Source organism: Acinetobacter sp. YH01019 (assembly GCF_013420285.1).
Classification (GTDB): Bacteria; Pseudomonadota; Gammaproteobacteria; order Pseudomonadales; family Moraxellaceae; genus Acinetobacter; species Acinetobacter gandensis.
Genome location: NZ_VOYM01000016.1, coordinates 1 through 54,535, shown reverse-complemented (window position 1 = coordinate 54,535; position 54,535 = coordinate 1). Strand labels below are relative to the sequence as shown.

Sequence of the window (54,535 nt, the reverse complement as noted above, 5' to 3'; positions counted from 1 at the left end):
CACTAAAAACTGCTCGAGGTACACCAACCAAGCGCTGGAATTCAGAATCTGAAAAACGATTTAATTTCTGATATTTCATGAAATCTATATTGAGGCAGTTTTTACTTTCGCAAGAGGTCTAATATACATGCTCAAATATAAAAAAACGCAATCCGAGGATTGCGTTTTTTTATTGCTTATATTTCTAAATTAGAAACGCCAATTGTAGAATAAATCGATTGCACGCTCTAAAGATTGACTCGCTTCTAAGTACAAGCGTTGGTTCATTTGGTAACGTAAAGTCAATTTGTTTACTGGCGTAAATACACCTACACCGTAACGAATAAACAAGTCAGGCGTGATATAACCCGTCACCGAAACTTGAGTATCATCCCCTGTTCCTTGTGCATCTAACGCTAGGCCACTTAGACCAAAAGTACGACCAATTTGATTGGTCAAAGCACGTGTACCACCCAAGCCCATACTGATACCGGCTGCAGCAATGGTATTGTTTACATCAGAACGGAACCCTTCGGCTTGGCTCAAACCTGAACTACCTTCATTAATACGACCTGTAATTAACGCATTTAAAGCCTCTTGCTCAGACAAGCCAGCATCGTTATACACTTGAATAGCAGGACTCGAAGCCGTGCCAGTCACGCGTACACCAACCGTGCTGCCTTGCACCGATTTATTAGCATCAATATCCAGCGTAGGATTAGCCAAAGGCCCATTAAAACGTGCAATCGCACGATTAAGATCAAGACTTTGTCCATATGCTTCAATTTTTACACGCTGCGAAACACCAATTGCACCATTGGCACGCATGGCTGTTTCCAGGCCACGCTGAGTTAAATTCAAGCGACCAATGAGTGGAATACGGCTATCAAAACCTTGGAAGATTACCTGATTACCAATATTGACCTGAACATCAGCACGAATATCCCATGGACGAGCGGATTTCAGGATTGCCAATTGGTCATCACCTTCATTAACAATACGTACATCAGAAGACACACCTACAACACTCGCTGTAGCTTCAGGCATAGAAATCAATGCGCGTGGCACATCGACTTTACCTTTAAGTGTAAGTTTCTTGCTCATTGGCAAAACATCTAATGATAAATCAGGCGTAACAACAGCAGTGATTAATGGTGCTTGGCGAACCAACAAATCCGAACCACTTAAATTCAACTGAATCCGAGGCTCATTTTTCCAGTCAATATCACCCGTTAATTTACCAACACCGCGACCACTGTTAAATGCACCATCAATTGTGGCATGGTTTTGTTGTACTGCAGAATACAACTGGATATTGGTCAAGTTCACAGGCAACGAAATCATACTGATTGAGCCGTTTTTCACTCGAATTTCACCATCCATCAATGGCTGACTCAATGTTCCATTAATTTTAGCAGCATAAGATAATGTACCGCCCATCGAACGTACATCTTGAATGAATGGTTTTAAAATTTTTAATTGAACCTGATTAAAAGCCACTTCACCACGAATTGGTTTATTGGCTTTATACGGATCAATAATAATATTGGCATAGCCTGTGCCAATATCAGGTGCTTTGGTGTCTAGGCGAATTTGTAAACCATCCGCAACACTTTTTGCAATTAAACCCACTTCATCATATTTCAAAGTCGATGCTAAATATTGAGGGTCTTCCGCAGACAGCCCTAACAAACCATCACGTGTCACTAAGCGTGCATCAATTTTCGGTTTAGCACCTTGTGCCCATGATGCTTTTGCATAACCATTCACCTTACCTGTGATGGCAAGACCTTCAGGCATAAATGCAGCAAAGTCATTCAGGTCAAGGTTTTTGGTCACAAACGAAACATTACCGCGCTTTTTATTTACACGAATTGGCTGATCAAAACATAATTCACTTTGCTGACTCATCCAACAATGTGCACCAACAAATAAATCTGATTGTGCCGTGTTATAAATAATTGAAGCGTTTTGACGCTGAACCAAACGTGTCCGTAACGAGTCAAAATCACCTTTTTGGATTTGCCCTAACCAATTATTTTGTGCGTTAAAACCACCCGCTAACTGTACGTAGAAACGCGACAATTTATTTTCAGCACTAATTTTTAACAAATGTGCATTCCGTGTACCTGCAAGTGAAATTTGTCCTTTCACAATCTCACGGTTATTACTACGTAAATTGTCCATGGTTGCAGTTAGTAAACTTGGTGTAGTTGCCGAGGTTGGTAACTGCCCCTGAACACGCATTTTCTTAACGCTAAATAAATTATTAAATGCAAAGTCGTCTACAGCAATATTGGCAGATGCTTGTAGTCGCGGTTGCGCTTGAACATTGAGATAACCATATGCACGACCACGTAATCCCGCATAGATTTCATAAAGTGCAGGAGCATTAATTTTAAGTTGTAGATTTTGAGCATTACCTGAGGCTTGAATTTGGTTATTGGCGTAGGCCAAAAGCAAATTATTCGCTTCAAATTGCTTCGGCATAAAGCCAGATTGGTTTGAATTAATCACCATTGCCAAGTTACCTTGACCACGTACAGGTTTGTTATTAATCATCCCTGCCAAATTCAAACGCTCGACTTGAATACGCTTTAATGCATCTGACCAAACACCACTGGTTTTTAAATTACCAGAAAGCTCACCACGTACATTTGAAGCAAAATAATGGGGTTTGAAATGCACCAATGATGCATTGATATTCCAACCTATGGCATTTTGTAAGCTTACCTTACCGTTGGCTGCAATCTTGCCTGCAATACCATTATGACGCAGCTCGGTAATATTAATGAGCGTAGGTGTGCCTGAAACCTTAAAGTTTAAACTGCCTTTACTTGCCTCAAGTTGACTCGCGTTTAGACCACCATCATAGTTCACCGCAAAAGCCTTGAAGCCACCGCCATGCTTTTCATCATGGAAGGTCAAGGCTGCCGTTGAGTTACCGGTTAACTGCACAGTTTCTTTTTGCTGCGCTAAACGCCCTAACAAATTAATATCTTTTAATTGAATGATTTGCTGATTTGGTTTTGCATAACCACTGGCCTTTAACGAACCAGTCACCTGATCGACTGGCGCAGCTTCAGCAATACTTTGTGGGTTAAATTGCTGTGCTTGCAAATTGGCTTGCCATTTTAATAAACGTTTTTCATCTGGCAATTCCACTACCGCATTACCAGATAATTTGCCTTGATTTGCCACGTAGGTAAATGCGGGCACATTTAAGTTATTATTTTTTAAATTCAGTTTGGCTTGGTACTGACCTGCAGGGAGCAGACCCTTGTCATGACGCGATACTGATGTTGCAACATTAATATTTTGCTGACCTTCGGTTAAAGCCAATTGCACATTACCCGAAGCACTGCTTAACCAGCCCACATAAGGTACAGCACGATCAATATTTTTCCATGACACATCCAGTTGCATTGGTTGAGCTTTATTATTTTTTTCAGGATTTTGATCGAGTTTTACATTCCACGTTTCATACTTATCAAAATCCACCAAAGCAGTCAGATGCATACCTTTTTCAAGTGTACCTTTTGAAGCAATCGCGCTATCGAGGCTAACAGGTAAAAAATCCTGAATCACTTGCGGAATCAATTTGTCTTTCGGATTAATTTTATCTAAACGACCCTGCATATCCCAAGTAACATGATCTTTCCAGCTCACCACACCGCCAACATTGACTGCACCACCCATGACTTGGCCATTTAAATTGGTAATATCCAATTGATTGACTAAGTCGGTATGCATGATTGCCGTGTATTTACCTTCCGGAATATTGGCACCACTTAAATCTGTATCTAGATTTAAATCTAAGCGCTCAATATCGCCCTTAAATTTCGCCACACCATTTTTAGCAAATAGCTTTTGATCAGTGAGTAAAGGTAAATGGTAATTTCTAAATTTGAGTGCCCCAAACATTGGTACATGTTGACGCATCGGATGAACCACAGCCCAACCCGTCAGCAAGTCTGGCGTATGTGTTGCCACACCCGCTTGAATCGTATCTAGAGAACCTTTAGCAACCACTTGAATATCATGAATATTAAGGCTTTCACGTAAAGACGGTAGGTTTACAGTAGCCACAGCATCCAAAGGATACTTGCCTTCAAATTTCATATTTCCCGAGGCATTACGAACAGATAAATAGCCCATATCCATACGGGTATCTTTAAATTTCAGCTCAGTACCTGACCACAATGCTTCATTGAGTTCTATATCGTAAAAATCGACACCTGAACTATGCGTTTTAATCAACATGTGATCAAGATCAGCATGATCTACACGAAGTACAAAAGGCAGTCGAATTTCACTAAATGCAAAGGGTTTATCACTTGGCGGTGTTTTGGTAATGATTTGCAGATTTTTGACATCGGCACTATTGAGGTGAATTTCTTTATTAATAATCGCACGCCAACCTAATGTAATATCAGCACGATCAATTTTGACATCCACCGGTTTCAGTGTAACCAATACATTACGCAGAATAATTCCGCGCAATAAGTTACCGCCCTCATATTCATAATGAATAATTTTTTGACGTTCGAGAACACGATCCAGCAGAAACTTACTGCCTTTATCCGTAGAGAACATGACTGCCAATGCAGCCACCAAAAAAATAAGCACAAACACGAAGGTCAACATGACACTTCTGAAGATACGGCGCTTCTTCGGTAGTTGTTCTACCGGCGCTTCGTTTTCTTGTTCCTGCTGTTCGTGTTCAGCCATAAAAAACCCAAATCACCTAAAAATTATAATTGTGAGCCAATAAAGAAATGTAATCGAATCGGTTTACTGTCATCTGAAAGACCGGTTGCCACATCTAAACGAATTGGACCGATTGGTGATGCCCAACGGATACCAATACCAGCACTATATGCGGTTGGCGTATTAAATTCTTTATCGTAAGCATTACCAAAGTCACTAAATACTGCAGCGCGCCAACCTTCTTTAAACTGATAGTTATATTCAAGCGAACCCGTTGCAAGGACTTGACCACCAATTTTATAGCCATTTTCTTCCGCAGCGAGACTCTTATAGTCAAAACCACGAATGGTCTGGTCACCACCAGTAAAATAACGCAAGTTATAAGGTACTTTGGCAAAATCTTCAGTCAAAATATAACCTAAATCACTACGCCCAACGAACTGATGATTATCGTTCTCCCCAAGAGAATAAATAAAGCGCCAACCTGCATTTAAAATGGCCATATCAGCATCGGAAAGTAACTTTTCGCTACCTAGTTCAACTTTATAGGTCTGCTTAATCCCTTTACTTGGATTGACACGTTTATCCGAATCAGTACGCGAAATTTCATAACCAACTAAAAGTGATTGCTGTTCATTATTGGTATTTACCAAGAATGCATCAGGAATATCATCTGCTGGATTGAGTCCATCATTCGTAATTCGGTCTAAACGATAACGCAAACCAAAGGCATGCTGCCAACTTCCTCGTGGATTTTTAATAATACGGTCTGCACCCGCTACCGCAGATTCAATTAATAAATTCACACCTTGACCGACATCATCACGTTCTTCACGCTCATAACCACCGACTAAACTAATATAGTCGTTCAGCGGATGGTTATATGGAATGTTGTAACGACCATCAATCGATTGACGAATTTTAGATACTTCCATGTTGGCATCAAAAGAATGCCCACGTTTATTGACAATAGCACGACGATATTGACCACGCACACGCACACCCGTATCCGTACCAAAACCCGCACCAATTTCAGCACTATTTAACTTATCTGCATTTAAAGTCACAATGACAGGCACTTTCTTTTCTTCACGCGCTTGAGCTTGTAAACGTTCCTGCTCAGCTTGTTTAGCATCTTGAGTGTCTTGCAAAGAACGTAATTTAGAAGATTGATCTAGATCATTCACCCCAGTAAATTGATCTTCATCAAAGACTTTTTGAGTGACTTCCTGATTCGAAGCAACTTCTTTTTTATCTTGTACCTGTAATGAACTTTCAGACAACTTGTTTTGATCGACTAAAGCTTGAATATCTGGTGGTAATTCTAAAGGTTTTTCAATAGGATCAGGACGTATTGCATCAACCAAGGTATAGTTAAAATACCGTGAGTTAGTCAAATTATTGGCCAAACCATTCACACGCCAAAAGGTATAATCCGCACCATCTTTCCATGTGACTAAGCTTTCTAAAATATCAGGATCGAGTGGAAATTCTTTTGAAGGGTCACTCATGCGGAATTCTACACCACCGAGTTTATAGCGCTCACCCGTTTCAAAGCGCATATTGATATCAGCAGTATTTTGTGGCTGCGCAACTTTTACATCGTGCAAACGCCAATATGAATCAAAATAGCCGTTATTGGTTGCCGCTTCATTAATTCGACTTTTGGTGAGTTCATAATCCCCATGATTAAGAATGTCACCTACTTCCTGATCTGGTAATACACCAATCACCTGAAATTGTGCTTGATTAGCGCCAGGCCCACTAAATTCGATATTTTGCTCAGCAATTTGAACTGGAGCATTGGGTGTGACTAATACGCGCACTTTACCGTTTGAGACTTTTTCAAACTTAAATTCAGCTTGATAAAAACCCACGGCCTGCGCAGCTTGATTGGATAAACTACGTAGCTGTGGCAAGGCAGACGGAAAATCGCTAAACGACTCTTGCGTGAAACTCGATAATTTACCCTTGATGTTCGCTTTTAAATCTTCAAGCGCAGCACCATAAGCTTTGCTGGTTGTTTGACTGGTATTATGTGCCGATGTAATTTCAACATCAGCACTAATGCGTTCAACCTTTGCTGTATTGAGCTGTCTTGGTGGACGAATCTTATACAAGAGTCGTTTAAAAATCCCTGGCTCTGCATCATCTTCAGGTTCAGCATTATTCAATTCATTTAAAGTATTGGCCTCTTCATTTCGAGTCGCCACAATTTCTTTATCCGAACGTATTTCGCCCATCAATTGATCAATGTTGACTGGTGCTTGGTTGATCTCTAAAAGTTCTTTTTGAGTAATATCAGCAACTATCACTTCAGTTTGCTGAGTCGAACGATATTCTTGTGCCTGACGTTTTGCTTCTTCTGCAACCTGAAAGATTTCATTTGCCATGTTTTGATCAACAGGTGTTACGGGCAAGTTTTCTAAATCTTCAAACTCAATCGGCTTAAAGGCTTCAATTGGTGTAGAGTTCTGTTGCTGTTCTTGCAACATTTTCATGCTGTCGACCGTCTCTTCAGGCTCATGCATACTTTCAATTTTTTCGATGGCTTCAGGTGTAGAAATACCCTGCTTTACAGCCTCGTTCTTGATTTCAGAGACAATCTCTGCTTTTGTGTCTGTCAGCTCAGTTGTGTTTTGTTGCGTTTGGGCGAAACTCTGCTGAGCACACAAGCTTAAAAAGATGCTCATGTACAGGCTTTTATTGCTATGATGCTGTCGTATGCAGTGTGCCATACTGTGGTGAAGCATTGTTTTTTTAAACGTGATTTTTGCAGGCATAGCAAACTCTAACAAATTTCATTATGTAATGGACTAAATCAACCAATCGGTGAGCTCAAGATCTTATATCTATTGGTTTTTCGTCATCTCCAAACTCAAAAACATATTACATGATTTTTTTAGAGATTTTACCAATCACTCACATTTCTTAATAAAACTTAATGTAGCAAGACGCTTATGAACAAGAATGAACATCTGTTAGGTACACGCCGTTTCCTACCTATGTTTTTGACCCAATTTTTTGGGGCACTCAATGACAATGTGTACAAACAGGCGCTGCTTTTAGTCATCACTTATGGCTTGATCCAACAACAGGCGCTGCCAATTAGTACGCTCAACAATTTGGCTGCTTTATTATTCATTTTACCCTACTTTATTTTTTCAGCGACAGCAGGTCAGATCGCCGATAAGTTTGAACGTTCACAACTTGTTCGTGGAATCAAAATATTAGAAATTATCATTATGCTGATCGGAAGTATTGGCTTCATCACAGGTCATTTGTGGTTACTTTTGCTGGCATTGTTCATGATGGGGACGCACTCAACTTTCTTTGGTCCGATTAAATACGCGATCTTACCAGAAATTTTAAAACCCAATGAATTGATGTCGGGTAATGCCTTGTTCCAATCTGGCACATCTATGGCCATTTTATTCGGGATGATCTTGGGTGGTGCCGTCATTGCATCATCACATGGCAATTTAACGTGGATAAGTCTGACGGTTCTCACCATTGCTGTCTTAGGCTATTTATCGAGTCGTTTTATTCTTAAACAAAATGTCACTACTCCAGATTTAAAAATTGACTGGAACTTTTTCCGTACCAGTTATCAAACCATGAAATATGCCAAAAGTTTGCCGCTGATTTTTACCATTTTATTGGGGAACTCTTGGTATTGGTTTTATGGTGCAACCTACCTCACCCAAATTCCACAAATGACACAGCAAAACCTACATGCATCAGAAAATGTCGTGAGTTTATTACTGACTTTCTTTTCTGTCGGTGTCGGTGTTGGTTCATTACTTTGTCGTAAGATTGGCGGTAGTCAGGTAAATATTAAAATGGTGCCGATTGGTGCCGTTGGCTTAACCATTTTCGCACTGTACTTAGCAGTGAGTCTAAGTTTTGTACCTACTCATACCGGCCCACTTATTACCTTATCGGAAGTATTTCACCAAGGGTGGAGCTATTACCATGTAATGATCGCAGTGACTTTATTGGGGATTAGCGGTGGTTTTTACATTGTTCCACTGTATGCCATGATGCAAGCCTATTCACCTCGCTCACATCGTGCCCGTGTAGTTGCAGCAAACAACATTTTAAATGCCGTTTTCATGGTATCTTCTGCTATATTTTCTATTATCATTCTGAGCATATTAAAGATTGATATTAAAATACTTTTCTGCATAACTGCGGTACTGAGTGCGATCTTTTGTATTTGGTTACTTATTCGCATTAAACCCTTGCTTAAAACTTCGCAAGTCTCTCTGGAGGATTAATCCATGCGTCAATTTACTGGTGTCGACAAACTTATTCATTCCTTTGACCAAGCCTTACGTAGTTTAGTACCTGGGGCGACTGCCGCACATCGAGAAAACCCTGCCAATATTGAAGAAACACAATTAGCAGTGAGTGAAGCGCGTCATGTTGCAGGTTTAATGCGGGTCAATCATAGTGGTGAAGTATGTGCACAAGCGCTCTATCATGGGCAAGCACTGACAGCAAAACTACCGAATGTACGCCGCGAAATGGAACAAGCAGCGATTGAAGAACAAGACCATCTAGCATGGTGTGAAGACCGCTTAAAAGAATTAGACAGCCATACTAGCCTGCTCAACCCTGTTTGGTACGGCCTTTCTTTTGGAATGGGCGCATTGGCGGGTATTGCCGGTGATAAATACAGCTTAGGTTTTGTCGCTGAAACTGAGCGCCAAGTGAGTCTGCATTTAGAAGACCATATTCGACAATTGCCAGAGCAAGATGATCGTTCACGTAAAATTTTAGTGCAGATGAATGAAGATGAACTTCATCACCGTGATACAGCGCTCAATGCAGGTGGCGTAGACTTACCTACTCCTGTCCGCATTGCGATGACAGGTATTTCTAAGCTAATGACCAAAACCAGTTATTACATTTAATAATTTTCTAATGATTGTCGCTGAGTTTTATAAATAGTGAACAAAAAGCCTGCAATAATGCAGGCTTTTTCATAGGTAATTTTTTGACTTTAATACAACAATTCCTTCGCCATCAAAACAGTTTATAGGATGCCATCGACTTGGTGTAAACCAATCAAAATTCAAACTATAAAGTTGTGCAGTGGACGGATAATCTGCTCCACTTAACTCAAGCAGCCATCCTGCCGGACAAATTTCTTTTTGGTTATTCATCATAACGGTTTGATCATGTACCAACTCAAGCAATAAATGACGATGAAGCTCAAAAGCAATCACATCAAATCCAGCCAATTGAACAGGTTGTGGGAAGCGAGCTGATGTTAAACCTTGACGAATATCAGTCATCTGTTCAAGAGAGTAGTCGGTTTCAAATGATCGGTTAATCCACGTGCCTTCAGGCAGTACAACCTCTCCAAAGTTTAAGGGTTCCTGCAACTGTATATAAATTTTCTTTTGATGCTGCCACTCTGCATAGTCAGAACTAAGATCTGAAATCACGAACAATCCAAGCGTTACTGCAACAAATAAAGGAAAAAACAATACGCCAGATAAACCAATTTTAAGTGCCGCATTTACTTTATATGGTCGATTTTTTTGCTTTTTATACCAATTATTCCAACTCAACCAAATCGCAATGACGATAAATAGCACCAAAATCGCAAAGCAAATAATAAGGAAACCTCCCGCACCTGCACCATAACCTAAGCCCATATTGCTCTCACTAAATATCCCTTTAAATCTTTTAATTATGTTTTGACGACTTTATCAGATCAACCACTTGCACTTTATCAATGTTGATGATGCTTACGCCACCACTTCAACACCGTATAGAGCACACGGAAGAATAAGCACGCACACCTACAGCAATAGGTAAAATGGTTCTAAAACCCCAAGCAAAACGCATAAATAAAATGGACAAAATAGGATAACGTTCTATAAACTGGCTCGCACGATCAAATTTTTGTGCAAATTCCGCATTCAATTGGATAAGTTTTTGCCCATAGCGAGCGCCCATTTGATAATAAAACTGATCACCAATAAAACTGCCTAGTATCGCCACCGCAATCAACATTGGAAAATGAAGTATGTGTTGATGGACGGCGTAGGCGCCAATCATCAGCACTGTTTCTCCTTCAAACTATGTGCCAATAAAAATCGCAATATAGCCATAGTGCTGAATCAGATCCGTCCAGTTCATATTCTTTTTTTTAGACTTAAAAGCGTAATTTAACCCTGCTAATTACCTTATGCTAGCGCATAAAATAAAAGGATTGAATGCTTTTTGTTATTAAAGTTCGAATTACGTTGATGATAAAAAGCTTTAGGTAATACTTTTTAACCTGCTAAAAGCTGTTGGCAATTCACCATGGGAAATTGATGAGCAACGTGCTTAAACATTTCATCTTGCCAAATATCAAACATTGGAATTTTTACATCTAAAGCCAAAGGGAGTTTTTTTGGATTAAATTGCATGTGCGCTAAACTTTCGCCCCACGCAATCAAATCCATATCCAATGCAATATTATGTGATGGACGAACACGACCTGAATCTGTTTCTATTTTTTTGAGTAAGGTGCTGATTTCTTCAACAGATAAACTACTTTTCACCAAACATGCTGCATTCCAATAATCCGCCCCAATGCCATCACGACAAGGAATCACATAAATTTTGGAAAATTCAGCATGACCCAAAGCCTGAATTTGACGTAAAGCCAGTTTTAAATGGGGTTTTGGATTGAAATTACTCGCCAGAGCTAGGGCGAAAATCGTTTCGGTGGCGTTCAAGACGAATTCCTACAGAATTGGCTTGCGCGATAATGGCAGGCTTTCGGATGGTAATCATAATAGATTCGACACTTGGATAGGTAGAAAAAAGTGCATCTAAAACCAGTTTTGCCGCATGTTCGATCAATTTTGGCTTCGCTTCTTGAATGACTTGCGCAGAAATCTCACAAATTTCAGCATAATTAAGCGTGTCGTCAAGTTCATCTGAATTCGAAGCTTGCTCTAAATTGTTATTGATCGTCAGGTCAAGCATTAAAGGCTGAATAATCTGACGCTCCCAATTAAAACAGCCAATCACTGTTTCAACTTTCAGGCCTTCAATAATAATTGCGTCCATTTGATCACTCGACAATATAATATTTTAACAATCTTCCTTAATCCCTCTTTAGACAAAGGGACTTTTCATTACTTATAAAATTAAGAAATGAAGCATCCTCCCTTTCTTTAAGAGAGGATGGGGAGGAATTAAATTAATGCTTTAACAATAAATTTGGGTCAATAGTCTGCACCATTTGAATACGCTGGTCTGCATAAATATCAGTATAAGGTGCAAGGATGCGCATAAAGCGATCGAAGTACAACATTTGTTTGAACAGCAAAGCAAAATCACGTGGGAAACGGATACCGTGACGTTCACCCACTTGTACCATGTCCATCATAATGTCATTTAAGTCGGCTGGATTAGATGTTAGCAATTCTTGCGGATCTGCCAACAACACGCCGCTAAATAAGCGTTCTAAATCGGCCGCCAAAACTTGCGTATCAATTTGCACTGCGGTCATGCCCATTTTAAGCATGTTTTCCGCCATCAAGTTGTAATCGGTTTTTTGCAGTGCATCCATAAAGGCTATACACGCTGTCCACACTTCAGGTTTTAACTGGCCAACGATACCAAAGTCAATAAAGCCTACACGACCATCTTCAAGCAGCATCAGGTTGCCAGCATGTAAATCAGCATGGAAACTATTACACAGCATTAAACTACCAAACCATGTATTCATGGCAGTCACCAAGACTTGCGATGGATCTTTAGCAACTTTTTTAACCACATCAAAATCTGTTAGCGGCACACCATACAAACGCTCCATGGTCAGTACACGACGAGTTGAATATTGATGATAAACCTTAGGTGCAGTCGCCGCTTTGTTTTGCGTCACATTTAGATAATTAACAAAATCATCTAGGTTTTGTGCTTCTTCAATGAAGTCTACTTCACGCACCATGCGAACTTTAATTTCTTCGACAATATCTGCAAGTGAAGCAAATTTTACCTTAGGAACCGCTTTTTCAATTAGTTTGGTTGCCCAGTGCAATACGTTTAAGTCGGTATATAGAATTGTTTCTACACCCGGTTTTTGCACTTTAATAACGACATTTTCACCGCTAACTAACTTCGCTGCATGGACTTGTGCAATCGAAGCAGATGCCAACGGTGTTTCTTCGATTGAAGCGAAAATTTCATCTAAATTACGGCCTGCAAACTCTGAGGCAAGCACTTGTTGTACATAGCTAAATGGCAAAAATGGCGTTTGGTCTAAGCAACCTTGAAATTCTTCTACATATTCACGTGGAAATAATGAAGGTGTGCTGGCAATAAATTGCCCTAATTTAATATAAGTTGAACCCAAAGATTCAAAGGTTTCACGCATTAATTTTGCGTTACTTGGTTTTTCTGTCGCATATTTAAATCCGGCTTTCGCCGCGACCACTGCGGTTTCACCCATACGGGCAACCGAGCGTATTCCATCTAACCAGATATTGTTTTTCATAATGTCTTAGGAAAAAATAATTAAAGTGAGTGTAGCAAAAAATTCAGGCTTGCTGTTTTATCTTGCCTGACAGATTGGACAACTTGGATCTTTTTCAAAAGCCAAAATTTTCTGCTTCATGTTCAATCCATCCCAAAGCAAAAGTTTTTGTTTAAGCACTGTCGTACCTAACCCCAAATACAACAATGCATGATGTGCTTGTAGACTAGCCATGACATTTGGCGTGGTCGCCAGTACCCCAGAATCCGCACAGCGTAAACTTTCACTGGCATGCTGTTCTTTAGGAAATAAACATTCATAGCACGCAGAAGCTGCTTCGACCATAAATAACTGACCTTGAAAGCCAATAGCTGAGGCGCTGATTAACGGTACCGCATGCTGGTAACATTGCGCATTAACCAAATAGCGCGTCGTAAAGTTATCGCATCCATCTAAAACCAAATCTTGCGCAGCGATGAGATGTTCAGCGTTAGACGCATCTAGCTTTACAGTATGTGCAATGACACGAATATGCGGATTAATTGAGCCTAAGCGCTTAGCCAGTATTTCCGATTTATAGAAACCTAAATCTTGTTCTGTATAAGCAATTTGTCGCTGTAAATTACTAATTTCAATTTGATCAGCATCAATGAGCGTGATTTGCCCAACCCCCGCACGAGCCAACAGTTCTGCTGTGGTGCAGCCTATACCGCCACACCCCACAATTAACACATTGGCAAGTTTAAGTTTTTCTTGGGCTTCTAAGTCCCAGCCATCCAATAAAATTTGACGACTATAGAAGTGCATTTCCGCTTCGCTTAATTCCATCTCTGCATCTAAATCGAGCTGTGCATCCATGTTCTGCTATCTCATTTAATACATAAAACCGAGGTCATTATAACGAGCAATCCAAACATAAGGATGAAAAATAAATATTGAATTTTGCAATGAAAATTTAAGTATTCACATTTTAAACAAAGCCTGAATACTTTGTTCAATTGTCGTATTTACCTGCTGCATATCTATCTTTCGATTTAAAAATAGTAAATCAACAAAAGGTTTGGAAATAGTCGCACCAAATAACATATCCGCTATGATATCTGCATTTAAGTTCAATACAAATTGAGCACTTGGAATATAACTCACAGCATGAATCAAATGATTTCGGCTTTTTGCTATGCCTTTTTCATAAAAAGTATCACTGATCCCGTCAACACCCACACGCTCTGCAATCGCAAGTCTGCACAACTTAATATGGCGCTCGGAAAGGACATGCTCAGCGATTTTCTTCAGTTGATTTTGTAAGGCCAACACTTTGTCTGCACTATTGGTATCAAAAGCATCTTCAGTCCAAATATAGGATGACTCAACCAATGAAATCAGCAGTTCACGTTTATCAGAAAAATACACATATAACGTTTTTTTAGACATGCCTGCTGCGGTCGCAATTTCAGACATGGTGACATTTTCAAAACCCTTCTCTCCAAAGAGTTGTTCTGCAATAGAAAAGATTTCTGTACGCCGCTGTTCTGCCGACATGACCAAAGGACGGCCTAGTTTTGCCAATGCTGCTCTCCTTGACTTAAGAAACCAACAGGTTTCATAATGCGCCGTTTTCCACAAGATTCGACCACATTATGACAGCATCAAATACACGTGCAATGCCCATACTCATTGCGTTACTCGCAACCATTGGCCCGATAGGTATTGATATGTACCTACCAAGCATTCCCGCTATGGCAGCGTCTTTAGGAAGTAACGAAGGTGCGATTCAACTGAGTTTGATGACATTTTTTGTGGGTTTAATGCTTGGTCAGCTAATGTACGGTCCACTATCAGACAAATTTGGCCGTAAACCGCTTATTTACTTAGGTTTAAGCATTTATATTTTAGGCTCGATTGGCTGCGCGTTTGCAAAAAGCGTTGAACAATTGCAATACATTCGTTTTATTCAAGGTTTAGGTGGCTCAATTGGTATGGTGATTGCTTTTGCTATTATTAAAGATCAGTTTCAAGGCCCAGCAATGGGCAAAATGATGTCGATGGTTTTAGCGATATTGGGTCTATCACCGGTGGCAGCACCCCTAATTGGCGATGGTTTACAGGCTTTAGGTTCATGGCGAAATATTTTTATTTTCCTAGCCGTATATGCTGCGATTGTATTGGCTGCTGTTGCTGTGCTGCTCCCAGAAACACGTCAAGTAGAATTGCGCCAACAATTCAAGCTTTCCCAAACCATCAAGTTATATGGGCAAATTATCACGGATCGTAAGTTCATCATTTATGCCCTCACACTGTGTATTGCTCAAGCAGGTTTCTTTGCCTATATCGCCGGTTCAGCTAGCGTATTTATTAGTGAATATCGACTCAGTTCAACCCAATTTAGCCTACTGTTTGCATTGAATGCATTTGGTTTAATTGCTGCGGCCATTTTAAACCCCAAAGTACATGAAAAATTTGGCCCACTAAATGCCTATAAAATTATGAATATCAGTTTCTTGCTTATTATGGCTGTACTGATAATCGCGCTATGCTTAGGCTATTCGAATTTAGTGATATTTTGCATCTCACTATTCATTGCCGTTGCACTGTTAGGTTTCATTATGCCTACGGGCAGCCAATTGGCTCTCATGTTCCAACATAAAAATGCTGGAACAGCATCTGCTTTATTAGGTGCATTACAATTTGGCTTTGGTGCGATCATTACGACTTTAACAGGTACATTTAGCAGTTTTGGCGGCTTAGGTTTAGTCACGATCATGTTTGCCTGTGCATTGATATCTGCACTGCTTTGCCTCATTACATTTCCCAAACAGTTACCGATGTCGCAGCATTAAAATGGCAAGGTAAAAAATAGGTTTCGACGCAAAATAGAGATAAGAAAATAGAAAAAGGCTGCATTTACGCAGCCTTTTCTTAGATCAATCTGAGACTAAATTTAACTGACCTTTTGCATAAATTGAGCTTTAGCTACTTCTTGTTGCTTCAATAAATTACGCTGAATTTTACCGCTCGATGTTTTTGGTAAACCTTCAACAAATTCTATTTCTTTCGGATAGGCATGTTTCGATAGTCGTGAACGTACATAGGCTTGTAGTTGATCCATCAATGCAACACTTGCTTGATATTGTGGTTTCAAGACCACGAATGCTTTGACAATTTCAGTTCGCTCAGGGTCTGGCTTACCGACCACAGCTGACTCTAGAACTTCTTCGCATTCCAACAAAGTACTTTCTACATCAAAAGGCCCAACACGATAACCTGACGTTGTAATTACATCGTCTGCACGACCAATAAAATCTACTCCACCTTCTTCATTTAACTTAACCGTATCGCCAGTTATGTAATAGTTACCGACAAAGGCTTTACGGTTATTGCCACCATAACCTGTGAACCACATTAAAGGAGATTGAGCACAATCCATCGCCAGTGTCCCTACACCACCACGTTCCACTTCTTCATAGTCTGCATTTAATACAGCAAAACGATGCCCTGGAATGGCAAAGCCTGCTGAACCGACTTTTTTGTAGTGCTCTAAAGCATGATGATTGGCAATCACCATACCAAGTTCAGTTTGTCCATATTGATCATAAATATTGACATTCAGATCATGGTTGAACCACTGAATGACTTCTGGCGTAAGTGGTTCACCCGCACTACTCACTACACGTAAATGTGACTTGATGGTTTCATCAAACTTCTCTTTAAAGCCAAAGAACATGCGAAAAGCCGTAGGTGAACCGGTTAAATTACAGACTTTATATTTTTTAATGATTTGAACCGCATTGTCTACACTAAATGCTCGTTCATCCATAATGATGCTGTGACCTAAGCTAAGTGGGCCTGTAATACCGTAATATAGTCCATAGGCCCAACCAGGGTCTGCTAAGTTCCAAAAGCTGTCTTCTTCACGCAAATCCACAGCATGAGTCATATAACCTTTAAACGCCAAAATTGCTTTATTCGGAACAGGTACTGATTTCGCCAGGCCCGTTGTGCCTGAAGTAAACATCATCAAAAATTCATCATCAAATGTACGTGCTACAGAACTAAAAGTTGTTGTCTCTTTGCCAAGTTCAGTCCAAAAATCAGCATCGGTATGTAAGGCACCTTTAGCATGAACTGTCAAAATATGTGGCAGATCAATATTGTTTAATTTTGGACGTTGTTCTGAATTGGTCACAATCAATTTGGTTTGTGCCGTCTCAACACGATGCTCAATTGCTTTAGATTCAAAAGCCGTAAATAAAGGCTGATAAATCGCACCAATTCGCCAAGTTGCCAAAACCGTAATGAGTAAAGCAGGAGTACGCGGCAATAACCCCGCAATGCAATCCCCCTCTTTCAAACCAATTTTATTTAAATAGTTTGCAAGTTGTGCTGAAACAGCATCCAGTTGTTCAAAACTCCATTGCTCTGATTCGCCGTTCTTTCCTTCCCAAATCAGCGCTGAACGATTTTCACCAACATAGCGACCACAACATTCATCATAGGCGTTTATCGCTTTTGCAGTACCAACCAATTGCTCTTGAACCATTTTTTCAAAATTAAAATCTAGATATGCCTGATCCAGTGTCTTCATTTCGACAAACTCCTATCCTGTATTATTTCCCAAAGCTGCCTGCTTTGCATTTCCATTTATTTTGTTGTTGTAGCGCTTTGTACTTACATCACATCCATTGCGATATAGGCTCAAAGTTTTGCGTTGCTTAGCTTGTAGTAAAGCAACAATGCAACGCTTTTTTACTGTTTATATGCTTAGTTAAACCTGTTTAAAATGACCCTGCAATTTCCATAAATGTCATTTAGCTTGCAGGGTTTGAACATCGACTAAAGTCTACTTTTTAGACAAATTAATATTTTTTATATGAATTAAACTTTGGTGACTTCACGTGCAATCACCAACCTTTGAATGTCAGATGCACCTTCATAAATTTGACTAACACGCACATCACGATAGATACGCTCTACAGGAAAATCAGATACATAACCATATCCTCCGTGGATTTGAATCGCATCTGAGCAAACACGCTCAGCCATAGTAGAAGCAAAAAGTTTAGCCATTGAAGCTTCTTTTAAGCATGGTAGACCTGCATCTTTTAATGTAGCTGCATGAAAAATCAGTTGACGAGCTGCTTCAATTTGCGTTGCCATATCTGCTAAGCGAAATGCCACCGCTTGGTGCTGCACAATTTCTACGCCAAAGGCTTTACGCTCATTGGCATATTCCACAGCTGCATCAAGTGCAGCGCGTGCCATCCCCACAGATTGTGAAGCAATACCAATACGGCCAGATTCTAAATTAGACAAGGCAATCTTATAACCTTCGCCTTCTTGACCTAATAAACTGTCTGCTGGAATGCGGCAATTATCTAAAATAATGGTCGCCGTGTCCGAACAGTGCTGCCCCATTTTTTCTTCTAAACGCGATACAATATAACCCGGTGCATCGGTAGGCACCAAGAAACAAGAAATGCCTTTTTTCCCTGCCGATTTATCCGTTACAGCAAAAACCAATGCGACTTGAGCGTGCTTACCCGTAGTAATGAACTGTTTCGTGCCATTTAGCACCCATTCATCGCCAACACGTTCAGCTTTACACTCCAAGGCGCTAGCATCTGAACCGACTTGTGGCTCAGTTAAACAAAAGCAACCTAACCATTCGCCAGTCGCTAATTTTTTTAGATATTTTTCCTTTTGTGCTTCTGTGCCATAACGCTGAGTAATGCCACACGGTAATGAATTTTGCACACTCACAATTGTTGAGATTGCGCCATCACCTGCAGCAATTTCTTCTAGTGCGACTACAAGCGATACATAATCAAGTCCTGCTCCGCCCCATTCTTCCGATACAGTCATACCGAGCGCGCCAAGTTCTCCTAGCTCTTTGAGTTCTTGCGCTGGAAATGCTGCCGTCTTATCTCGTTCTGTGGCAGTTGGTTTCAGTTTTTCTTGCGAATAGCTTCGCATCATGTCCTGAACCATCTTTTGTTCATCATTTAAAATCATGAGAGCTCCCTTACATATTTTTTAAAAATTATTTTTTCTAATCACGGTGTTTGTCTTAATGTAACGGCGACATGGATGTCGCCCGTGAAACTGAGATACAAGGATGTATCTTCAGTTTTACAAAGGATTTTTGTTTCTTTTGATCCGTCAAAAGAAAATGAAAGCGCCTAAACTGGTATTTAAATTTCCAATAGGTATCGGCAGCCATGCAGTCACATCAGTGTATGAATGCCTAAAATTATTTAGGCTGCATCCGAATCGCACCATCTAAACGAATCACTTCACCATTCAAATAACTATTTTCAAAAATATGCGAGACCAATTTTGCAAACTCTTGAGGCTTTGCTAAACGAGGTGGAAAAGGCACCATTTGCCCTAAAGCATCCTGAACATTCTGCGGCAAACCCTTTAACATTGGTGTTTCCATAATGCCCGGCGCAATCGTCATCACACGAATCGACTCACGTGCCAATTCACGCGCTAAAGGTAAAGTCATTGCAACCACTGCACCTTTTGATGCTGCATAAGCACTTTGTCCAATTTGACCATCAAAAGCAGCAACAGAGGCCGTATTCACAATCACACCGCGCTCTTCTTCACCTGCCTTTAACTCATATTTAGCAATCAACTGCGCCGCATAACGCAGCATGTTAAATGTACCGCTAACATTAATCTCAAGTACTTTTTGGAACATCGCCAAATCATGCAAACCGTCACGGCCTAACACTTTTGCCGAAGGTGCAATCCCCGCGCAATTTACCAAACCATTCAATTGCCCATAATCTGCTTCAACTTGAGTAAAGAAAGCTGCTACTGCGGGCTCATTGGTTACATCTAACTGAACAAATTTCGCATGATCACCCAATTGGCGCTGCATCGCTTCGCCATGTTCTTGATTCATATCGACAATAATGACTTTGGCACCCTGTCCAATAAAATGTGTCGCAGTCGCTGCACCTAGACCTGATGCGCCACCCGTTACGACAAAAACTTTTCCTTGAATATTCATCTGATTTCCCTATGACGATGGTTTCTTATAAATTCGACTTAAGATGCAGAGTAAACACAGAATTTATTCAGTACAATTTCCAAATGCTGCATCTTGAATGATGTATTTGGACAATCCTGAACATGGACGTATCAGCACTTATGCCTAAATTAGGACTTGAATACAGTAAAGGAACCATTTCTATCGACCTCGTGCATGAAGCACTACACGATGCACGAATGCAAAATATGGATATAGCTTTGATTCTGCAAAAGTCTGGCATTCCAGCAGAATTACTAAATTCAAGTAAAACACGCGTTTCCGTTTCGCAATACGCTGCGCTTTGGACGCACTTATCTGATGCTATGGATGATGAGTTTTTTGGCATGGATAGCCATGCTATGCGCCGTGGCAGTTTTAAACTGATGTCGAAAATGGCAATGCAAAACGCAACTTTAGGTGATGCACTCAAACAAATGCTGCAATTTTTAAATCTACTTTTAGATGATTTAAGGAGCACACTGACTGTCGAAGAAAACTACGCTTATATCGTCATTTATGATCAGAAAATCACCCCAAAGCGAATGTTTTGTTATGCAACTTATTTGATGTTAATCCATGCGGTGATGTGCTGGCTGAGCGGCCAAAGGGTCATATTGAATCAAATTCAACTCAAATGTACTGCGCCTGAAAATGATCAGGATTATAAAGTTCGTTTTTGTGAAAACGTTCAATATCAATGCAGTCATAATTACATTCAGTTTGATGCCAGTTATTTAAACCTTGCGATTAAACAAGATCAGCGCTCTTGGTATCAATTTTTACAACAAACCCCAGAAAATCTATTGGTGCGATTTAAAAACCCGTATGCGCTGAGTAGTCAAATTCGCAAACAACTCTTACAAGTCTCACCTGCCGAATGGCTGGAATTAAATGAATTGGCTATAAACATGAATATGTCTGAAGCCACGATGCAACGTCGACTAAAAAGTGAAGGTGTGAGCTACCAGCAACTCAAAAATGATATTCGCCGTGATACAGCTATAGAATTACTCACACGTAGTGAGCGAAGTTTGCAAGACATCAGTGATGAACTGAACTTTCAAGAGCCAAGTGCATTCCACCGTGCCTTTAAAAAATGGACAGGTGTTAGCCCTGGAGCATATAGACAAAATAATATGGAATAATTCAATCCCCGATATTAGGTGTTGATGCGTCATCAAAGCAAAAAATAGATTATCTTTCACATATTCAAGAGCTTAAAAATCAACTAAAAGTAGACTGACCATTCATCCGAGCAGGTTTGCTGTTTTAGCCCAAATAGGTTATTTTTCACTCAATTTAAAGCACTTTTGCTTATTTGGCTGTATTCCAACTCCCTTGCATCTCCTTGAAAGGCTATCCCATGCTTAAGATGATTGATGTTCTTGAACAACAACTTGTTCAAAACTTTTCAGATTCCCTTTTCACTCAAACTGACGCAATCGATCAGCAATTTAATGAACACCTTAAAGCTGTTGCCGATATTGATTTACAAAATTTAATTTCTCAATTCTTTAGCACAGAAAATGCTTTAGATGTTGCTCATGCACTTGATATTCATGCTGACCAAATTGCAGATATACAAGCAGGTGCAGACTTAAAAGCTGAATCATTGGTTCAAGCAACCGCAAAAATTGTAGCGTATTGCTTAGCTGTTGAAACTGAAGCACTCGATCAAGTTGAAGTGTTTGATAGCTTGCAAGACTATCCTATGTAAGTCTGAGCTATACATAAAGAAAAAGCGGCTTATGCCGCTTTTTTTATACTTTTCTGATTTGAATATATTTAATCTTTCTTCAACTTTAACGCATTAAAAAGTCTAAGCATTTTTCCAGAACTTCTACGCAAATTTTGATATATACCTAATTGACGATTTAAACATGATATAAACTTAATATTTTTCATGAAGTTATAACCACTAAATCGCTTTATCGAAATTTTCTCAGTATTTAGCATTTTTTCTGTTTTGTATCCAAAATACTTTCATCGTATCTATGTGCACATAAATCAACATCTTATGTGAACGACATGACATCTGTTTTTAAACATTCAAAATTTATCTTCTCGGCAGTTTCACTCAGCTTACTCAGTTCAAGCGTTTTTGCTGCTTTACCATCAACGATTAAACTCGATTATGCCTACTATGCACCGACCAGTTTAGTGGTAAAAGATCAAAAATTACTGGAAAAAGCTCTACCAAAAACACAAATTAAATGGGTCTTTAGCCAAGGCAGTAATCGCTCACTAGAGTATTTAAATAGTGGTAGTGTCGATTTTGCTTCAACTGCAGGACTTGCAGCAGTACTGAGCCGCGCCAATGGTAGTCCAATTAAAACAGTGTATATCCAAAGTCAGCCCGAATGGACAGCATTATTAGTTGCAAAAAATTCCCCAATTAAGACTCTAAAAGATCTAAAAGGGAAAAAAATTGCAGCAACTAAAGGGACAGATCCTTTCATGTTTACCCTGCAATCTTTAGAGACTGTCGGCTTAAATAAAAAAGATGTGCAATTGGTGCATTTACAACATGCAGATGGCAAAACGGCACTTGAACGTGGTCAAGTCGATGCTTGGGCGGGTTTAGATCCATTAATGGCTTCAGCGCAAGTACAATCGGGCGCACGACTTTTATATCGCAATGTCGGATTTAACAGCTACAGTGTACTCAGCACTAAACAACAATTTAGCCAGCAAAGCCCTGAAGCTGTGGAAGCCGTAATTAAAGCCTACGAGCAAGCAAGAAAATGGGCAAAAGCAAATCCAGATAAATTGGCACAATTACTTGCACGTGAGTCGAAACTACCATTGGCTGTGGCAAAACTACAGCTCAGCCGAACTAATTTTGATCAAAACATCCCAACCGCTAAGCAAATTAATGCCTTGAAAAAATCTGGCAGCATTTTGACTGAAGAAGATTTAGTGCGTAAAGGCACCAATGTTAACCAAGTGATTGATCAATTGTTTGATGCCAAATATGCACAAAAGGTTGTGAAATAAGCATGTCGTTCTCTGCAACACAAAATAAAGCCATTGCATCGAGCTCGACCACAGATCACAGCAACACAAAGAAACCTTCAAAGATTAAAGCTGTAATTAAGGGTCTAACCATTCCCGTCATCTTACTAGTGCTGTGTGAAATATTAGTACGTCAAGGTGTGATTGAACCCTACCTACTCCCTGCACCGAGTAGTCTATGGCAATCCTTCCTTGAACTGTCCGAAGGCGAACTATGGCAACATATTTGGACCAGTACATGGCGAGTGTTTTTAGGCTTTTTTGTTGGTAGCGGTCTAGCTCTGATCTTTGCATTATTCGTAGGCTTAAATAAACAAGCGGAAGCATTTTTAGAACCGAGCTTTTCTGCAATTAAATCCATTCCAAGTTTGGCTTGGATTCCACTGTTACTGCTTTGGCTTGGAATTGATGAATCTTCAAAAATTACCTTGATTGCGATAGGTGCATTTTTCCCAACTTACACCAATACAGTTGCTGCGATTCAAGGTGTAGACCGTAAACTTATTGAAGTTGCGCAAGTTTATCGCTTGAAATATTTCAGACAAATTCGGGAAATTATTTTACCTGCTGCCTCACCGGGAATTTTAACCGGACTACGTAACAGTCTGAGTTTGGCATGGATGTTTATGATTGCCGCTGAACTCATCGCTGCAACACAAGGTATTGGTTATTTACTCAGTGATGGACGTGAAACTTCGCGACCAGATATTGTAATTATTGCCATTATCTTATTGGCAGTATTGGGCAAAATTTCTGACAGCATAATGAAATATATCGAGCAATACTTGCTGCGCTGGCGTGATGTGGTGAAATAATTTTTATTGTTGATTGCACTTGATAAAAAAGCACAGCATTAGAAATAATAAAACAAAAATAAAGCGCATTGATTGCGCTTTATTTTTTAACTATTAGATGAAGATAAGACTTTTAACAGATTTTAGTGCTGCCATTGCCCCAAAGTTACACGGTCATTACCACCATAATCTTTGACGGTACGTACTTCACGATAACCTGCTTGCAAAAATAAATGACGAACCGCCTCACCTTGATCATAACCATGCTCAAGCACCACCCAACCATGCACAGTTAAATGTTTTTTGGATTGAAGAATAATTTGTTCAAGATCTGCAAGACCATGATTATCAGCAACCAAAGCACGTTCAGGTTCTGTCGCCAAATCCTTCATGTGTACATCATTGGCATCAATATACGGCGGGTTCGATACAATCACATCAAAAAATGCACGGCCAAATGGTTTTAACCAAGAACCCAATACAAATTGCACATGTTCAAGATCATGCTTCTTGGCATTAAACTCAGCAACTTCTAGGGTTGGCTCATAAATGTCTGAAGCTGTAACGATCCAATCTGGACGTTCACTCGCCAAAGACAGCGCAATTGCACCCGTACCTGTGCCCAAGTCAACAACACGCGCATCCTCAGGCAACTCTAAACGAAGTACAGTTTCAACGAGCACTTCAGTATCAGGACGTGGCACCAAGGTATCTTTGGTCACTTTTAAATCCAAAGTCCAAAATGGTTGCGAGCCTGTCACATAAGCCAAAGGTTCACCTGCGGTAATACGTGCAAGACTTTCAACATAGAGTTGTTCTTGTTCGGCAGTCAGCTCTTGATCTTTTTTCATGATTAAATCAAAAGAATCAATTTTGGTGATGTGCTCTAACAACCACGCATTTTCCTGACGTTCATAGCTTTCAGGTTCACCACGATAGGCTAAAGCCTGTGCAATATTCATTAGCCACCATTCTGCTGTGCTAATAATGCCAACTGATCAGCTTGATATTCACGATGTAAGCTATCTAACAATTCGGTTAAATCACCTTCCATCACGCTATCTAACTTATATAAGGTTAAGTTAATACGGTGATCAGTCATACGACCTTGCGGATAGTTATAAGTACGAATACGCTCTGAACGGTCACCCGAACCCACCAAGTCACGGCGCATTTCAGAAGTTGCCGCATCAGCTGCCGCACGTTTAGCATTTTCTAAACGTGATACCAATAACGCCATAGCCTTAGCTTTGTTTTTATGTTGTGAACGTTCGTCCTGACATTCAACGACTGTACCTGTTGGTAAGTGTGTAATACGTACCGCAGAGTCAGTTTTGTTAATGTGCTGACCACCTGCTCCAGATGCACGGTAAGTATCAATACGAAGTTCAGACGAATTAATTTCGACTGTCGTATCTACATCAATTTCAGGCAGAATCGCAACAGTACATGCAGAAGTATGAACACGACCTTGCGACTCAGTCGCAGGTACACGTTGTACACGATGAGCACCGCTTTCAAACTTCAAACGACCGTAAACGCCTTCGCCATTAATTAGGCAAATAACTTCTTTATAGCCGCCATGCTCACCTTCATTTTCTGAAAGCACTTCAATACGCCAGCCTTGCGACTCAGCATATTTACTATACATACGGTACAAGTCACCTGAGAAAATTGCAGCCTCATCACCACCCGTTCCCGCACGAATTTCCAAATACGCAGAGTTGGCATCGTTCGGATCTTTTGGAATCATTAAAATATTTAAATCAGCTTCAAGCTGCGCAATCAAAGCTTTATTTTCTTTGATTTCCTCAACTGCCATTTCTTTAAAGTCTGGATCCGTTAGCATCACTTCAGCAGTTTCAATATCTTCTTCAGCTTGACGATATTTTTTCCAAACATCAGTAATTTCGGATAAATCACTATGCTCACGTGACAATTGACGGAAGCGCTTATTGTCAGAAATGACTTCTATATCCGCCAATAATGCATTTAATTCTTCGTGACGGTCAGAGAGTTGATCTAATCGTAAACGTAACGATTCTTTCATTTTTCAAAAAATCTCAATACACAGGCTCATCCGCCAATAATGCACGGTTATGCCAAATTCAAAATAATGCGGCTAGTTTACCGACTCTAGATTGGAAATGACATATTATTTATTCCAAGCATTGCTTTAAGCCCTGATTTTAGGAAGTGTGAACTGCATCACTCCTACTTTTCTCCACAAAGTTGCTGCTAATTTCGGCATATTCACTGCTATATTCACATTATTAATAAAACTCATACAAAGTGGTCACTCAAAGCATCAAATAAGGATAAAGCTCTCCATATTTATGCAGAAGTTATTTGTTACATTTAGCTCCATCGAATTGATGAAAAATAATAGTCCTGAACTTTGGGACATGGAGTGAACGATGAAACTGAATACTCTTTTAATGACAGCGACTTTAGCGACTGCTTCTATGTTCACTGTTTCTGCTCAAGCAGATAGTACAACTCGCGTTGCAGCTGCAAGTGCGCTCGGTAGTGTTGCAGGTACTGCAATTGGTAAAAACATGGGCGGTAATACTGGTGCAACAATCGGTGCTGCTTTAGGTGGTGCAGGTGGTGCTGCTGTAGCAAGTAACAAACGCAACCGTACTGAATCAGCTATCGGTGGTGCATTAGGTGGCGGTACAGGTTACACCGTTGGCAAAAGCATGGGTGGCACAAACGGTGGTTACATCGGTTCTGCTCTAGGTGCTGCTGGTGGTGCTGCTTTAGGTAATAAAATCTCTAAAGACAAAGCTTACGACAAGCAACAACAGCGTAAATACTACAAAAAACACCGTCGTAACCGTCACTAATCAAATGTAGTCATGCTGTAGTCTCAAACTCATTACAGTACTGATCAAGAAAAGCACCTTCGGGTGCTTTTTTAGCATTTTCAGATTAATACATAGATCACAACACTACGCTGTTGTCATTCCCGCAAGCTTCTTCACTTTATTTAGATAGCAGTTGTAGTAAAACAAATATGTATAAATTCGGCAGATAAAATTACACAGTTCTTACTTAAATATCAAAATCATTTACAGCCTCTTCCACATCTTCACTAAGTGTTTTTCTATATTGGTATCAACAGATAAACAACGTACTTCGTCAGGAGTTCAAAATGAAAATCAATAAAATTCTATTTAGTGCAGCAATTGCAGCTTCAGCTTTAACAATGACTGCAACACACGCTGGTAACAGCACAAATACTGCACTGACTTCTGCTTTAGGTGGCGTTGTTGGTGCTGCTATTGGTAACCAAGTTGGCGGTCAAACTGGCGCTATGATTGGTTCAGCAATTGGTGGTGGCGCTGGTGCAGCGGCTGCGTCAAATAAGCGTGACCGTAATGGTGCAATTATTGGTGGTGCACTCGGTGGTGCCGGTGGTTATACCGTAGGTAAAAACATGGCTGGTACCAATGGTGGTTATATTGGTGCAGCTTTAGGTTCAGCTGGTGGTTCAGCCCTCGGCAAAAAAGTATCTGAAGACCGTCGATATGATGATCGCTATGATAGCCGTTATGATGATCGTTATGACCGTCGCTACAACAGCCGTGGCTACCGTACCAATAACTACAGTTACAATGATCGAAACTACCGTAAAGACAATGGCCGTCACTTAGGCTGGTATAAAAACGGTAAACGCTAATTTATAAATAAATGACTCTATCTAAGCACCTTCGGGTGCTTTTTTATTTTTACAAACAAGTTATTCAAGTTGATTCAAAACGACCTATAGATCTATACATAAATATCGAATTTTATCGATATACTTATCACCCCATATATCGTATTATCTCGATATAGAATTATTCGAGAGAAAACATGCGTACTCTATCCGAGACAAAATTTTCCATCCTAGAACTCGCACCTGTACGTGACGACAAATCCATTGCATTTTCGCTTCAGCATGCACTTGAACTGGCTCAAAAAGCTGAAGATCTAGGCTACGAAAGACTTTGGCTTGCAGAACACCATAATATGGACGGTATTGCGAGTTCAGCAACAGCCGTATTGTTGGGCTACCTACTTGCCAATACCAAACACATAAAATTGGGTTCGGGCGGTATTATGCTCCCTAACCATGCACCACTTGTTGTAGCTGAACAATTTGGCACCCTAGAGACACTATATCCTGGGCGAGTTGAATTAGGTTTAGGACGTGCACCTGGCACAGATCAAATAACGATGCGTGCCCTACGCCGTGGTCGTCAAGAAACTGAAGACCAATTTCCACAAGATGTATTAGAAATTTTGCAGTATTTTAAAGCACCTGAAGCCAATCAACGTATTGTTGCGACACCGGGACAAAACACCCATGTTCCAGTGTGGTTATTAGGCTCTAGTCTATTTAGCGCACAACTTGCTGCCCGTTTAGGTCTACCGTATTCATTTGCCTCTCACTTTGCACCACGCATGTTAGGTCAAGCCATTCAACTTTATCGTGAAAACTTCCAAGCTTCAGAATATTTAGATAAACCTTATGTCTCTATGGGCGTACCAACGGTTGTTGCAGAAACAGATGAAGAAGCTGAATATTTAGCAACGAGTGCTTACCAACGTGTATTGGGACTGATGCGTGGACAAAGCTTAAAATTAAAAGCTCCTGTTCAAAGCATGCAAGGGCTTTGGTCTCCTGCAGAAAAAATGTCAGTAGATAACTTCTATGCAATGGGACAGGTTGGCTCACATGCCAAAGTCAAAACAGGCTTAGAACGTTTGCTCAATAAGTATGATGTCGATGAATTCATTTTTACATGCGACATCTACGACACTGATAAACGAATCGAAAACTTTAGTCGTTTAATGGAAATTAAAAATGATCTAAATTAAGTAATTACTCAGTCTAAACGTATAATGACTCATATCGCATTCAGCATACGTTTAGACTGATTTGCATTTACTGTCCACCTTATCTCACTATTTTAATTCCCCAATATGTAGCGAAAGCATATTCCTTGGTTCCTTAAATATTTGCTTTTCTAATTTTCCATCATGTATAAATATTAAACAGAAGCAAAATAAATGAGAAAACAAACAGATGAGCCAATATATTAATAAACCAACACCCGCATTTATCGCAGCGAGTTGGTGCGCACTCATTTTAGGTGCAGTGGTATTTTGCATTGGTTTATTTAATGCAAATATGATGTTGAATGAGAAAGGCTTTTACCTGATTTTGTTGTTATATGGTCTATTTTCATCAGTGTCTTTACAAAAAATTATTCGTGACCGTTTAGAAGGCATGCAAGTAACCGCAATATATTTTGGACTGTGCTGAGCATCTGTCGTTATTTGCCTTGTAATTCTCGCTATAGGTTTATGGAATGCAGAACTTGCCTTAAGTGAAAAAGGTTTTTATATGATGGCTTTCTTAATGAGTTTGTTCGGTGCTGTTGCGGTACAAAAGAATATTCGAGATATGGATTATTTACGCACACATACAGATCAACCAGAACTGAAGCACTCAACATCAAGTAGCATTGAATTTAAGCCACAAGATGATGAGCACAACTAAAGCACTGATTTATCTAAGCTATAATTCTTTTATGCAGGGATCTGTTTCTTTATGCAGGTATATTTAGCGATATCTACTTTTTCTTCGACACATATACAAAAATAAAATTGGCACACTCTTAGAAATCTCAGAAAGACAAGTACCAAGCCAATCAATTCCGCACAAAATGCATGACTCATCAGACTGAAAAAATCCTTTACCCATCCCTATGCATCGCCGAAGATATTCCTACCAACAATCCAACTAAAATAAAGAAAAGATAAGGAATAAATATGGCCAACAAGCAGGATGCAACACACCATATTTTTAACAATACAGCTGAAGATCTTGAGCACTTTAAAGGGACGATTGTTAGCTCAGACCAAATCAAAAGCTACGATTTTAAAAATCAAAAAATTGCCATTATTGGCATAGACCAGCACGTAGTTTCAGAACTTCATCACCTTTGTCAGGTCGCAGACAATATTATGGTCTATCAAATTAAACCTCAGTTTGTCCTACCACGTACCGAACGACTGCTGAATAAATTAATTCAACATCCTTTAATTGCGAAAAACCGTCGCTTATTCACTAATCGCGTCAAGAGCATCTTGGCTTTACGTTTTTTAGAAGATCAAGTGCCAAACCACTGGTTAAGACATTTACTAAGCCCAAATACGGCTATACAAAACAAAGTTTTTCTTAAATCAGATCATTATTATGCTGCCTTGCAACAACCTAATTGCATCCTGAATACATGGCCAATTATTAAAATTCAAGACTTTAAAATCACAGCTTTAGATGATCATACCTATGAATGTGATTTAATTATTCACTGCAATAGTCCAAAATAACAATTGTGTAATTACAAAGTAATCACAATTACATAACTTTTATAATATTTTTAATTAACAGTATTGTTGTCTGTTTTTATCTACTATCTGAGGATTTATAGGAGACTAATTATCTACTAGAAAACTTATGCTAGCCATGCCAAATTTCAAAACTGATCAAGCCAAGTTTAAGCTACTATTCTTATTTGGCTAGAATTAGTGCTCGGCATGTCACATGATTCACTACATAGTTAGTTTATACACAAAAATCGCCACCCTCTTCACTTAAATTAACGACCTAATTGAAGTGAATTTTAAATGTGAGATTTATGGCTAAACCTACTTCACCAGATACATCAACATATTTTCTAAATGCTATTTTTTGAATAAATACCCCGAATTTAATCAACATTAAGGTCCTGAATTTTTCACAATCTGACCTAAAAGCTTTAAAATTTGTATAAATAACACCCTCATAAATTAAATAAATACCATCATACAAACAAATTAAGCAGCCATCTTGAATCATTTGATCACTATTTAAACACTATTTGTATATTTTTTTAACAATCAACACTGCTGATTTGGCTATTTTTATATCAAATTTAAATTTTAGCTAGGAAATATCACACGAAAAAAAAATTTCATTTGGGGATAAAGCGATAGATTTTGCTTAATAAACCCATCAAAATATCATTAAAATAAAACCCAAAAACCTATACAAATTCACTTAGTTTTTATGACTAAAAAGTCGATATTTTCTATATAAAATAAATTGTTTTTTGATGAAAGTTTAAACAACCTTTCAACATCAAATACATTGATAAAAGTCTTCAATAAAACCAATCAAAAAAATTATCTTTAATACAATTTTAGTATTATTTGTTGCATTTTTTTTATGATCAAAGAGCCACCGAAATGGCTCTTTTTTTGATTAACCAATACGACGTTTTAATCCAGTCATTTGAAGTACACGAGTCGAAATTTCCTCAATAGACATCTCAGAAACATTCAAATATTTCAAACCTTCTGAAATATAAATGCCTTCAATTGCGCGTAATTCCATTTGGCATTGGCTATAACTTGCGTAACGGCTGTTCGCTTTGCGTTCACTACGAATCGCTACAAGTCGCTCTGCGTCAATCATTAAGCCAAATAGTTTATGTTTATGCTCACGCAATACTGCCGGTAAACGGTTGTCGTCCAAGTCTTCTTCAGTTAGTGGATAGTTCGCAACACGAATACCAAATTGTAATGACAAGTAAATTGACGTTGGTGTTTTACCCGAACGAGAGACGCCAATCAAAATTAAATCTGCCTTATCATAATGACGTGTACGCGCACCATCATCGTTATCTAAAGCGAAATGTACTGCATCAATACGTGCTTTATAAGACTCAGAATCTGTTACCGCATGGGTTTGCCCGACTAAAGTCGTAGGTGCAGTACCCAATTCATCAGACAGCTTACTAATAAGCCCTTCAAAAACATCAAGATTTATTGCATTTGCAGTATTAATAATGTCACGCACATACGGGTCAACAAGCGTATCGAAAACCAGTGGCTTTTCGCCATCTTGCTGCGCACGTAAGTTAATTTCTGCTACGACATTAGTCGCAGCTTCTTCAGAGCTAATGTAAGGAATAATGTGGATATCAAAATCAACATGTGGAAACTGTGCTAACAGTGAATGACCAAGGGTTTCAGCAGTAATCGCAGTACCATCAGAAATAAAGAAAACACTACGCTTAATCTGTTTACCTTCCGACATTAAAATTCTCCTTAAACATTTGTCTTAGTGCTATATAATCTTTATAGTAAACCATCTTACATGACTGTCACTTAGTAAAATCAAAATGCTAAGTTTTTTGTTATAATTTCATGCCAAGATAGTGATTAATACTGCAAAAGTGGAGTAACAACTTTGGAAGCGCGCGTAATTGGTCTAGAAAAATTAGGGAAACACGACGTTGAACTCGTTGGTGGGAAAAACTCATCATTGGGCGAGATGATCAGCCATTTATCAAATGCTGGTGTATCGGTACCTGGTGGTTTTGCTACTACAGCTCAAGCATATCGTGAATTTCTCGAGCAAAGCGGCCTAAACGCTAAAATCAATGCTGAACTTGCAGCCTTGAATGTTGATGACGTAAATGCATTGGCTGAAACAGGCGCTAAAATCCGCCAATGGATTGTAGACACTCCGCTTACAGCAGAACTTGAAAAAGAAATCCGTGAAGCTTTCACAGTACTTTCAAACGGCAACCCTGAAATTGCGGTTGCCGTTCGTTCATCTGCTACTGCAGAAGACTTACCAGACGCTTCTTTCGCGGGCCAACAAGAAACTTTCTTGAACATCCGTGGTATCGACAATATCCTTGTTGCAATCAAAGAAGTGTTTGCATCACTTTATAATGACCGTGCTATTTCTTACCGTGTTCACCAAAACTTTGCACATGACGTTGTTGCGTTATCTGCTGGTGTTCAACGTATGGTTCGCTCTGAAACAGGTGCAGCTGGTGTAATGTTTACACTAGATACTGAATCTGGTTTCCGCGACGCAGTTTTCATCACAGCTTCTTATGGCTTGGGTGAAATGGTTGTACAAGGTGCTGTAAACCCTGACGAATTCTATGTGTCTAAACCACTTCTTAATGCAGGCAAACATGCTGTATTACGTCGTAACCTTGGTTCTAAACATCAAAAAATGATTTATGGTGAAGAAGGCGCAGCTGGTAAATCAGTTGTTGTTGTTGATGTTGAAAAAGCGGATCGTCAGCAATTCGCTTTGAACGATCATGAACTTCAAGAACTTGCGAAACAAGCGTTAATCATTGAAAACCATTACGGTTCTGCAATGGACATCGAATGGGCGAAAGACGGCGACGACGGTCAAATCTACATCGTTCAAGCACGTCCTGAAACTGTGAAGAGCCGCCAAAATGTAGGCACAATGGAACGTTACCTGCTTAAGCAAAAAGGCAACGTAATTTGTGAAGGTCGTTCAATCGGTCAACGTATTGGTTCTGGTCGCGTACGTATCGTAACTTCAATCAAAGAAATGGATAAAGTTCAAGACGGCGACGTACTTGTATCTGACATGACTGACCCAGATTGGGAACCAGTAATGAAACGTGCTGCTGCGATTGTAACAAACCGTGGTGGTCGTACTTGTCACGCTGCAATCATTGCACGTGAGCTTGGTGTTCCAGCAATTGTTGGTTGTGGTAATGCGACTGAAGTATTGACTGATGGTCAAGAAGTGACTGTTTCTTGTGCTGAAGGTGATACAGGCTTTATTTACGAAGGCTCTTTGGATTTTGAAATCCAACGTAACTCGATTGAATCAATGCCTACTCTACCGTTCAAAATTATGATGAACGTAGGTAACCCTGACCGCGCATTTGACTTCGCTCAAATTCCAAACGAAGGTGTTGGTCTTGCACGTCTTGAATTCATCATCAACCGTATGATCGGTGTACACCCTAAAGCACTGCTTAACATTGACAGCCTTCCACGTGAGACTCGTGCTGCTGTAATGTCACGTACTGCTGGCTATGCATCACCTATCGAATTCTATGTTGAAAAACTAGTTGAAGGTATTTCTACACTTGCTGCTGCTTTCGCTGACAAACCAGTGATTGTTCGTATGTCTGACTTTAAGTCAAACGAATATGCGAACTTAATCGGTGGTAAGTTATACGAACCTGAAGAAGAAAACCCAATGTTGGGCTTCCGTGGTGCTAGCCGTTATGTGTCCGATAACTTCCGTGACTGCTTCGAATTAGAATGCCGCGCGTTGAAAAAAGCACGCGATGAAATGGGCTTAACAAACATTCAAATCATGATTCCTTTCGTACGTACTGTTGCTGAAGCGAAACGTGTAATTGAATTATTAGCGCTTAACGGTCTTAAACGTGGTGAAAACGGTCTTAAAGTGATCATGATGTGTGAACTTCCGACCAACGCATTGTTGGCTGAACAGTTCCTTGAACACTTCGATGGTTTCTCTATCGGTTCTAACGACTTGACTCAGTTAACACTTGGTCTAGACCGCGACTCTGGTATCGTTTCTCACCTATTTGATGAACGTGATCCAGCGGTTAAAGCATTACTTTCTATGGCAATTCATGCTTGCCGTAAAGCGGGTAAATACGTAGGTATTTGTGGTCAAGGCCCTTCAGATCACCCTGATCTTGCACAATGGTTAATGGAACAAGGTATTGAATCTGTTTCACTTAACCCAGACTCAGTATTAGACACATGGTTCTTCCTTTCTGAAGAAAAAGCTCAACAAGCTTAATAAACTGTGTTAAAAAAAGACCCACACGTGGGTCTTTTTTTTTATTTATACTTTTATAGACGTTTTTGAGACATTAGTTTTATGCAGATTTACTTGGCGCGAAATAATCAACAAGCGGGTCCTTATTCACTTGAGCAACTCAACCAAATGCTTGCAAGCCAGCAAGTTTTGTTAACGGATCTCGTTTGGCATCAAGGCATGAGCGAATGGAAAGCTTTGGGTGAACTTACTCAAGGTCAGCATGTGTACACGCCTGAAGGTTATATAGCTCCTGCACCAACGACGCCTTTCGAGCAAAGTCCAAATAACACACAGCAAAGTTATACTTCTACAAATTCACAGACACAAAATCAGTCTGTTAGCCTAGCAAGTATTCCTAAACGCGTATTGGCTAAAATAGTCGATTTACTCCTTTGGATTCCTGCGACTTTCATTTTGACTGGTTTTTTTAATACAGAAGAAAAATCACAATTCGCAAGTTTAAATGAACAGTTTATGCAAGCGGTAATGACACCAAATGTTGAACCAACAGTATTGCAAAATTTACAGACACAAATGATGGATATGTTTCCAAACCAAGCGTGGATCGCAATGTTTGCCTACATCTTTATCATGTTATTTATTCAGGCTTATTTAATCGCTAAGTCAGGTCAAAGTATTGGAAAAAAAATCACCAAAATTAAGATTGTAGATGCCGAAACACATGAGCAAGTAAACTTAATGCGTGGCTTCACTTTACGCAGTGTTTTATTTATTTTCTTAAACTTTTTATCTATGCCTCTCAGTGTAATTATTGATTCGTTGTTTATCTTTGGACAAAAACGCCAAACTTTGCACGACAAGTTGGCAAAAACTAAAGTCATAAATCAATAACTTAGCATTTTTCAAAAGGGATGATTTTTTCATCCCTTTTTTATGCAGCACCTTGAAAATAAAATAAAATTACCATAAAAAAAATACAATCCCGACCATCAAAATAGGGTTTTAATACAGTCATTTAAAGCATGTTTATATATAGCTTAGTTTGTCGATATAAGGCATAATGCCCTACAACGTAGCGGTGTCACATGATTGCGTTGGTTTTTCATATCTGAAAAAACCTCATAATCATGCGACACTTTAATCGCTATCCCAATTTTAAAAATTAGGGAATGGGACTCTTCACCGAGGTTGTAAAATGAGACAAACAATTTTAGCTGTATTGTCTTTATCTGCGATCGCTGCACTCTTAACTGGGTGTGGTGGTGATATGGTACTTCTAAACTCAAAAGGTCCAGTTGCTGAAGGTCAGTCAAACCTCATGCTTACTGCGATCTACCTAATGCTTTTGGTCGTAATTCCATCAGCACTTATGGCTCTTTGGTTTGGTTGGAAATATCGCGCGTCAAATAAAGATGCAGACTATGCACCTACTTGGGCACACTCGACTGCAATTGAAGTTGTAGTTTGGGGTATCCCCGTAATTATTATCGGTATTTTAGCTTGGTTAACTTGGTGGGGTTCCCACAAGTATGACCCTTACCGTCCACTCGAGTCAGATAAAGCTCCTTTAACTGTTCAAGTTATTGCTGAACAATTCAAATGGATCTTCATCTACCCTGAACAAGGCATCGCGACTGTAAACGAAATCCGCTTCCCTGAGAAAACTCCTGTAAGCCTTCGTTTAACTTCTAACTTCACAATGAACTCATTCTTCATTCCGGCGTTAGGTGGTCAGATTTATGCTATGGCAGGTATGCAAACTCACTTGAATTTATTAGCTGATGAAACTAGTCCTGCTGAAGGCTTCCGTGGTTTCTCTTCTAACTATTCAGGTTATGGCTTCTCACAAATGCGCTTCCGTGCACATTCTGTGACTGACGCTCAGTTTGCTGAATGGGTTTCTGCTGTTAAAGCTGGTAATGGTTCTTCAGTAAATCCTGAAGCAGTTCAAAAAACTGTTTTAGACCAAGCTGAATTTGCAACCTTACGTGACGGCAACCGTTCTAAACACCAGATCGAAGTTTTAGTTGCTAAAGCAACTACTCCTGAAGAGAAGGCTCTAGCTGAAGCAATGAAGCCTTACCCTACTAAGCCACACCCAGTGACTTACTATTCTTCAGTTGAACCTAAATTGTTCGAATCAGTGATTAACAAATACATGAGCAACTACCACGGTGCTGATCATTCAGCTACTGCTGGTCATGAAGCTGCTGCTTCTGAAGCTCATGCAGGCGTTGAACATGCGGCTGCAGGGGAATAAGACATGAGCTTATTAGGTAAGTTAGGACCAGATGCAATTCCGCACGATCCAATCGTGTTGGTTACAGTTGCAATGATGATTCTTGGCGGTATCGCAGTTGTTGCTGGTATCACCTACTTTAAAAAATGGAACTACTTGTGGACTGAATGGTTCACTTCTGTAGACCATAAAAAAATCGGTATCATGTATATCCTCGTGTCAATTGTCATGCTTGTGCGTGGTTTTGCCGATGCGATTATGATGCGTCTTCAACTGTTCCTTGCAAAAGGTGGCGGTGAAGGTTACTTACACCCTGAACACTATGACCAGATCTTTACTGCCCACGGCGTAATCATGATCTTCTTCGTAGCGATGGGTCTTGTAGTTGGTTTAATGAACGTTGCTGTACCACTTCAAATTGGTGCGCGTGACGTAGCATTCCCATTATTAAACTCTCTTAGCTTCTGGTTATTCGCCGGCGCTGCGGGCTTGATGATGGCTTCTCTTGCAATTGGTGAATTCGCTGCAACAGGTTGGATGGCTTACCCTCCACTTTCTGGCATCGAATACTCTCCAGGCGTAGGTGTAGACTACTATATCTGGGCACTTCAGGTTTCTGGTTTAGGTACGCTTCTTACTGGTGTTAACTTCTTCGTTACCATCATCAAAATGCGTGCGCCTGGCATGAAACTTATGGACATGCCTATTTTCACTTGGACTGCATTAGTTACTGTAGTGCTTATCGTTGCAACTTTCCCAGTATTAACTGCGACTATTGCAATGCTTTCACTTGACCGTTACTTCGGCTTCCACTTCTTTACAAATGACATGGGTGGTAGCCCAATGTTATATGTAAACTTGATTTGGACTTGGGGTCACCCAGAAGTTTACATCTTGGTATTACCTGCTTTTGGTATTTACTCAGAAGTTACTGCTGTGTTCTCACGCAAAGCGTTGTTCGGCTACAAATCAATGGTGTACGCAACTGTAGCAATTGGTGTTCTTTCACTGGTTGTATGGGTTCACCACTTCTTTACAATGGGTGCTGGTGCCAACGTTAACGCGTTCTTCGGTATCATGACCATGATCATTGCGATCCCTACTGGTGTGAAAATCTTCTCTTGGTTATTCACTATGTACAAGGGCCGCATCACCTATACAACTCCAATGCTTTGGACACTTGGCTTCCTTGTGACTTTCGGTATTGGTGGTTTAACAGGCGTGTTAATGGCAGTTCCACCAGCGGACTTCCTAGTACACAACTCTTTATTCCTTATCGCTCACTTCCATAACGTAATTATTGGTGGTGTAGTATTCGCGATGTTCGCGGGTATCATTTTCTACTGGCCAAAAATGTTTGGTTGGAAGTTAAATGAAACTTGGGGTAAAGCAGCATTCTGGTTCTGGTTCTTCGGTTTCTACTTTGCATTCATGCCACTTTATATCCTTGGTTTCATGGGTATGACTCGTCGTTTGAATACATATGACAACCCTGAATGGGATCCGTACTTAGCGATCGCGTTATTCGGTTCTGTACTTGTTGCTATCGGTATCTTCTGTTTTGTTATGCAAATTGTTGTTGGTTTCCTTCAACGCAAAGACAACATGGACGTTACTGGCGATATCTGGGATGGTCGTACTCTTGAGTGGGCTACTTCATCTCCTTCACCATTCTATAACTTTGCTTACCTTCCAAAGATCAATGGTATTGATACTTTCTGGACTGACAAAGAAAATGGTGTTGCTTACGCTAAGCCAACTACATACGAAGACATCCATATGCCTACAAACCGTGCGGCAGGTTTCGTAATTGCAATGTTTATTACAGTTATGGGCTTCGCATTAATCTGGCATATCTGGTGGTTAGTCGTTGTAACTTTCATTGCTTCAATTATCAGCTTCATCGTTTCTTCTTTCACTAAGAAAGTGGACTACTATGTTCCAGCTGCAGAAGTTGAACGTATTGAAAATGAACGCTACGCGCTTCTTGAAAAACATTTGAAGAAGGACTAAGACAATGGCTGAAGTACTTCATCACGACAACCACGGACATGACGAACATCATCATCATGATGATACTGACATCACTGTCTTTGGTTTCTGGACTTACTTGATGAGTGACTTGGTTCTTTTCGGGACACTCTTCATTGCGTTCGCTGTATTAAGTAGCCACGTTCCAGTGGACACTCCAAGTGCAAAAGAGCTATTTGGTGAATCTTTAGGTTTCGTTTTAACTGAAACTTTCGCCCTTCTTATCTCTTCTGTAACTTTTGGTTTTGCTGTTCTTGCAGCATACAAGAAAAATGTTAATCAAGTTTTAACTTGGTTAGCAGTTACTTGGGTATTCGGTGCAGCCTTCATTGGTATGGAACTTTATGAATTCAATCATTTAGTTCATGCTGGTCATGGCCCAAGCACAAGTGCGTTCTTATCTGCGTTCTTTACTCTAGTTGGTACGCACGGTATTCACGTAACTTCTGGTTTGGTATGGATGCTTGTGTTGATGTTCCAAATCAAGAAATATGGTTTGACACTTCCAAACACTCGTCGTCTTGCTTGCCTAAGCTTGTTCTGGCACTTCCTTGACATCGTTTGGATCTGTGTATTCAGCGTTGTTTACTTGATGGGAGTTATCTAATGAGTCACGATCATAACTCTGCTGGTGCAGCTCACGGTAACGTTAAACAATATACGATTGGTTTCATCCTTTCTGTCCTACTTACCGTAATTCCATTCGGTATGGTAATGGCAGGTGGTTTTAGCCGTGGTTTATTAGTTGCCGTAATCGCGATTACTGCAATTGCTCAGATTCTTATTCAGTTAGTTTACTTCCTGCATATGAACTCTTCTTCAGAGCAACGCTGGAACGTGATTGCATTTGTTTATACAATCCTCACAATTGCTATTCTTTTAGTAGGTTCAGTGTGGATTATGAACTACCTTCACTTCAACATGATGATCTAAACTGGTCGTCATGCTGAAAAAGTATTTATTCCTGACTAAACCAGGAATTCTCTTTGGTAACTTCGTTACCACTTTGGGTGGCTACTTTGTAGCCACTCAAGGTTCTGTAGATTTCCTTCTCCTGCTTCTTACCCTTCTAGGCACAACCCTTGTTGTTGCTTCAGGATGTGTGGTCAACAATGTTATTGATCAAGACATCGACATCAAAATGCAACGCACACAAAATCGTGCGTTAGTGAAAAAAACCATTTCAGAACCTGTTGCTTATGTTTATGCATTGGTACTCGGTGTGTTAGGTTTTGGCATTTTGTGGTTTTGGGTAAATGCTTACGCTTTCCTTTTTGCTGTTATTGGTTTTGTCGTATACGTTGTTTTCTATAGCTTATGGACAAAACGAACAACAATTCATCAAACCGTGATTGGCAGTATTTCAGGGGCTAGCCCTCCTGTAATTGGTTATACCGCTGTTGCCAACCAGTTTGATATTGCTGCACTACTTATTTTCATTGGATATGCACTTTGGCAAATGCCACATTCGTGGGCAATTGCAGTGTACCGTTTCGATGACTATAAAAATGCAGGTATCCCGATTCTACCTGTGGCACGCTCTATTCAACGTACCAAAATTGAATCATTGATTTATGTTGTTTTATTTACCATTACCATGAATTTGCTATTTGTATTTGGTTATGCAAATTGGCTGTACTTGGTTATTTTAAATGCACTTTGTATTTATTGGTTTTATATTGGTGTATTGGGCTTCAAAGCTGAAAATGATCAAGTTTGGGCAAAACGCTTTTTCTTGTTCTCTGTAATTTTGATTACAATAATCAGTATTTGCTTTAGCTTTACCTCCACAGCGCCAGCAACAAATTTCGTTCTGTTTTAAAAAAGATAGAGTCATCTCTATCTTTTTTTTGCATCTCGCTTTTGTTTAGAATAATGACTTGCTACCATTGCGCCAACAACAATAAACCACTGCGCAAATGAACACTTCACTCAAATTATTCAATCAAGCTTTATTTTATTCTTTGATTCCTTTTTCTATTTTTTACAGCACATCAAGCCAAGCAGGTGTCGATAATTACTGTGAACCTTCGACAGAAGTTCAGAGCAATCACTATACCGCTTGCCAGTCACTCCCCGCCTTAACCCCTGCAAATGACAACCAAGTCAACATGCTTCTTTTGCTCAGCGATCTCGGTTTAGCAAAAATAAATATTGCTGAAACAAAATCGACCTTATGGATGACTTCGTATAGTAAGGTGCCCTTTGAAGCATCAAGTATGCTGAGTGTGAGTGCGAATAAATCGCCGAATGCACGAAAAGTAACAGACATCCCTGCCTTAAGCTACAATGAACATTGTAATAGTTTATCGCACGGTTCTAAGGCATTCATTCAGCAAGTGAAAGCTGAAGCTAAACTCTCTGCAACTGAAAAAGAAAGTTTGATCCGTGAACGTAAAAATATTAATCAATGTGCAGAAACATTAGCATTGATTCAAGTAAATCCCAATTGGTCTTCTACGGCTCGCCAATATGCATCGTATTTAAACGCCACGATTTCTTTTTATAATACTAACTTTTCCACAGCTACCAAAATTTATACCGTATTAACACAAGTCGACTCTGCTTGGCTGAAAGAAACATCTCAATATATGTTAATTCGCAGCTCACTCAATGAAGCCTATCAAAGTGGTGTGGGTGAATATGGCGATCTCGATCACAGCAAAATCAATCAAAAGTTAGTCACCAATTTTTTTAATACAATTACCCAATATTTTAAGCTCTACCCTCAAGGACTATACGCCGCAAGTGCTCGTGGTTATTTACGTCGTGGTTTTTGGCTAAGCGGTAAGCATGATCTATTAGTGAATGAATATGTTTGGCAACTCAACCATTCCAAATCAAGTGTCTATAACTTGGAACTGCCAAATCTAGTTCATGAAATGGATCGACACGTTTTTCAATCTTCACATTTCAATATCAAACATTTAAAAAATCCATTTTTTCTGAGTATTTATGATTTGATGCACATGCGAAAGAAACAAGCGGATGATGATGTGATTATTTCGTGGAATGAATTAAATACGCAGAAAAATATTTTTAAAGATCAACCTGAACTGTTTCAATATTTACAAGCCAACCATTTGTATTATGTGCAAAATAAACCATTGGAAGCGTTGAAATACTTACCTCAGACGATGCCAAATAGCATGCACAGCTATTTACAACTCAGTCAGTTGCTTTTAAAAGGTCAAATTTTAGAAAATACTCAGTCGAGTAAAAATGCCCAACAATATTGGGAAAACTTACTTGCAATAAGTAAAACTGCTGAACAACTTGGTACAGCCGAGTTAATGTTATATCCACACTATGCGAAACAACAAAATTTAAACCAATTTATTGGTTCAAATGCTAAAATTAAGCAAGCCTTTTTACAAAAGCAATATTTGATAGATGCTGCCGACGAAACTAGCTTAATGCACGTTATTAAAAGTCCAAATGCCACTCAAGATCAAAAAATGTAGCACTCTATACTGTACTGAATAAGTCATTAGCTTTTCAAAATTACCCACTATTCAATCAAGCCTTTACTGCATTACCCAATAATTCAGCACAATATCATTCAGGTGAAAACTCCCCGGAAAAATTTAATCAACAACCACCGTTCGCCAATTTCTTTTGGAAAGGAACAAAGATTAGCAACGCTGTCCAATGTCCTGATTTATTCACATTAACCAAACAGCTCCAAATAAATCCAAAAGAACTCCCACTCAAACTTTGCCTTGGAGAATATAGCCGTAGTTCACAAGCCTATGACCTTGTTAACTTAGGTTATCCGCATGACAACTCTCTACTTAGCTTTAAAGGCACTGACTTTGCCCGTGGAAATACCTATAAAGAGATTATCAAGCAAAATCAGAAAACTAAATTAACGGCTTATGCACTATTTCGTGCGATACAATGTTATGCACCTAGTGGCATCAATGAGTGTCAAGATTCAGATGTTGCTAAACCTTTTCGTAAATAATGGTATGACCAAATAAAACGTGAGGCTCTAGACTAGCAAAATGATTATGTTAGTCTAGAATCATGATAGAAAACAGTAAATTAAGTCACTACAAGATTAAAAAAATTATTCAATGCTTTTGTGTTGATATTCCTGCTTCCAAAACAGCCTTATTACTCAATTTAAATCGTAATACGATTAACTATTGGTACATGCTTTTTAGAGAAACTATCTATGATCATCAAACAGATTTAAGAGCTAAGTTTGTTGGTTCAATAGAAGTAGATGAAAGCTATTTTGGAGCGAAAAGGCAACGTGGGTTTCATGGAAAGTTAAAGCGTGGTCGTGGGACTCTAAAACAGCCAGTATTTGGAATATTCGAACGTAATGGGCGCGTCTATACTGAAATCGTACCTGACTGTAAAATGAAGACTTTACAAGAGGTTATCATTGGTAAAGTTTCACTTGAGAGTGTGATTTATAGTGATGGATGGCGTGGCTATAATGGTCTTGTTGATGTGGGTTATTCAAAGCATTTTAGGGTAAATCACGGAGCAAATGAGTTTGCTAGAGGAGAATGTCATATAAATGGAATAGAATCATTTTGGAGCTTTTGTAAAAGAAGGCTAGCAAAGTTTAACGGCATATCAAAAGAGTACTTTGATTATCATCTTAAAGAAACTGAATGGCGTTGGATGAGGGAACCTAATGAGTTAGCAACTGAGCTGTGGAACCTCATTAGGTAAAATTAAGTGTAAATCTGCTAGTCTAGAGCCAACGTGATTATCCTGATACAGGCTGAGCAAAATCATTAAAATATTATTGGTAAAATTTATGCCAAAACATGTAGCACGATTTTTAATAAACATTTGTGCCTTGTTATGCATGAGCGTATTGCTATGTGCTTGCAGCCCGCAACAAACAACATCCAAAGACTTAGAACCACATAAAGCATCAACAACTAATAAAACAATTGTAGATGCTGCGGATTACTCAAGTTTTTGGATTTGGGGAAATATCAGCAGTGCAACATACTTACAGCAAGCCAAAGAACTTTATATTTTACAAGGTGAAATCAATTGGAATCGGGCCGAAAATCGATCGGAGCTTAAGCCTCAAGGGATCTCTATCCTAAAAAAGCCTAATCAAAATATTTGGTTGGTTGTACGTAGCCATCATTTAAATTGGTCAACATATAATATTCAACAAATTATTCAGCGGCTGAATCAATGGAAAAGCCAAGGCAATCAAATACAAGGTCTGCAGATCGATTTTGATGCACGCACCCAAAATATTCAGCAATATGCCGAATTTCTTGCAAAGTTTAGACAGCATTTACCTAAACACTATCGTTTAAGTATTACAGGCTTATTAGATTGGACAAATGTACGCAATCAATCCACCCTCGCACTACTTCGACACAATATTGACGAAATTGCGATTCAAACTTATCAAGGCTCAACGACCATTCCAAATTATGCGAGTTACTTAGCTAAAATTTCACAACTAAAATTGCCTTATAAAATTGGTGTAGTACAACATGGGAAGTGGCAAGCTCACTCCCATTTAATAAAAGATTCAAATTTCAAAGGCTATATTGTGTTTTTACTTCGCCAGCCGAATTGAACTAATCCTGAAATTAATTAGGGCTTTTTTATTGAATACCTTGTATTTCAATCTTAAACGCTCTAAAATTCAGGCTTCGCAAATTAATGCGACACAACTTTGGTTGTGACTCCTTGCTTCAACTTAATTATAGGTTGGGGCTGCCTAAACCGTAAGGAGCTGACAATGCGTCACTACGAAATCGTACTATTGGTACATCCAGACCAAAGCGATCAAGTTGTGGGTATGGTAGAACGTTACCTAACTCACATCAAAGAAGCTGAAGGTCAAATCCACCGTCTTGAAGACTGGGGCCGTCGCCAATTGGCTTACCCAATCAACAAGATCCACAAAGCTCACTACATTCTTATGAATGTTGAGTGTGGTCAAACTACTCTTGATGAGCTAGAAGAATTGTTCCGTTACAACGATGCAATCATTCGTAGCCTTATCATCCGTCGTGAAAACGCTATCACTGAAGAGTCACTATTGGCTAAGAGTGCTGAAGAAAAACGTGCGCGTAAAGCTCAACGTGAAGAAGCACAACAAGCTCAAGACTCTGCTGAAGCATAAGGAGAACATAACATGGCACGTTTTTACCGTCGTCGCAAGTTCTGCCGCTTTACAGCTGAGAACGTTACGTACATCGACTACAAAGATATCGACACTTTAAAACAGTACATCACTGAAAACGGCAAGATTGTTCCTAGCCGTATTACAGGTACTAAAGCTCGTTACCAACGTCAATTAGCGTTAGCTATTAAACAAGCTCGCTACTTGTCTTTGATCCCTTACACTGACAATCATAAGTGAGGTTGAGCTGTGGATATTATCTTATTACAACGTATTAAAAACCTAGGTAAACTAGGTGATAAAGTATCTGTTAAAGCTGGTTACGGCCGTAACTTCCTTATCCCTCAAGGTAAGGCTGTTGCTGCAACTGAAGCTAACACTGCTGCTTTTGAAGCTCGTCGTGCTGAACTTGAGAAACAAGAAGCTGAAGTATTAGCTTCTGCTCAAGCTCGTGCTGACCAATTGAACGAAGTTAACATCGTTATCACTGCTAAAGCTGGTGACGAAGGTAAACTATTCGGTTCAATCGGTACTCGCGACATCGCAGACGCATTGACTAATGCTGGTCTTGTTGTAGACCGTGCAGAAGTTCGTTTACCAAATGGTGCGCTTCGCAACACTGGTGAATTCAACATCGCAATCCAATTGCATCATGATGTTGTTGCTGAAGTTCTCGTTACTATCGTAGCTGAGTAATTTCCTGCAAAAAAAAGAGCATGCCTTGGCATGCTCTTTTTTTATCTGTATAAAAAATATTAAGCAAATTATTGTTTTTCAAGTCTTCATCCAATGTATGAAATCATGGTTTAATCGGAAATAGTTGTTTCGCAATTGCGGATAAAACGCCTATTATTTCGGTTGTATGAAGCGTTGAAACAACATTTTTCAACCCCACTTTTTACCGCATCCAGTGAATTGATCATCAGGGATTTTTATGTCACAGGCGAATGCCAACAGCAAGCAAAATTCAACTTCAGCAGCAAAACCGACTGAACAAGGTCAGCTGAAAGAGTTTCGTACCCCACCCCATAATCTTGCCATTGAACAAGCTGTACTAGCCGCACTTATGACTGTGGCTGAGTCTTTTGAGCAAGTGGGTGATGTGCTGACAGAAGCTGATTTTTATGCAACACGACATAAATATATTTTCCGAGCCATCGATCAATTATCGAAAGACAATTCACCGTATGATGCTGTGCTGGTCAATGACTGGCTAATTAAACAAAACCTACTTGATGCTGCTGGTGGTGAAGAATATCTGATGCAATTGATGTCAGATTCCCCTTCAAGTTTCTATAACATTGAAACGTATGCAGCCAAAATTAAAGAGTTCTCAACCTTACGTAATATGATTAAGGTCAGCTCTGAAATTTTACAAAATGCCTATGACACCAAAGGTCGCACAGTTAGTGAAATTTTAGACTTAGCTGAAACCAATATTTTCTCTATTGCTGAACAACACAATAACAACGCCAAAGCCCAAGGGCCGAAAGCGATTAACTCAGTTGTTGCTAGTGTTTTTGATAAGTTAAATGAACTATCACAAACGGAAGGCAGTATTACCGGTTTAACCACTGGCTTCGTTGAACTCGATAATAAAACTTCAGGTATGCAAGCAGGCGATTTAATTATTGTTGCCGCACGTCCATCGATGGGTAAAACGACTTTCGCCATGAACTTGGTTGAAAGTGTATTGTTTAACAATAACTTACCCGCTCTGGTTTATTCAATGGAGATGCCAGCCGACTCCATTGCGATGCGTTTAATTTCCTCCTTTGGTCGTGTACATCAAGGGCATTTACGTGCCGGTAAAATGGATGCAGATGAATGGTCTAAAGTGACCAGTACCATCGTGCATTTACAAGAAAAGAACTTATACATTGATGACTCCTCAGCGCTACCGCCAACGGAAGTACGTGCTCGTGCTCGCCGTATTGCAAAAATGCATGGTGGTAAGCTCGGTTGCATCATGGTCGATTACTTACAGTTAATGAAAGTCCCAGGTATGGGTGATAACCGTGTCGGTGAGATCTCGGAAATTTCACGAAGCCTCAAAGCCTTAGCAAAAGAAATGAACTGCCCTGTTATTGCGCTGTCGCAGTTGAACCGATCACTGGAAAACCGTCCAAATAAACGTCCAGTCATGTCAGACTTACGTGAATCTGGTGCGATCGAGCAGGATGCCGATTTGATCATGTTTATTTACCGTGACGAGGTATATAACAAAGAGTCAAAAGAAGCTGGTACAGCAGAAATTATTATTGGTAAACAACGTAACGGCCCAATTGGCTCTGTTCGTCTAGCCTTTGAAGGCCAATATACCAAATTTAGTAACCTCTCTCCTGAGTTTTATGCTCAGTATGATGATGAAGAGTAAAGACACTTCATCATCAATTATCTCATCGACCCTGTAGGAGTATTTAGGGTGCGCCAAGCTACAGTTTATATTGATCAAGAAGCACTTCAATATAATTTAAACCGTGTCAAACAACTTGCCCCAACTGCTAAAATTGTAAGCATGGTAAAAGCCAATGCTTATGGACATGGAGTTAAAGACTGCTTAGCAGCCTTAAAAGACAGTGATGCCTTTGGTGTTGCCTGCCTAGAAGAAGCCTTAGAAATTCGTGAACTTGGTTATGAACAGCCAATTACACTGATTGAAGGGATTTTTTCAGATGATGAAATGCAAATCGTCATCGATAAAAAAATTGAATGTGTCGTGCACCACCAACAACAATTGGATTGGTTACGTGCCCATAAAGAAGCCTATATTACTCAAGGCTTAAAAGTTTGGATCAAACTAAACAGCGGTATGAACCGCCTTGGTTTTAAAGTCCCTGAAATTATTGAAGTGATTAATTCACTTAAAGCCGAAGGCTTTACTTGTGTTCTGGCAATGCATTTTGCTAATGCGGATGCAGAAAACCACCCTTTGAATGATCAACAGCGTGATCAATTCTTACAGGTGAAAGAAGCATGTGCACCGATTATGGGTTCTTGCTGTAATTCAGCGGCGATTTTTAAATGGCCTGAATTAAACTTTGATTTTGTTCGCCCGGGTATCATGCTGTATGGTGCAACACCATTTGCAGACAAGACTGTTGCTGAACTAGATCTAAAACCTGTAATGACATTTACTGCTGAAATTATTGCTTTAAATACCATTCAAGCCGGTGAGTCTGTTGGTTATGGCTCGACGTTTATTGCTGAACAAGAAATGCAACTCGCTATCGTTTCTATTGGCTATGGCGATGGATATCCTCGTGCTTTCCCGAAACAAAACTATGTTTCGATTAACGGGCAACAAACACGTGTAATTGGTCGTGTAGCGATGGACATGATCGCTATTGATGTAACTCATATCAATGCACCGATTGGTACAGAAGTTGAACTATGGGGCAAAGAGCGCTTAGTCGACGATGTAGCTGAAGCTAATGGTACGATTGGATACGAATTACTTTGCCGTATGAGTGCACGTCCTGTCCGCAAACTGGCATAAATGAATCATGCTTAAAAAAGCCCAGAATCTGTTCTGGGCTTTTTTATTTAAGCAGCCTCATCAGGCTGTGCATCATACAAATACGCTACAAATGCTTCTACCTGATCAGGATTTAAAGCAAATGGCCTAAATTTATCCTGCCCTTGTTCATGCAAATACTGAAGCGCATGGCTGCTTCTGCTAACATATTTCATCGACCAGTCTGTAAAATGTGTTTGATCAATGGTCTTTAATCCATAGATCATAATCTCCCGATGTCGAGAATCTTTTCGCAGCTTTTCCACAAGCAACTCAAGCACTGGATCTTCACCTTCCAAACACTGAAAAAAGTAGCCATCTGCGTAGTACAGCACCCCTGTAATTGCGTTGCGATAGTTAAAATCCCGTGCTTCACTGAGTATATTTCTTAAATCTTCCAGCAATGTTATAGAAGATGATGTTGAACAGCTTACATAACAGAGTTGCTTCATGATTAAACTGCCCTCATCTTTATTTATCCCGAAAAAAAACTGCATTGGAACTATCGGATTCTAATACAGTTTTAACATAGCATTAGTCAGTAAATAAATTAATTAAAATAATCTTCTGTCGGTTTAGCCAATTCAATTAGTCCCTGCCGCAACGCTTCAGACCAACCTTTGCTGATCATTGTGAAGTAAGAATCTTCTTCATAAATACGTTTGCCATTTGGCATTTCAAGGCTATCTTTTTTATAGATCAACGCATCTAAAGGCATTCCAACTGATACATTTGAGCGAATTGTTGAATCAAAAGAAATTAAACTACATCGCATTGCCTCATCTAGGGGCATATCGTATCGCAACGTCCGATCTAAAATCGGTTTTCCATATTTACTTTCACCAATTTGGAAATAAGGCGTATCTGATGTAGCACAAATAAAATTACCTTGCGGGTAAATGTTATAAAGCTGCATTTCTGCACCCTGAATTTGCCCACCGACCAATAAGCTACAATAGTAATTACTCTGTTCAAGCGTATCTGAGGTTACATCGGCAATCACCTTTTTTAAGGTATGCCCAACCAATTCAGCCACTTCGAACATGGTATTTACACTGTATAAATTTGGCTCTTGCTTCACTTCAAGTTGATTTTTTAAATGTCCGATGACCGCTTGTGTTGTCGCTAAATTACCCGAGGTTTGTATGGCAATAAAACGCTCGCCAGGCACCCCAAAAGTATATAATTTACGAAAAACAGAAATATGATCAACACCTGCATTGGTACGTGTATCACTAATAAATACCATGCCATCCTGTAAACGTAATGCACAACAATAAGTCATCTTTTTCCCTCTAAATGATTAACAGCCCAACACCTGAACAATTGAGTTCATTGACTCAACGCCGCCTTTATCACGTACACCGCGTACAGGAGCTACATCCCAGTAATCCCGTCCAACAGCAACATAAATGTGTGATTGTGGTGTAAACAACTGATTACTTGTATCAAAACAATACCATGTATCATCTAAATACGCTTCTACCCATGCATGACTCGCAAGGTGAGCCGTATGTGGTACATATAAATAACCTGATACATAACGTGCAGGAATACCTAAATATTTACACATCGCTATCATGACATGGCTATGATCTTGACATACCCCCTGACGACGCTGAAAAGCCTCAATAGCTGACGTATGTACAGACGTTTGATTTGAGACATAAGGAATATGCTCCAAAATTGCCTCAGATAAACGAATGAGGTTGGCACGATTGATTCTAGGCACATAACAATCGGCGAAACTTTTCATGTCTGTATCACACATGGTGCTTAAAGTAGGCTGTAAAAAGAGATTTGGATTGAGGTCATCCTGTACCCCATCAGGCTTATTGGGATTCATTTCCACAATTCCTTGCGCCATGATGGTCATCTGCTGATATGGCTTACGTTGAGTTGTGGTCAACCACACATTACGAAATGCATCCAGTTTCATTTCACGCACGCCTGGTACACTCACATCCCAATGTTTGACACATTGATGTGAATTGGTTGATGGCGTCATTTTGATGTATTGAATACTGCTATTTACCAGATCACTGTAAAAATAATGTGTTTGATGGTTAACCATTAATTTCATATATTCACCTCAAATAGGTTTTGAATATAGTCACTAAAATGATAAAAATTTTGACTATTTGGCTCAGCTTTTAATTTTAACCATGCGTCATCTAAACTATCCCAACCTTGTGAAACTAATGCACTCACAATATGTTCAATTTTAGATAGTGTCGTTTGCGTATCCTGATGCATACGAAGTTGACGATCAAATTGTTCTAAGCACTGCCCCAAACTAAAAAATAAAAATACATCTTCAGATTCAGTTTCTAAAACCTCTTGGCATTCATTGACAACATCACAGATATAACCAGGATTATCACTGGCATTTCGAATAAGCTGATTCAATTCCGCATAACTTTTTGCAGAAAGCACTCCACGCAAGTCCTGAATATTGCCACGCGCACATTCAAATTGACTGGAAAATGATGCTGGCTGTTCTGGATTCAAAACCAGCTCATTGAGAGAAGCCGCATCAAAAGCAGGTAAGCAAAATGCATGCGCATAATTGACAGCATCATCAGACGTTTGAAACGGGAATAAACTGCATAAATATTGTGTACGCGTTAAATAACGGCCTAACCAAAAAATATGTTCAGCGTTACTATTTAATAAAATCATCGTGTTGCTCCTTATTTTGGAGTTCTTATGAGCGTAAATCGTCTACGACCCATGTATCCTTAATGCCGCCACCTTGCGATGAATTCACGACCAGTGAACCTGCTTGCATTGCGACACGCGTCAAACCACCTGGCACAATTTCAGTACGATACGGAGAGCTCAATACAAACGGTCGAAGATCAATATGACGTTCTGAAATACCTGCCTCACACAAAGTCGGGCTGACAGACAAATCCAATGTCGGTTGGGCAATATATAAATGTGGTGCTGCAGCGACTTTATCTTTAAATAGATTCACTTCTTGTGCTGATGCTTGTGGGCCAATCAGCATGCCATAACCACCCGAACCCTGTGCTTCTTTCACCACAAGTTGCTCCATGTTGGCCAAAACATAATCTAAATCATGCTGCTCGCGACACTGATAGGTTGGCACATTCTTTAAAATAGCTTTTTCACCTAAATAGAAATGAATCATTTTATCGACATACGGATAAATCGATTTATCATCTGCAACGCCCGTACCCGGCGCATTGGCAATAACCACATTATGTTGCATATAAGCTGACATGAGTCCTGCTACACCCAATGTACTGTCAGGTTTAAAACATAACGGGTCAAGAAAAGCATCATCCACACGACGATAAATTACATGAACTTGTTGTCGACCTTTGACTGTTTTCACATAAACCTTATCGTTTTCTACATAAAGGTCACGTGATGTCACTAAGGGAACACCCATCTCTCTTGCCAAAAACGCATGTTCATAATAAGCACTGTTATAGCGACCGGGTGTTAAGACAACAATAAACGGATTATCTACATAAGCATTCTCAGCTAAAATTTCACGCAGTAACTGCGGGTACTGCTCAATACCCATGATATTGCTTTGCTGACACAGCTCAGGCATTAATTTTTGACTGATTTTGCGGCTTTCTAACATATAAGACACACCCGATGGGGTTCTTAAATTATCTTCTAGTACGTAAAATTCGCCTTTATTGTCACGAATAATATCAATTCCACTGATTTGGCTATAAATTTTGCCCTTTAAAGAATGCTTATACATTTGTGGTTGATAGGCTTCATGGGTTAACACTTGTAGTTCAGAAATAATCCCCGCTTTTAAAATATCTTGCTGATGATAAACATCATGTAAAAATAAATTTAACGCCTTTATCCGCTGCGCACAGCCCAAAGCTAAATTATTCCATTCTTTACGTGCCATCACACGTGGAATTAAATCGTAAGGAATCGTACGCTCTATACCTTCATCTTCACCATAAACCGTAAAAGTAATACCCTCATAAAGAAAATGTTGTTTCGCCACTTGATTTAGCTGTTTGAGCTCTTCCAAAGTATGATGTGATAACCACTGTTCAAGTTGTTGGGCAGTTGTAGTACTCAATGCCTTGTTGTCACGTATTTCATTAAAAAAATTTGAATTGAGTTGATCAAACAGCGCATACCCTCGTGCTACTGGTGATGTTCTTAGTGCAAGTGCTGTCGTAAAATGACCGCCAAGCTCCACCCCCAAACCCTCAATTCCATCCGAAGTTGTATTACGGTTCTCTTTCAGCATAGCAACTCCACGTTTCTTGTAATCTATTGTAAATAAGATTAAGCAATAAACATGCCACGGCATTACACACAGCTCATCTGTTTATTTATGCATCAAATTCAGTAAGGGGTACAGCATCAAACTGCTCAAGATGTTTCTAAATGCTTTAGCAGCGTCAAAGCTTATTTTTTAATTTCAAGACTTGCGAAACACATGAAGATTCCATATTGTGTCCAACAGCATCATTTTATTCATTTCAAGATCAGTTCAAGTTTGAGATTATGTCTTCACAAGAAAAAGAAACGTCGAATAGCCTCTATCGCCAGTGGCAAATTCTTTCACGATTATCCACAGGTAAGTGGATGGGAACACGTGAACTACAGGAAATCCTAAATCGCGAAGGCATTGATATTAGCCTGCGCACCATCCAACGTGATTTAAATCAAATTTCGCTTCGCTTCCCTATTGAAAGCAGTAAAACCACACCTCAAGGCTGGCGTTGGCGCTCAGATGCTCCAATTCAGAGTTTGCCGCATATGACTAGTTCGCAAGCGGTTACATTCATGATGGTAGAAGAACATCTCAAACATTTACTACCACCGAGTCTCATTGAAGAGATGAATCCTTGGTTCGATTTGGCACGTCGTAGCCTCTCTTCTCAAAATAATGTACGCCAATGGATTAACCGTGTCCGTATCGTTCCTGCAACACAACCCTCCATTCCTCCGGTGGTTGATAAAGCATCACAACAAGCGATTTATGAAGGCTTATTACAAGACAAACAATTGGAATGTATTTATCAAGGTCGTGGTCAACAAAGTGAAGAAAAAACCTATATTCTCAACCCTTTAGCTTTGGTCCAAAAAGGTGCGATTATTTATTTAGTGTGCACACGACATGATAAAACTGACATTCAAACCTTTGCCCTGCACCGTTTTAAGTCAGCGACTGTATTAAATTCACGTGCGCTACATCCTGTTGATTTTGATATAGATGGCTATATTGACTCTGGCGCACTGGGTTTCCGCGTAGACTTCAATAAACCGACTGAAATGATTCAATTAAAATTGACCATGTCTGAACGTGATGCGTTGTATTTTGAAGAAAGCCAACTCAGTAAGGATCAAACCATTTATAAAAATGAATTCGGTTTAGCTGAAGTTAGTGCAACTGTGCCCTTTACATCTCAATTGGTCTGGTGGTTACGCAGTTTCGGTAAAAAATTGAAAAAAATTGAACCTGAAGAAGTTTCAATTGTTGTACAACAGATAAATGAAGAAGACTAAACTTTGAACCGTTTTAGTTTTACAGCGGTTTAGCCTTAATTTAGAAGAAAATCACATCAATAATCTTCTTTTTACTTAAAAAGAAAAAGTCCCAAATATGGGACTGTCTAATTTTTTAGAATATTGTTGTGATTATTGTGGTTAATGCCATTTGGAACTAGTGCATAAGGCTCTGCTGAAGACCTTATGCCATAGCACGAATTTCTCATGGTTCGTATAAATTAAGACTGACATAAGCAAGCTAAGTCTGAATTATGGTGGTGTATCAAAAAGTATGCTAAAAAAAAGCAGGTTGAATTTTGATAAAATAGAGAAATGCAAATAACTCTAGAAATCAAATGTCCAACCTGCCTCAGTGACAGTATAAAGAAAAATGGCATCAAAGTAGATGGGAAACAGAACTACCAATGCAAAGACTG

The 54,535-nt window shown here is 39.5% G+C and carries 46 protein-coding genes and 3 pseudogenes; 29 read left to right on the top strand and 20 right to left on the bottom strand.

Translation table 11 applies throughout. From position 1 onward, the window contains the following. Positions 1-189: 189 nt before the first annotated feature. Both FTT84_RS06185 and FTT84_RS06180 read right to left on the bottom strand, forming a co-directional pair. A complete protein-coding gene (locus tag FTT84_RS06185) occupies positions 190-4,710 on the bottom strand; it encodes a translocation/assembly module TamB domain-containing protein (RefSeq protein WP_180080479.1) in 4,521 nt (1,506 codons plus the stop codon). Between the two features lie 23 nt (positions 4,711-4,733). Beyond that, entirely contained in the window at positions 4,734-7,472 is a 2,739-nt protein-coding gene (locus FTT84_RS06180) for an autotransporter assembly complex family protein (RefSeq protein WP_180080476.1), read from the bottom strand. Positions 7,473-7,649: 177 nt separating this feature from the next. Here FTT84_RS06180 and FTT84_RS06175 point away from each other — a divergent pair, with 177 nt between their 5' ends. Further along, entirely contained in the window at positions 7,650-8,969 is a 1,320-nt protein-coding gene (locus FTT84_RS06175; RefSeq protein ID WP_180080473.1) for an MFS transporter, read from the top strand. A gap of 3 nt (positions 8,970-8,972) precedes the next feature. Beyond that, positions 8,973-9,608 carry a 2-polyprenyl-3-methyl-6-methoxy-1,4-benzoquinone monooxygenase gene (gene coq7 / locus FTT84_RS06170; RefSeq protein WP_067767236.1) on the top strand — a complete coding sequence of 212 codons (636 nt, stop codon included), beginning with the start codon at positions 8,973-8,975 and terminating at the stop codon, positions 9,606-9,608. A gap of 69 nt (positions 9,609-9,677) precedes the next feature. On the opposite strand, the gene FTT84_RS06165 is transcribed toward coq7, so the two are convergent. The 7 genes from FTT84_RS06165 to FTT84_RS06135 all read right to left on the bottom strand — a co-directional run bounded on the left by FTT84_RS06165 (position 9,678) and on the right by FTT84_RS06135 (position 14,746). After that, the gene (locus FTT84_RS06165) at positions 9,678-10,358 is read right to left on the bottom strand and encodes a hypothetical protein (protein WP_180056557.1); all 681 of its coding nucleotides are present in this window, start codon (positions 10,356-10,358) and stop codon (positions 9,678-9,680) included. A 106-nt stretch (positions 10,359-10,464) separates the two neighbouring features. Next, a complete protein-coding gene (locus tag FTT84_RS06160; protein WP_180080470.1) occupies positions 10,465-10,764 on the bottom strand; it encodes a VTT domain-containing protein in 300 nt (99 codons plus the stop codon). 218 nt (positions 10,765-10,982) lie between these two features. Continuing rightward, the gene (locus FTT84_RS06155; RefSeq protein ID WP_067767242.1) at positions 10,983-11,432 is read right to left on the bottom strand and encodes a 2-amino-4-hydroxy-6-hydroxymethyldihydropteridine diphosphokinase; all 450 of its coding nucleotides are present in this window, start codon (positions 11,430-11,432) and stop codon (positions 10,983-10,985) included. Next, on the bottom strand, positions 11,389-11,769 hold the full coding sequence (gene folB, locus FTT84_RS06150; protein ID WP_067767245.1) for a dihydroneopterin aldolase: 381 nt from the start codon (positions 11,767-11,769) through the stop codon (positions 11,389-11,391). Before folB ends, FTT84_RS06155 begins: the two co-directional genes overlap by 44 nt. A gap of 133 nt (positions 11,770-11,902) precedes the next feature. Continuing rightward, entirely contained in the window at positions 11,903-13,201 is a 1,299-nt protein-coding gene (locus tag FTT84_RS06145; protein ID WP_067767248.1) for an AarF/ABC1/UbiB kinase family protein, read from the bottom strand. Positions 13,202-13,258: 57 nt separating this feature from the next. Then, the gene (locus FTT84_RS06140; protein WP_180056556.1) at positions 13,259-14,038 is read right to left on the bottom strand and encodes a HesA/MoeB/ThiF family protein; all 780 of its coding nucleotides are present in this window, start codon (positions 14,036-14,038) and stop codon (positions 13,259-13,261) included. Between the two features lie 105 nt (positions 14,039-14,143). Further along, a complete protein-coding gene (locus tag FTT84_RS06135; protein WP_180080467.1) occupies positions 14,144-14,746 on the bottom strand; it encodes a TetR/AcrR family transcriptional regulator in 603 nt (200 codons plus the stop codon). Between the two features lie 71 nt (positions 14,747-14,817). On the opposite strand from FTT84_RS06135, the gene FTT84_RS06130 reads away from it, so the two are divergent. After that, complete coding sequence (locus FTT84_RS06130; RefSeq protein WP_257223369.1) at positions 14,818-16,017, top strand: multidrug effflux MFS transporter; 1,200 nt, start codon at positions 14,818-14,820, stop codon at positions 16,015-16,017. Between the two features lie 101 nt (positions 16,018-16,118). On the opposite strand, the gene FTT84_RS06125 is transcribed toward FTT84_RS06130, so the two are convergent. From FTT84_RS06125 to FTT84_RS06115, 3 genes are all read right to left on the bottom strand, one after another. Next, positions 16,119-17,762 (bottom strand): AMP-binding protein, encoded by a 1,644-nt coding sequence (locus FTT84_RS06125; protein ID WP_180080464.1) that lies wholly within the window; start codon positions 17,760-17,762, stop codon positions 16,119-16,121. 290 nt (positions 17,763-18,052) lie between these two features. Beyond that, the gene (locus tag FTT84_RS06120; protein WP_180080460.1) at positions 18,053-19,189 is read right to left on the bottom strand and encodes an acyl-CoA dehydrogenase family protein; all 1,137 of its coding nucleotides are present in this window, start codon (positions 19,187-19,189) and stop codon (positions 18,053-18,055) included. Between the two features lie 238 nt (positions 19,190-19,427). Next, positions 19,428-20,198 (bottom strand): 3-hydroxyacyl-CoA dehydrogenase, encoded by a 771-nt coding sequence (locus FTT84_RS06115; protein ID WP_180056550.1) that lies wholly within the window; start codon positions 20,196-20,198, stop codon positions 19,428-19,430. Positions 20,199-20,320: 122 nt separating this feature from the next. On the opposite strand from FTT84_RS06115, the gene FTT84_RS06110 reads away from it, so the two are divergent. The 4 genes from FTT84_RS06110 (at position 20,321) to FTT84_RS06095 (ending at position 24,049) form a co-directional block, all read left to right on the top strand. Then, positions 20,321-21,364 carry an AraC family transcriptional regulator gene (locus FTT84_RS06110; RefSeq protein ID WP_257223368.1) on the top strand — a complete coding sequence of 348 codons (1,044 nt, stop codon included), beginning with the start codon at positions 20,321-20,323 and terminating at the stop codon, positions 21,362-21,364. Between the two features lie 218 nt (positions 21,365-21,582). After that, positions 21,583-21,936, top strand: coding sequence for a hypothetical protein (locus FTT84_RS06105; RefSeq protein WP_067767266.1), 354 nt, complete (start codon positions 21,583-21,585; stop codon positions 21,934-21,936). Between the two features lie 311 nt (positions 21,937-22,247). Continuing rightward, the gene (locus FTT84_RS06100) at positions 22,248-23,216 is read left to right on the top strand and encodes an aliphatic sulfonate ABC transporter substrate-binding protein (RefSeq protein WP_180080457.1); all 969 of its coding nucleotides are present in this window, start codon (positions 22,248-22,250) and stop codon (positions 23,214-23,216) included. Positions 23,217-23,218: 2 nt separating this feature from the next. Next, positions 23,219-24,049, top strand: a complete 831-nt coding sequence (locus FTT84_RS06095) for an ABC transporter permease (protein ID WP_180080454.1) — start codon at positions 23,219-23,221, stop codon at positions 24,047-24,049. 122 nt (positions 24,050-24,171) lie between these two features. Here FTT84_RS06095 and prmC read toward each other — a convergent pair whose 3' ends face one another. Together prmC and prfA are read right to left on the bottom strand one after the other, a co-directional pair. After that, positions 24,172-24,990, bottom strand: coding sequence for a peptide chain release factor N(5)-glutamine methyltransferase (gene prmC, locus FTT84_RS06090; protein ID WP_180080451.1), 819 nt, complete (start codon positions 24,988-24,990; stop codon positions 24,172-24,174). After that, complete coding sequence (gene prfA / locus FTT84_RS06085) at positions 24,990-26,078, bottom strand: peptide chain release factor 1 (protein WP_180056544.1); 1,089 nt, start codon at positions 26,076-26,078, stop codon at positions 24,990-24,992. The genes prmC and prfA overlap by 1 nt, the downstream gene beginning before the upstream one ends. A 367-nt stretch (positions 26,079-26,445) precedes the next feature. Here prfA and FTT84_RS06080 point away from each other — a divergent pair, with 367 nt between their 5' ends. The 5 genes and pseudogenes from FTT84_RS06080 to FTT84_RS06060 all read left to right on the top strand — a co-directional run bounded on the left by FTT84_RS06080 (position 26,446) and on the right by FTT84_RS06060 (position 30,415). Beyond that, positions 26,446-26,877, top strand: coding sequence for a glycine zipper domain-containing protein (locus FTT84_RS06080; RefSeq protein WP_067767282.1), 432 nt, complete (start codon positions 26,446-26,448; stop codon positions 26,875-26,877). Positions 26,878-27,185: 308 nt separating this feature from the next. After that, positions 27,186-27,713 carry a hypothetical protein gene (locus FTT84_RS06075; protein ID WP_067767285.1) on the top strand — a complete coding sequence of 176 codons (528 nt, stop codon included), beginning with the start codon at positions 27,186-27,188 and terminating at the stop codon, positions 27,711-27,713. A 176-nt stretch (positions 27,714-27,889) separates the two neighbouring features. Further along, positions 27,890-28,897 (top strand): LLM class flavin-dependent oxidoreductase, encoded by a 1,008-nt coding sequence (locus tag FTT84_RS06070; RefSeq protein WP_180080448.1) that lies wholly within the window; start codon positions 27,890-27,892, stop codon positions 28,895-28,897. A gap of 208 nt (positions 28,898-29,105) precedes the next feature. Further along, positions 29,106-29,582 (top strand): annotated as a pseudogene (gene yiaA / locus FTT84_RS06065) (inner membrane protein YiaA). Positions 29,583-29,854: 272 nt separating this feature from the next. Continuing rightward, positions 29,855-30,415 (top strand): flavoprotein, encoded by a 561-nt coding sequence (locus tag FTT84_RS06060; protein WP_067767290.1) that lies wholly within the window; start codon positions 29,855-29,857, stop codon positions 30,413-30,415. A 913-nt stretch (positions 30,416-31,328) separates the two neighbouring features. Here the strand turns inward: FTT84_RS06060 and FTT84_RS06055 are convergent. Further along, entirely contained in the window at positions 31,329-32,165 is an 837-nt protein-coding gene (locus FTT84_RS06055) for a pyruvate, water dikinase regulatory protein (RefSeq protein ID WP_067767296.1), read from the bottom strand. Positions 32,166-32,318: 153 nt separating this feature from the next. Here FTT84_RS06055 and ppsA point away from each other — a divergent pair, with 153 nt between their 5' ends. From ppsA to alr, 15 genes are all read left to right on the top strand, one after another. Continuing rightward, entirely contained in the window at positions 32,319-34,697 is a 2,379-nt protein-coding gene (ppsA, locus tag FTT84_RS06050) for a phosphoenolpyruvate synthase (RefSeq protein WP_067767300.1), read from the top strand. An 81-nt stretch (positions 34,698-34,778) separates the two neighbouring features. Continuing rightward, positions 34,779-35,570: an RDD family protein gene (locus FTT84_RS06045; RefSeq protein ID WP_180080445.1), complete on the top strand. Its 792-nt coding sequence runs from the start codon at positions 34,779-34,781 to the stop codon at positions 35,568-35,570. 304 nt (positions 35,571-35,874) lie between these two features. Then, a complete protein-coding gene (cyoA, locus tag FTT84_RS06040; RefSeq protein WP_180056536.1) occupies positions 35,875-36,939 on the top strand; it encodes a ubiquinol oxidase subunit II in 1,065 nt (354 codons plus the stop codon). A 3-nt stretch (positions 36,940-36,942) separates the two neighbouring features. After that, on the top strand, positions 36,943-38,931 hold the full coding sequence (gene cyoB, locus FTT84_RS06035) for a cytochrome o ubiquinol oxidase subunit I (protein WP_180056534.1): 1,989 nt from the start codon (positions 36,943-36,945) through the stop codon (positions 38,929-38,931). A gap of 4 nt (positions 38,932-38,935) precedes the next feature. Next, positions 38,936-39,556, top strand: a complete 621-nt coding sequence (gene cyoC / locus FTT84_RS06030; RefSeq protein WP_067767313.1) for a cytochrome o ubiquinol oxidase subunit III — start codon at positions 38,936-38,938, stop codon at positions 39,554-39,556. Continuing rightward, positions 39,556-39,882: a cytochrome o ubiquinol oxidase subunit IV gene (locus FTT84_RS06025; RefSeq protein ID WP_067767316.1), complete on the top strand. Its 327-nt coding sequence runs from the start codon at positions 39,556-39,558 to the stop codon at positions 39,880-39,882. The genes cyoC and FTT84_RS06025 overlap by 1 nt, the downstream gene beginning before the upstream one ends. 10 nt (positions 39,883-39,892) lie before the next feature. After that, positions 39,893-40,771: a heme o synthase gene (gene cyoE, locus FTT84_RS06020; protein ID WP_067767318.1), complete on the top strand. Its 879-nt coding sequence runs from the start codon at positions 39,893-39,895 to the stop codon at positions 40,769-40,771. Positions 40,772-40,868: 97 nt separating this feature from the next. Beyond that, complete coding sequence (locus FTT84_RS06015) at positions 40,869-42,413, top strand: hypothetical protein (RefSeq protein WP_180080442.1); 1,545 nt, start codon at positions 40,869-40,871, stop codon at positions 42,411-42,413. A 565-nt stretch (positions 42,414-42,978) separates the two neighbouring features. After that, positions 42,979-43,641, top strand: a complete 663-nt coding sequence (locus FTT84_RS06010; RefSeq protein WP_004783898.1) for an IS1595-like element ISAcra1 family transposase — start codon at positions 42,979-42,981, stop codon at positions 43,639-43,641. Positions 43,642-43,729: 88 nt separating this feature from the next. Continuing rightward, on the top strand, positions 43,730-44,521 hold the full coding sequence (locus tag FTT84_RS06005; RefSeq protein WP_257223367.1) for a DUF3142 domain-containing protein: 792 nt from the start codon (positions 43,730-43,732) through the stop codon (positions 44,519-44,521). 165 nt (positions 44,522-44,686) lie between these two features. Beyond that, positions 44,687-45,073 carry a 30S ribosomal protein S6 gene (gene rpsF, locus FTT84_RS06000; RefSeq protein WP_004696436.1) on the top strand — a complete coding sequence of 129 codons (387 nt, stop codon included), beginning with the start codon at positions 44,687-44,689 and terminating at the stop codon, positions 45,071-45,073. 12 nt (positions 45,074-45,085) lie between these two features. Then, positions 45,086-45,313, top strand: a complete 228-nt coding sequence (rpsR, locus tag FTT84_RS05995) for a 30S ribosomal protein S18 (RefSeq protein ID WP_004278792.1) — start codon at positions 45,086-45,088, stop codon at positions 45,311-45,313. 9 nt (positions 45,314-45,322) lie between these two features. Further along, positions 45,323-45,769 carry a 50S ribosomal protein L9 gene (gene rplI, locus FTT84_RS05990; RefSeq protein ID WP_067767320.1) on the top strand — a complete coding sequence of 149 codons (447 nt, stop codon included), beginning with the start codon at positions 45,323-45,325 and terminating at the stop codon, positions 45,767-45,769. Positions 45,770-46,007: 238 nt separating this feature from the next. Then, positions 46,008-47,450 carry a replicative DNA helicase gene (gene dnaB, locus FTT84_RS05985; RefSeq protein WP_180080440.1) on the top strand — a complete coding sequence of 481 codons (1,443 nt, stop codon included), beginning with the start codon at positions 46,008-46,010 and terminating at the stop codon, positions 47,448-47,450. Positions 47,451-47,498: 48 nt separating this feature from the next. Next, positions 47,499-48,572 (top strand): alanine racemase, encoded by a 1,074-nt coding sequence (alr, locus tag FTT84_RS05980; RefSeq protein ID WP_180080438.1) that lies wholly within the window; start codon positions 47,499-47,501, stop codon positions 48,570-48,572. 47 nt (positions 48,573-48,619) lie between these two features. Here the strand turns inward: alr and FTT84_RS05975 are convergent, their stop codons facing one another. The 5 genes and pseudogenes from FTT84_RS05975 to FTT84_RS05955 all read right to left on the bottom strand — a co-directional run. Continuing rightward, the gene (locus FTT84_RS05975; RefSeq protein WP_180080436.1) at positions 48,620-49,042 is read right to left on the bottom strand and encodes a BLUF domain-containing protein; all 423 of its coding nucleotides are present in this window, start codon (positions 49,040-49,042) and stop codon (positions 48,620-48,622) included. 98 nt (positions 49,043-49,140) lie between these two features. Next, positions 49,141-49,875 (bottom strand): proteasome-type protease, encoded by a 735-nt coding sequence (locus FTT84_RS05970; RefSeq protein WP_180080432.1) that lies wholly within the window; start codon positions 49,873-49,875, stop codon positions 49,141-49,143. Positions 49,876-49,893: 18 nt separating this feature from the next. Next, complete coding sequence (locus FTT84_RS05965; protein ID WP_180080430.1) at positions 49,894-50,673, bottom strand: transglutaminase family protein; 780 nt, start codon at positions 50,671-50,673, stop codon at positions 49,894-49,896. Beyond that, positions 50,670-51,272 (bottom strand): alpha-E domain-containing protein, encoded by a 603-nt coding sequence (locus tag FTT84_RS05960; RefSeq protein ID WP_067767336.1) that lies wholly within the window; start codon positions 51,270-51,272, stop codon positions 50,670-50,672. The genes FTT84_RS05965 and FTT84_RS05960 overlap by 4 nt, the downstream gene beginning before the upstream one ends. 25 nt (positions 51,273-51,297) lie before the next feature. Continuing rightward, positions 51,298-52,731, bottom strand: a pseudogene (locus FTT84_RS05955) (circularly permuted type 2 ATP-grasp protein); the annotation flags it as partial. A 380-nt stretch (positions 52,732-53,111) separates the two neighbouring features. On the opposite strand from FTT84_RS05955, the gene FTT84_RS05950 reads away from it, so the two are divergent. Both FTT84_RS05950 and FTT84_RS05945 read left to right on the top strand, forming a co-directional pair. Then, entirely contained in the window at positions 53,112-54,116 is a 1,005-nt protein-coding gene (locus FTT84_RS05950) for a YafY family protein (RefSeq protein ID WP_067767341.1), read from the top strand. A 315-nt stretch (positions 54,117-54,431) separates the two neighbouring features. Next, positions 54,432-54,535, top strand: a pseudogene (locus FTT84_RS05945) (IS1 family transposase); the annotation flags it as partial.

What these genes read in the sequence shown, in the direction of transcription:
- FTT84_RS06055 (WP_067767296.1), bottom strand. Translation starts at nt 32,165, where the DNA reads ATGTCGGAAGGTAAACAGATTAAGCGTAGTGTTTTCTTTATTTCTGAT.
- FTT84_RS05950 (WP_067767341.1), top strand. Translation starts at nt 53,112, where the DNA reads ATGTCTTCACAAGAAAAAGAAACGTCGAATAGCCTCTATCGCCAGTGG.
- dnaB (WP_180080440.1), top strand. Translation starts at nt 46,008, where the DNA reads ATGTCACAGGCGAATGCCAACAGCAAGCAAAATTCAACTTCAGCAGCA.
- FTT84_RS06010 (WP_004783898.1), top strand. Translation starts at nt 42,979, where the DNA reads ATGATAGAAAACAGTAAATTAAGTCACTACAAGATTAAAAAAATTATT.
- coq7 (WP_067767236.1), top strand. Translation starts at nt 8,973, where the DNA reads ATGCGTCAATTTACTGGTGTCGACAAACTTATTCATTCCTTTGACCAA.
- FTT84_RS05970 (WP_180080432.1), bottom strand. Translation starts at nt 49,875, where the DNA reads ATGACTTATTGTTGTGCATTACGTTTACAGGATGGCATGGTATTTATT.
- FTT84_RS06105 (WP_067767266.1), top strand. Translation starts at nt 21,583, where the DNA reads ATGCTTAAGATGATTGATGTTCTTGAACAACAACTTGTTCAAAACTTT.
- FTT84_RS06045 (WP_180080445.1), top strand. Translation starts at nt 34,779, where the DNA reads ATGCAGATTTACTTGGCGCGAAATAATCAACAAGCGGGTCCTTATTCA.
- rpsR (WP_004278792.1), top strand. Translation starts at nt 45,086, where the DNA reads ATGGCACGTTTTTACCGTCGTCGCAAGTTCTGCCGCTTTACAGCTGAG.
- FTT84_RS06160 (WP_180080470.1), bottom strand. Translation starts at nt 10,764, where the DNA reads ATGATTGGCGCCTACGCCGTCCATCAACACATACTTCATTTTCCAATG.
- FTT84_RS06140 (WP_180056556.1), bottom strand. Translation starts at nt 14,038, where the DNA reads ATGGATGCACAGCTCGATTTAGATGCAGAGATGGAATTAAGCGAAGCG.
- FTT84_RS06005 (WP_257223367.1), top strand. Translation starts at nt 43,730, where the DNA reads ATGCCAAAACATGTAGCACGATTTTTAATAAACATTTGTGCCTTGTTA.
- FTT84_RS06125 (WP_180080464.1), bottom strand. Translation starts at nt 17,762, where the DNA reads ATGAAGACACTGGATCAGGCATATCTAGATTTTAATTTTGAAAAAATG.
- prfA (WP_180056544.1), bottom strand. Translation starts at nt 26,078, where the DNA reads ATGAAAGAATCGTTACGTTTACGATTAGATCAACTCTCTGACCGTCAC.
- FTT84_RS06075 (WP_067767285.1), top strand. Translation starts at nt 27,186, where the DNA reads ATGAAAATCAATAAAATTCTATTTAGTGCAGCAATTGCAGCTTCAGCT.
- FTT84_RS06145 (WP_067767248.1), bottom strand. Translation starts at nt 13,201, where the DNA reads ATGAAAAACAATATCTGGTTAGATGGAATACGCTCGGTTGCCCGTATG.
- cyoE (WP_067767318.1), top strand. Translation starts at nt 39,893, where the DNA reads ATGCTGAAAAAGTATTTATTCCTGACTAAACCAGGAATTCTCTTTGGT.
- FTT84_RS06070 (WP_180080448.1), top strand. Translation starts at nt 27,890, where the DNA reads ATGCGTACTCTATCCGAGACAAAATTTTCCATCCTAGAACTCGCACCT.
- FTT84_RS06060 (WP_067767290.1), top strand. Translation starts at nt 29,855, where the DNA reads ATGGCCAACAAGCAGGATGCAACACACCATATTTTTAACAATACAGCT.
- FTT84_RS06080 (WP_067767282.1), top strand. Translation starts at nt 26,446, where the DNA reads ATGAAACTGAATACTCTTTTAATGACAGCGACTTTAGCGACTGCTTCT.
- prmC (WP_180080451.1), bottom strand. Translation starts at nt 24,990, where the DNA reads ATGAATATTGCACAGGCTTTAGCCTATCGTGGTGAACCTGAAAGCTAT.
- FTT84_RS06100 (WP_180080457.1), top strand. Translation starts at nt 22,248, where the DNA reads ATGACATCTGTTTTTAAACATTCAAAATTTATCTTCTCGGCAGTTTCA.
- FTT84_RS06130 (WP_257223369.1), top strand. Translation starts at nt 14,818, where the DNA reads ATGACAGCATCAAATACACGTGCAATGCCCATACTCATTGCGTTACTC.
- FTT84_RS06180 (WP_180080476.1), bottom strand. Translation starts at nt 7,472, where the DNA reads ATGCCTGCAAAAATCACGTTTAAAAAAACAATGCTTCACCACAGTATG.
- FTT84_RS05960 (WP_067767336.1), bottom strand. Translation starts at nt 51,272, where the DNA reads ATGATTTTATTAAATAGTAACGCTGAACATATTTTTTGGTTAGGCCGT.
- cyoC (WP_067767313.1), top strand. Translation starts at nt 38,936, where the DNA reads ATGGCTGAAGTACTTCATCACGACAACCACGGACATGACGAACATCAT.
- FTT84_RS05975 (WP_180080436.1), bottom strand. Translation starts at nt 49,042, where the DNA reads ATGAAGCAACTCTGTTATGTAAGCTGTTCAACATCATCTTCTATAACA.
- FTT84_RS06015 (WP_180080442.1), top strand. Translation starts at nt 40,869, where the DNA reads ATGAACACTTCACTCAAATTATTCAATCAAGCTTTATTTTATTCTTTG.
- cyoA (WP_180056536.1), top strand. Translation starts at nt 35,875, where the DNA reads ATGAGACAAACAATTTTAGCTGTATTGTCTTTATCTGCGATCGCTGCA.
- cyoB (WP_180056534.1), top strand. Translation starts at nt 36,943, where the DNA reads ATGAGCTTATTAGGTAAGTTAGGACCAGATGCAATTCCGCACGATCCA.
- FTT84_RS05965 (WP_180080430.1), bottom strand. Translation starts at nt 50,673, where the DNA reads ATGAAATTAATGGTTAACCATCAAACACATTATTTTTACAGTGATCTG.
- FTT84_RS06175 (WP_180080473.1), top strand. Translation starts at nt 7,650, where the DNA reads ATGAACAAGAATGAACATCTGTTAGGTACACGCCGTTTCCTACCTATG.
- FTT84_RS06025 (WP_067767316.1), top strand. Translation starts at nt 39,556, where the DNA reads ATGAGTCACGATCATAACTCTGCTGGTGCAGCTCACGGTAACGTTAAA.
- FTT84_RS06185 (WP_180080479.1), bottom strand. Translation starts at nt 4,710, where the DNA reads ATGGCTGAACACGAACAGCAGGAACAAGAAAACGAAGCGCCGGTAGAA.
- FTT84_RS06095 (WP_180080454.1), top strand. Translation starts at nt 23,219, where the DNA reads ATGTCGTTCTCTGCAACACAAAATAAAGCCATTGCATCGAGCTCGACC.
- FTT84_RS06115 (WP_180056550.1), bottom strand. Translation starts at nt 20,198, where the DNA reads ATGAATATTCAAGGAAAAGTTTTTGTCGTAACGGGTGGCGCATCAGGT.
- FTT84_RS06120 (WP_180080460.1), bottom strand. Translation starts at nt 19,189, where the DNA reads ATGATTTTAAATGATGAACAAAAGATGGTTCAGGACATGATGCGAAGC.
- folB (WP_067767245.1), bottom strand. Translation starts at nt 11,769, where the DNA reads ATGGACGCAATTATTATTGAAGGCCTGAAAGTTGAAACAGTGATTGGC.
- FTT84_RS06165 (WP_180056557.1), bottom strand. Translation starts at nt 10,358, where the DNA reads ATGGGCTTAGGTTATGGTGCAGGTGCGGGAGGTTTCCTTATTATTTGC.
- rpsF (WP_004696436.1), top strand. Translation starts at nt 44,687, where the DNA reads ATGCGTCACTACGAAATCGTACTATTGGTACATCCAGACCAAAGCGAT.
- FTT84_RS06110 (WP_257223368.1), top strand. Translation starts at nt 20,321, where the DNA reads ATGGACGTATCAGCACTTATGCCTAAATTAGGACTTGAATACAGTAAA.